The 57,671-nt window shown below is 39.9% G+C and carries 49 protein-coding genes (1 of these 49 running past the window's edge); 29 read left to right on the top strand and 20 right to left on the bottom strand.

Features of this window, described 5'->3' with window-relative positions; all coding sequences use genetic code 11:
• Positions 1-784, bottom strand: the start of a protein-coding gene (locus JWQ54_RS13200; RefSeq protein ID WP_299585399.1) for a beta-L-arabinofuranosidase domain-containing protein. 1,286 nt of this gene lie to the left of the window's left edge; 784 of the gene's 2,070 nt are visible here — the first part of the coding sequence; it begins with the start codon at positions 782-784; its stop codon lies beyond the left edge, outside the window.
• Between the two features lie 334 nt (positions 785-1,118).
• Between JWQ54_RS13200 and JWQ54_RS13195 the strand changes: the two genes are divergently transcribed.
• The 7 genes from JWQ54_RS13195 to JWQ54_RS13165 all read left to right on the top strand — a co-directional run bounded on the left by JWQ54_RS13195 (position 1,119) and on the right by JWQ54_RS13165 (position 9,552).
• The gene (locus JWQ54_RS13195; protein WP_299585398.1) at positions 1,119-2,162 is read left to right on the top strand and encodes a sensor histidine kinase; all 1,044 of its coding nucleotides are present in this window, start codon (positions 1,119-1,121) and stop codon (positions 2,160-2,162) included.
• Positions 2,159-2,872, top strand: coding sequence for a LytTR family DNA-binding domain-containing protein (locus JWQ54_RS13190; RefSeq protein WP_299585397.1), 714 nt, complete (start codon positions 2,159-2,161; stop codon positions 2,870-2,872). The genes JWQ54_RS13195 and JWQ54_RS13190 overlap by 4 nt, the downstream gene beginning before the upstream one ends.
• 104 nt (positions 2,873-2,976) lie before the next feature.
• Positions 2,977-5,742: a TonB-dependent receptor gene (locus JWQ54_RS13185; RefSeq protein ID WP_299585396.1), complete on the top strand. Its 2,766-nt coding sequence runs from the start codon at positions 2,977-2,979 to the stop codon at positions 5,740-5,742.
• Positions 5,733-6,524 carry a DUF4249 family protein gene (locus JWQ54_RS13180; protein ID WP_299585395.1) on the top strand — a complete coding sequence of 264 codons (792 nt, stop codon included), beginning with the start codon at positions 5,733-5,735 and terminating at the stop codon, positions 6,522-6,524. The genes JWQ54_RS13185 and JWQ54_RS13180 overlap by 10 nt, the downstream gene beginning before the upstream one ends.
• Positions 6,525-6,745: 221 nt before the next feature.
• Positions 6,746-7,639: a type II CAAX endopeptidase family protein gene (locus JWQ54_RS13175; protein ID WP_299585394.1), complete on the top strand. Its 894-nt coding sequence runs from the start codon at positions 6,746-6,748 to the stop codon at positions 7,637-7,639.
• A gap of 270 nt (positions 7,640-7,909) precedes the next feature.
• Positions 7,910-8,440: a DUF4231 domain-containing protein gene (locus JWQ54_RS13170; protein ID WP_299585393.1), complete on the top strand. Its 531-nt coding sequence runs from the start codon at positions 7,910-7,912 to the stop codon at positions 8,438-8,440.
• Between the two features lie 242 nt (positions 8,441-8,682).
• Complete coding sequence (locus tag JWQ54_RS13165; protein WP_299585392.1) at positions 8,683-9,552, top strand: pirin family protein; 870 nt, start codon at positions 8,683-8,685, stop codon at positions 9,550-9,552.
• Between the two features lie 70 nt (positions 9,553-9,622).
• Here JWQ54_RS13165 and JWQ54_RS13160 read toward each other — a convergent pair whose 3' ends face one another.
• Positions 9,623-10,006, bottom strand: a complete 384-nt coding sequence (locus JWQ54_RS13160; protein WP_299585391.1) for a hypothetical protein — start codon at positions 10,004-10,006, stop codon at positions 9,623-9,625.
• Between the two features lie 234 nt (positions 10,007-10,240).
• Here JWQ54_RS13160 and JWQ54_RS13155 point away from each other — a divergent pair, with 234 nt between their 5' ends.
• The 6 genes from JWQ54_RS13155 (at position 10,241) to JWQ54_RS13130 (ending at position 16,964) form a co-directional block, all read left to right on the top strand.
• Complete coding sequence (locus JWQ54_RS13155) at positions 10,241-11,212, top strand: putative sulfate exporter family transporter (protein WP_299585390.1); 972 nt, start codon at positions 10,241-10,243, stop codon at positions 11,210-11,212.
• Positions 11,213-11,409: 197 nt separating this feature from the next.
• A complete protein-coding gene (locus JWQ54_RS13150; protein WP_299585389.1) occupies positions 11,410-12,303 on the top strand; it encodes a glycoside hydrolase family 25 protein in 894 nt (297 codons plus the stop codon).
• Positions 12,304-12,431: 128 nt separating this feature from the next.
• A complete protein-coding gene (locus JWQ54_RS13145; protein ID WP_299585388.1) occupies positions 12,432-15,236 on the top strand; it encodes an outer membrane beta-barrel family protein in 2,805 nt (934 codons plus the stop codon).
• Between the two features lie 5 nt (positions 15,237-15,241).
• Positions 15,242-16,021, top strand: a complete 780-nt coding sequence (locus tag JWQ54_RS13140; RefSeq protein WP_299585387.1) for a GLPGLI family protein — start codon at positions 15,242-15,244, stop codon at positions 16,019-16,021.
• Between the two features lie 169 nt (positions 16,022-16,190).
• Complete coding sequence (locus JWQ54_RS13135; RefSeq protein ID WP_299585386.1) at positions 16,191-16,622, top strand: DUF1801 domain-containing protein; 432 nt, start codon at positions 16,191-16,193, stop codon at positions 16,620-16,622.
• A gap of 120 nt (positions 16,623-16,742) precedes the next feature.
• Positions 16,743-16,964: a YdeI/OmpD-associated family protein gene (locus JWQ54_RS13130; RefSeq protein ID WP_299585385.1), complete on the top strand. Its 222-nt coding sequence runs from the start codon at positions 16,743-16,745 to the stop codon at positions 16,962-16,964.
• Between the two features lie 3 nt (positions 16,965-16,967).
• On the opposite strand, the gene JWQ54_RS13125 is transcribed toward JWQ54_RS13130, so the two are convergent.
• Complete coding sequence (locus JWQ54_RS13125; protein ID WP_299585384.1) at positions 16,968-17,837, bottom strand: phosphatidylinositol-specific phospholipase C/glycerophosphodiester phosphodiesterase family protein; 870 nt, start codon at positions 17,835-17,837, stop codon at positions 16,968-16,970.
• A 177-nt stretch (positions 17,838-18,014) separates the two neighbouring features.
• Between JWQ54_RS13125 and JWQ54_RS13120 the strand changes: the two genes are divergently transcribed.
• Positions 18,015-18,599 carry a Crp/Fnr family transcriptional regulator gene (locus JWQ54_RS13120; RefSeq protein ID WP_299585383.1) on the top strand — a complete coding sequence of 195 codons (585 nt, stop codon included), beginning with the start codon at positions 18,015-18,017 and terminating at the stop codon, positions 18,597-18,599.
• 48 nt (positions 18,600-18,647) lie between these two features.
• On the opposite strand, the gene JWQ54_RS13115 is transcribed toward JWQ54_RS13120, so the two are convergent.
• Positions 18,648-19,022 carry a four helix bundle protein gene (locus tag JWQ54_RS13115; protein WP_299585382.1) on the bottom strand — a complete coding sequence of 125 codons (375 nt, stop codon included), beginning with the start codon at positions 19,020-19,022 and terminating at the stop codon, positions 18,648-18,650.
• 223 nt (positions 19,023-19,245) lie between these two features.
• Between JWQ54_RS13115 and JWQ54_RS13110 the strand changes: the two genes are divergently transcribed.
• Both JWQ54_RS13110 and JWQ54_RS13105 read left to right on the top strand, forming a co-directional pair.
• Positions 19,246-19,962: a pirin family protein gene (locus JWQ54_RS13110; RefSeq protein ID WP_299585381.1), complete on the top strand. Its 717-nt coding sequence runs from the start codon at positions 19,246-19,248 to the stop codon at positions 19,960-19,962.
• A gap of 101 nt (positions 19,963-20,063) precedes the next feature.
• Positions 20,064-20,360, top strand: coding sequence for a hypothetical protein (locus tag JWQ54_RS13105; RefSeq protein ID WP_299585380.1), 297 nt, complete (start codon positions 20,064-20,066; stop codon positions 20,358-20,360).
• A gap of 135 nt (positions 20,361-20,495) precedes the next feature.
• On the opposite strand, the gene JWQ54_RS13100 is transcribed toward JWQ54_RS13105, so the two are convergent.
• From JWQ54_RS13100 to JWQ54_RS13070, 7 genes are all read right to left on the bottom strand, one after another.
• Positions 20,496-22,442 (bottom strand): OmpA family protein, encoded by a 1,947-nt coding sequence (locus JWQ54_RS13100; RefSeq protein WP_299585379.1) that lies wholly within the window; start codon positions 22,440-22,442, stop codon positions 20,496-20,498.
• Between the two features lie 86 nt (positions 22,443-22,528).
• On the bottom strand, positions 22,529-24,781 hold the full coding sequence (locus JWQ54_RS13095) for an ice-binding family protein (protein WP_299585377.1): 2,253 nt from the start codon (positions 24,779-24,781) through the stop codon (positions 22,529-22,531).
• A 135-nt stretch (positions 24,782-24,916) separates the two neighbouring features.
• Positions 24,917-25,468 carry a helix-turn-helix transcriptional regulator gene (locus tag JWQ54_RS13090; RefSeq protein ID WP_299585375.1) on the bottom strand — a complete coding sequence of 184 codons (552 nt, stop codon included), beginning with the start codon at positions 25,466-25,468 and terminating at the stop codon, positions 24,917-24,919.
• A gap of 351 nt (positions 25,469-25,819) precedes the next feature.
• A complete protein-coding gene (locus JWQ54_RS13085) occupies positions 25,820-26,044 on the bottom strand; it encodes a methyltransferase type 11 (RefSeq protein ID WP_299585373.1) in 225 nt (74 codons plus the stop codon).
• A 27-nt stretch (positions 26,045-26,071) separates the two neighbouring features.
• Complete coding sequence (locus JWQ54_RS13080; RefSeq protein WP_299585371.1) at positions 26,072-26,461, bottom strand: DoxX family protein; 390 nt, start codon at positions 26,459-26,461, stop codon at positions 26,072-26,074.
• 20 nt (positions 26,462-26,481) lie between these two features.
• Positions 26,482-27,153: an NAD(P)-dependent oxidoreductase gene (locus JWQ54_RS13075; RefSeq protein ID WP_299585369.1), complete on the bottom strand. Its 672-nt coding sequence runs from the start codon at positions 27,151-27,153 to the stop codon at positions 26,482-26,484.
• Positions 27,154-27,213: 60 nt separating this feature from the next.
• Entirely contained in the window at positions 27,214-27,690 is a 477-nt protein-coding gene (locus JWQ54_RS13070; protein ID WP_299585367.1) for a hypothetical protein, read from the bottom strand.
• 151 nt (positions 27,691-27,841) lie between these two features.
• Here JWQ54_RS13070 and JWQ54_RS13065 point away from each other — a divergent pair, with 151 nt between their 5' ends.
• Complete coding sequence (locus tag JWQ54_RS13065) at positions 27,842-28,477, top strand: hypothetical protein (RefSeq protein ID WP_299585365.1); 636 nt, start codon at positions 27,842-27,844, stop codon at positions 28,475-28,477.
• 292 nt (positions 28,478-28,769) lie between these two features.
• Here the strand turns inward: JWQ54_RS13065 and JWQ54_RS13060 are convergent, their stop codons facing one another.
• Positions 28,770-30,074: a glycoside hydrolase family 71/99-like protein gene (locus JWQ54_RS13060; RefSeq protein ID WP_299585363.1), complete on the bottom strand. Its 1,305-nt coding sequence runs from the start codon at positions 30,072-30,074 to the stop codon at positions 28,770-28,772.
• A gap of 358 nt (positions 30,075-30,432) precedes the next feature.
• Between JWQ54_RS13060 and JWQ54_RS13055 the strand changes: the two genes are divergently transcribed.
• The 10 genes from JWQ54_RS13055 (at position 30,433) to JWQ54_RS13010 (ending at position 48,870) form a co-directional block, all read left to right on the top strand.
• The gene (locus tag JWQ54_RS13055; protein WP_299585361.1) at positions 30,433-33,009 is read left to right on the top strand and encodes a galactose oxidase; all 2,577 of its coding nucleotides are present in this window, start codon (positions 30,433-30,435) and stop codon (positions 33,007-33,009) included.
• Positions 33,010-33,198: 189 nt separating this feature from the next.
• Positions 33,199-35,439, top strand: a complete 2,241-nt coding sequence (locus JWQ54_RS13050) for a GH92 family glycosyl hydrolase (protein WP_299585359.1) — start codon at positions 33,199-33,201, stop codon at positions 35,437-35,439.
• A 219-nt stretch (positions 35,440-35,658) separates the two neighbouring features.
• Complete coding sequence (locus tag JWQ54_RS13045; protein ID WP_299585357.1) at positions 35,659-37,923, top strand: GH92 family glycosyl hydrolase; 2,265 nt, start codon at positions 35,659-35,661, stop codon at positions 37,921-37,923.
• A 67-nt stretch (positions 37,924-37,990) separates the two neighbouring features.
• A complete protein-coding gene (locus JWQ54_RS13040; RefSeq protein WP_299585355.1) occupies positions 37,991-39,457 on the top strand; it encodes a GDSL-type esterase/lipase family protein in 1,467 nt (488 codons plus the stop codon).
• A 281-nt stretch (positions 39,458-39,738) separates the two neighbouring features.
• On the top strand, positions 39,739-42,777 hold the full coding sequence (locus tag JWQ54_RS13035) for a TonB-dependent receptor (RefSeq protein WP_299585352.1): 3,039 nt from the start codon (positions 39,739-39,741) through the stop codon (positions 42,775-42,777).
• A 38-nt stretch (positions 42,778-42,815) separates the two neighbouring features.
• Positions 42,816-44,339: a RagB/SusD family nutrient uptake outer membrane protein gene (locus tag JWQ54_RS13030; RefSeq protein ID WP_299585350.1), complete on the top strand. Its 1,524-nt coding sequence runs from the start codon at positions 42,816-42,818 to the stop codon at positions 44,337-44,339.
• Between the two features lie 46 nt (positions 44,340-44,385).
• Positions 44,386-46,440 (top strand): tetratricopeptide repeat protein, encoded by a 2,055-nt coding sequence (locus JWQ54_RS13025; protein ID WP_299585348.1) that lies wholly within the window; start codon positions 44,386-44,388, stop codon positions 46,438-46,440.
• Entirely contained in the window at positions 46,437-46,835 is a 399-nt protein-coding gene (locus JWQ54_RS13020; RefSeq protein WP_299585346.1) for a hypothetical protein, read from the top strand. The genes JWQ54_RS13025 and JWQ54_RS13020 overlap by 4 nt, the downstream gene beginning before the upstream one ends.
• 19 nt (positions 46,836-46,854) lie before the next feature.
• Positions 46,855-47,004 (top strand): DUF5989 family protein, encoded by a 150-nt coding sequence (locus tag JWQ54_RS13015; RefSeq protein WP_299585344.1) that lies wholly within the window; start codon positions 46,855-46,857, stop codon positions 47,002-47,004.
• Between the two features lie 6 nt (positions 47,005-47,010).
• On the top strand, positions 47,011-48,870 hold the full coding sequence (locus tag JWQ54_RS13010; protein ID WP_299585342.1) for a carbamoyltransferase: 1,860 nt from the start codon (positions 47,011-47,013) through the stop codon (positions 48,868-48,870).
• Positions 48,871-49,048: 178 nt separating this feature from the next.
• Here JWQ54_RS13010 and JWQ54_RS13005 read toward each other — a convergent pair whose 3' ends face one another.
• The 3 genes from JWQ54_RS13005 to JWQ54_RS12995 all read right to left on the bottom strand — a co-directional run bounded on the left by JWQ54_RS13005 (position 49,049) and on the right by JWQ54_RS12995 (position 53,394).
• Positions 49,049-50,368 carry a hypothetical protein gene (locus tag JWQ54_RS13005; protein ID WP_299585340.1) on the bottom strand — a complete coding sequence of 440 codons (1,320 nt, stop codon included), beginning with the start codon at positions 50,366-50,368 and terminating at the stop codon, positions 49,049-49,051.
• 727 nt (positions 50,369-51,095) lie between these two features.
• Entirely contained in the window at positions 51,096-51,296 is a 201-nt protein-coding gene (locus tag JWQ54_RS13000) for a hypothetical protein (protein ID WP_299585338.1), read from the bottom strand.
• 151 nt (positions 51,297-51,447) lie between these two features.
• The gene (locus JWQ54_RS12995) at positions 51,448-53,394 is read right to left on the bottom strand and encodes a glycoside hydrolase family 3 N-terminal domain-containing protein (protein WP_299585336.1); all 1,947 of its coding nucleotides are present in this window, start codon (positions 53,392-53,394) and stop codon (positions 51,448-51,450) included.
• 182 nt (positions 53,395-53,576) lie between these two features.
• On the opposite strand from JWQ54_RS12995, the gene JWQ54_RS12990 reads away from it, so the two are divergent.
• Positions 53,577-54,353, top strand: coding sequence for an NUDIX domain-containing protein (locus JWQ54_RS12990; RefSeq protein WP_299585334.1), 777 nt, complete (start codon positions 53,577-53,579; stop codon positions 54,351-54,353).
• A gap of 44 nt (positions 54,354-54,397) precedes the next feature.
• On the opposite strand, the gene JWQ54_RS12985 is transcribed toward JWQ54_RS12990, so the two are convergent.
• From JWQ54_RS12985 to JWQ54_RS12965, 5 genes are all read right to left on the bottom strand, one after another.
• Positions 54,398-54,577 (bottom strand): hypothetical protein, encoded by a 180-nt coding sequence (locus tag JWQ54_RS12985; protein WP_299585332.1) that lies wholly within the window; start codon positions 54,575-54,577, stop codon positions 54,398-54,400.
• A gap of 29 nt (positions 54,578-54,606) precedes the next feature.
• Positions 54,607-54,732, bottom strand: coding sequence for a hypothetical protein (locus JWQ54_RS12980; protein ID WP_299585330.1), 126 nt, complete (start codon positions 54,730-54,732; stop codon positions 54,607-54,609).
• A gap of 17 nt (positions 54,733-54,749) precedes the next feature.
• On the bottom strand, positions 54,750-55,733 hold the full coding sequence (locus JWQ54_RS12975) for an aldo/keto reductase (protein ID WP_299585328.1): 984 nt from the start codon (positions 55,731-55,733) through the stop codon (positions 54,750-54,752).
• Positions 55,734-55,745: 12 nt separating this feature from the next.
• Positions 55,746-56,165 carry a cupin domain-containing protein gene (locus tag JWQ54_RS12970; protein ID WP_299585326.1) on the bottom strand — a complete coding sequence of 140 codons (420 nt, stop codon included), beginning with the start codon at positions 56,163-56,165 and terminating at the stop codon, positions 55,746-55,748.
• 157 nt (positions 56,166-56,322) lie between these two features.
• Positions 56,323-57,204 carry an AraC family transcriptional regulator gene (locus JWQ54_RS12965; RefSeq protein WP_299585324.1) on the bottom strand — a complete coding sequence of 294 codons (882 nt, stop codon included), beginning with the start codon at positions 57,202-57,204 and terminating at the stop codon, positions 56,323-56,325.
• Between the two features lie 35 nt (positions 57,205-57,239).
• Between JWQ54_RS12965 and JWQ54_RS12960 the strand changes: the two genes are divergently transcribed.
• Positions 57,240-57,485 carry a hypothetical protein gene (locus tag JWQ54_RS12960; RefSeq protein ID WP_299585322.1) on the top strand — a complete coding sequence of 82 codons (246 nt, stop codon included), beginning with the start codon at positions 57,240-57,242 and terminating at the stop codon, positions 57,483-57,485.
• Positions 57,486-57,671: the final 186 nt, after the last annotated feature.

Genomic DNA, 57,671 nt, shown 5'->3' with positions numbered 1-57,671 from the left:
AGTTTGGTAAATTATTTGTTTGTCGCCAGTTGGCTGTGTTTTTATCAATTTTGGTAGCGAGGTCAAGCAGCCATTTTTCCCCGGTACGGTTATACAGCCAATAAACGCTGATCAAATTATCGCCGCCGCGGCTGTTCTCCCAATAGTCCTTTAAAAATAAACTATCCGGAACTTTCATCTCATATTTATAATAAGCTGTCATTAGCTTTAGCACACGCGCATCTTTTGAATATTCATAATACGATTGCAGGCACCAAAGCATCGGCATATTTCCCCAAAGGTCACGCCTACCTGGTTTTGTTTCGTTTAACGGACCAAAATCGCCATTAGCTCTTTGATTTTTTATCACAGCCTCAATCCAAAACTTTGTTTCCTTCAGCATTTTTGGATCTTTCAGCACATAAGCCATATCGCCATATCCTTTTAGCCAATAAGGCAACTCTTCCCAGCCATACTTTCCCTTGCCGCTTTTATTTACCCAGGCATTGTTGGTTTTTGAAAGCCATACACTTATTTCGCCCAGGTTACCGGTAAGGCCATCGCGTTGCAGTTCCAGCTGTTTTTTTAACCAGCCGCCGGGTTGTATAGCAGTAACCGGCAGCTTTATAAAATATTGTGGTTTTAAAGGAGCTTTATTCGATACATAGTAACTGTTATGATCGCTGTTATCAATTTGTTTTAAAGCAATTGCCGATTGGGAAAAAGATCTGGTGCTAACAGTTGTTAATAATGCTAAACATGATAAAGCAATAGTTTTACTGCCGGTTGAAAGTATATTATTCATTATAATTGGTTATACGTGAAGTTCAAATTTAGTTAATTAACTGTCTGTTTAACAACAATAATTGGATTATTACCACAAACGAGTCTTCTTTTATTGATTTATAGTTAGTTTTTTTAAATACGCGATAACATTAAGTTTTGCACGAAATAATTCTTTTGCTTTCATGGATCCTTTAGCAGTTCCGCGCAATAGCGCAATTTATGATTATAAGTTAAAATGTGTTAAATAGCCCCAATCTGCGCCCCGGTTATTAAAACCTGACTTGTTTTATAGCGATAATTGCACTTGTTACAGACACAATTAGTGATTTATTGCATTTTAAATCTTGATCAAAATGTTTAAGCGTTTAAAGCCCGCGGTTCTTATTGAGATCTTATTACACCTGCTGTTTTGGGCTTTTATTACATTTATTCCTATTCTTTCCAGGCCGCGCGATCCGAATTTTCGCATGTTATTTTCTCCGTGGCATTTCGTTTTTATCAATTTACTGCTGGCGGTTCAATTTTACCTTAATGCATTTTTTCTCATTCCTATAGTATTGAATAAAAAAAAACAGGTATGGCTATATTTTGCTTTGCTGCTGATCTCGTTTATTGCGCTCGACGTTATCTTTATTCATACCAGGCCGGTGAGGATCTTTCCGGGAGGAATTAACCCTTTTGGGCGATTACATAAACCTCCTTTTTTCGCCAATTTTGACCTCCTGCCGTTAACCGCTATTACGGCTGCAGGCTTTGCCTACCGGTATCTTGCCGATCAGTTTGCGGTAATTAGCAATAAGCGGGATATCACTAATGCTGCCCTGGTTTCTGAGCTGGCTTTTTTACGTTCACAAATAAGCCCGCATTTTATATTTAATGTAATTAACAGCGCAGTTGCGTTATCACGGTTAAATCCTTCGGCTGTTGAACCCACACTGATCCAGCTTTCAAAGCTGCTGCGTTACCTGTTGTATATAACTGATGAGGAAAAAGTAACCATGATGCAAAAGGCTGATTACTTGCGCAGTTATATCGAGCTGCAAATGCTGCGCTTCGGGACCCAGGTACAGGTTGATTTTAATTTTGACATTGCCGGACCTGAAAAAACTATAGAGCCAATGCTGCTAATCCCTTTTGTTGAAAATGCGTTTAAATACGGAACAGGAAATGTTGTTGATCCGGTGATCGATATCCGTTTAAAAAGCAACCACAGGACGCTTGACTTTTTTGTGAAGAATACCTACGACCCTGATGAGCCCTATAAAGATGAAAACCACGGGATAGGTTTAAATAATGTTAAAAGGCGACTTGAATTATTATATCCCGGTATGCACAGCCTTGTTATTAATCAATCCGGTAATGTTTATGCTGTTAACCTTCAAATACAATTAAAATGATACGATGCCTGCTTATTGATGACGAGCCACTGGCGCTTGACCTTACAGAAGACAATTTAAAACATGTTAATTACATACAGGTTGTCGGGCGATGCCGGACAGCAGCTGAGGCAATTTCTATACTGCAATCTGAACAGGTAGATTTAATATTTTGTGACATCCACATGCCCGGACTTGATGGTTTGCAACTGGTTAAAAGCCTGGTTATAAAGCCAATGATAATTTTTGTAACCGCTTATGAAAAATTTGCAATTGACGGTTTTGAGCTTGACGTGCTTGATTATTTAGTTAAGCCTGTTCCGCTTGATCGTTTTCTGAAAGCTTGTCAAAAAGCGCATCAACATTTCGATCTAAACAAAGGATCGGTTCCGCAGGTTCATCCCGGTAAAAAACACTTTTTTATCCATTCAGATTATACCCTGGTCAAAATCAGTTTCAGCGATATTGAATACATTGAAGGACTAAAAGACTATGTAAAGATCAACCTTGCCGGTCAGCAGAAACCCGTCCTGTCACGTACAAGCATAAAAGCGCTTGAACTGCAGTTACCCGCCGAATTATTTTACCGGGTTCATAAATCCTATATTATCAATGTTGATTATGTAACACAGATAAGGCGCGGTAAGATAAAAACGCTCCATTCAGAATTGCCCTTAAGCGACAATTACCGCGACAGGATCCATAAAATGATTGGTAAAGATTTTGCATAAACGCACAATTGCCCCGTTCGTCTACAAATACAAGCCTTCTATCTCATTTATTTTCCTTAGCGGTCCGCGTGCCTCAAATTTGGCACTGACAGCAACGAAAACGGATGAAGAAATTATTACTCCTGCTTTTAATTACCGGCTTTGGCACCGGAGCCCTGGCACAACAGACCCAAAAAACACTTAAAAAAATTCATATAGATCATTTTTTTACCTGCTCGGTTGATCAGCTGCTGGATACCTTATCCATGAGCTACCACTTAAATATCGTTTTCGAACGCGACTCGGTCAGTAAGTTCGATGTAGCTGAACATTTTTTTAATGAATCGCTGATAGAAGTATTTGAAAAGGTATGTGGCGATAATAAATTGCATTACTGGGTAGAAAGTGACGGAACCATTTACATCCTTCAAAATACAGATGACCTGGCCAGGCTAAAAAAGCTAAATGATCTTCACCGCTCAGCATCCGGTGCAATTAAAGCGGTCGCAATTGAAGCGCCCAAGGCTCCGCCTGCCCACTTTCTTTTTACCATAAGCGGCCGTATAATTGACCAAAGCACGGGTGAATCGCTCCCATCAGCTACCGTAAAGATCAGAAATACCGGGCTTTCTGCTACAACCAATACAGATGGCAGCTTCACGATATTCAGCATTCCGGCTGATACATGCGTGGTACAAGTTTCCTATTCAGGCTATCAGCTGGAAAATTTGCGGCTAAATGCTAAAAATATAAACAATCCTATAGTTATAGAGATGTATAAGGCGCTTAATACACTGAATGAGGTTACGATAAATGGCAAAAAAAGCGGCGTTATGAATACCGACACTAAAAAAGTTGGCGTATTGCAACTATCACCGGGTAACCTTGACAAACTCCCCAGTTTAGGCGAAAAAGATATTATGCGGGCTTTCCAGCTGATGCCTGGCGTAGGAGCAACCAATGAATCCTCATCCGGCGCTTATGTCCGCGGTGGTACGCCGGACCAGAACCTGGTGGTTTTTGATGGGTTCACCGTTTACCAGGTGGATCACCTTTATGGTTTTTTCAGTGCATTTAACAGCAATGCCGTAAAAGATGTACAGCTATATAAAGGGGGCTTTTCTTCCAAATACGGTGGCCGGCTTTCCAGCGTTACCGAGATCAACGGCAAGGATGGCAATAAAAATGAAGCGAATTTTGGGGTTGATCTGAGCTTACTCAGCTTCAACGTATTTGCAGAAACACCCATAACAGATAAATCATCCCTGCTGGTGGCTTTCCGCCGGTCATACCAGGGGCCATTTTACGATAAGATATTTAAGCAGTTTAATACCTCTACAGCAGTAGGTGGCTCTCCCGGTGGCGGAGGGCCGCCAGGCGGCGGCGGGCGCAGTGCCTTCGGGCAGCAAACCACCCCGGCCTCCCATTTTTATGATGCCGATCTGCGTTATACCTATCATTTAGATAAAAGCAATTCACTGGCCTGGAGCTTGTATACCGGAGATGATAACACGGATAACAGCAGGCAGCTGAATCTCCCATCGTTCTTGAGTTCTGGCGCGGGTCCCGTTAATATTACTGATTATACCAAGTATGGTAACCTGGGCAGCAGCCTGAAATGGTTTAGCCAATGGAATAAACAGCTGCACTCAAATACTTATCTTACTTATTCATCATACTTTAACGACCGCAACCGTACCAATTCCGGAACCACTACAGATGCCGATGGCAACCAAACCAATTTCAGCAACGGTACAGTGGAGAACAATAACCTGAAAGATATCGGCATAAAATCGGAATGGGAATGGCAGCTGGATAACAAACTGAAGTTATTATATGGGGGATTTGCATCGCGCCAGCATATTAATTATGATTATATCCAAAACGACACCAGTAAACTGATCAGCGAGCATAACACAGCTTTTTCGGGCGGTGGCTATACCGAACTGGAAATTGACCCTAACAATAAGCTGCACTTGCAGCCCGGAGTACGCACTACCTGGTTTCAGCCTACAGGCAAACTGTATATGGAGCCCCGTTTTTCTGCAAGCTATGTACTTGATGACCATTATACGCTTAAAGCAGCTACCGGCCAGTTTTACCAGTTTATGAATGAGGTTACCCGCGAAGATGTAGTAAATGGCAACCGGAACTTTTGGGTATTATCCAATAACGGGAATATCCCGGTAGGCATGTCGCGGCATATAATGGGTGGCGTTAGCTATGAAAACGACCAGTTTTTGATTGATGTGGAAGGTTATTACAAAACGCTATCGGGGCTTACCCAGTATGCAATCCGCCAATCGGGTTTTGGCCCCGGGAGTGCCGGAACTATTGAACAGGACTTTTTTCAGGGAACAGGCCGTGCCAAAGGGATTGAAATTTTACTGCAAAAGAAATTGGGCCGGTATACCGGGTGGTTAAGCTATACCTTAGCGGATGCGCAAAATAAATTTGCCGCTTATGGCAATAGCTATTATCCTGCCGATCAGGATATAAGGCACGAGTTTAAAGCCATTAACATGTACCACTATTACAAGTGGAACTTCTCGGCGGTTTTTATTTTCAGCACAGGGCACCCTTATACCGCGCCGCTTTCTACTTATACCATTACTACTGTGGATGGGAACACCTCAACATCTTTTAATGTAAGCGGCAAAAATGCAGAGCGCCTCCCTGATTATCACCGCCTGGACCTTTCAGCTACGTACGACCTAATCAAAATAAACGGAAATAAAGTTGGCAGTATCGGTTTATCCCTTTTCAATGTATATAACCATACAAATATTTGGTACCGTGAATACCAGCTGCAGAATAACGCCGCTATTGCCACTGATGTTAATTACCTGGGCTTTACGCCTAACCTTACCCTTAGTTTAAGATGGAAATAAAAAAATACCTGCTTTTAGCCCTCGGAGCAATGCTCCTGCTGTTCTCCTGTAAGAAAGATACTACAATTACCACCACTAATTTACCGGTAGTTGAAGCCTACCTGGTGGCCGGCCATGTACTTTCAGTAAAGCTTTATCAGCAAAAATCATTAACAGACACCGCTAAATACGGAGTTGCCATAACCGGGCAACAGCTTACCGTTTCAGATGGCAGCAACAGCGTGCAGCTAACAGAGGGTACAAAAGGAACTTACACCTACAGTGATACAACCTTTTTAACCACCGGCAAAACTTACGCGCTAACGTTTAAGTACCTTGCAAATACGGTAACAGCAAAAACCACCATGCCTGCTAAGCCCCAGGGGTTCGCAACCCAATATATTTCTGTAAGTGTCGCAGGGGCATCTACCCCAAATATTAAGCCTGATACCATAAACAGGTTTACCTGGACTAATCCAGACTCGATAAATCATGTTTTGGTTTTTAAAAACCCGGACGGTATTGCCTTTCCCTTGAACAATCGGGGAAACAGTACCATAACGGATTTTCAAATAAATACCGAACGCAAATCTGTATATTATGTAACACCCAATATTTTTCCTTTTTACGGGCATTATAAGGTGATATTACTCCGTGTGAACCAGGAGTATATTGATCTGTTAAAAAGCAATACAAGCCGGTCAACCTCTCAAAACCTTGTAAATACTCCTACAAATGTGGTAAACGGATTTGGAATATTTACTGCTATGCAGGCTGATACTTTGAGCTTTAATGTGCTTTAACCAGGGTTAATAACAGAGACTACTGAACAACCTTTTTTTAATAAAATTTGGAAATATGATAAACCTAGAATACGAGCATAGCGCGGCAACCCCATAGCTATACAGAGCGAATAAAATGGTATAGGTAGCGGGCGCAGTAAATAAAATCCGGTTATGCTTTTGTTGATTGATTTTAATTACATTTATTGTAATATTCATTATCATCAAAACCTTTAACCTGTATGGAACAACCCACAAGCCAAAGCCGTAAGGCTATCGCCCTATTTTTACTGATAACATTTGGTATAAGCTCCATTTATTATTTTTTGGTGATCCATACGGGTAAGCTTGGCAGCGGCTATGGCCTGTACGTTACGGGATTAATGTGGGCGCCTGCGCTGTCGGCTTTTATAACCAGTAAAATATTAAAACGGAAAATTGCAGACCTTGGCTGGGGAGGGTGGAATAAGCCCCGGTACATGTTATGGGCCTATTTGGTGCCTTTGATATACAGCCTGGTGGCTTATTTAGTAATATGGATAATCGGCTGGGGTGGTTTTTATAACACAGAAGCTGTTATGCAAATAGCAAAATCATTCGGATGGGATCATTTGCCGAATGGGGTGGTCATATTGCTTTATTTTATTTTTACGGGGATAATAGGCATGGTGTCAAGCTTGTCGACCGGTTTGGGTGAAGAAATTGGCTGGCGCGGATTTTTAGTGCCCGAATTGTATAAAAACGCCAGCTATACCAAAACCTCGTTAATAGTAGGCTTTATATGGGCATTTTGGCATTTCCCGATCCTTATTTTTGCCGATTATAACAGCGGTACGCCTGCCTGGTATGGGCTTACCTGCTTTACGGTCATGGTAGTAAGCATCAGCTTTGTTTTTACGTGGTTCCGGCTAAAATCAGGCAGCCTATGGACAGGAGCCATATTGCATGCAAGCCACAACCTGTTTATCCAAAACTTTTTTTCGCCGCTTACAAAAGATACCGGCCACACTAAATATTTTATTGATGAGTTTGGCGCTGTGCTGCCTGTTATATGCCTTATTGCTGCAATTTACTTTTGGAGCAGGAGAGGAGAATTAAACCAACTAGGAAGCGATAGTGCCCCGGCGATAAAATGAGGCTATGCTCAACAGTGGATGATTGTTTTCATCAGAAGAGGTTAAAGAAAAATTAGCCTGGCATCTCAACGCAAATACTGATGAAGTGCTGTAACGCCTGTAACGTTTGTTATACCCCATTACAGTCGTTACAGGCGTTGCAAGGTTATACATTTGAAATCAGTCATTACTTTATTAAAAAAACAGAGCAATTGAGTTTAGATATAAATAAAACAGCTGAATTCTATTAATAAATTATCATATTTTAGCTAATATTTAAACCCTTTTCCAATGAGCGATTCAGATCAACAAGCTAATGGTAACCCATGGTATTATTTACCAAAAAGAAGGTTTTCTACAATTACTCCGGAGGAATATATCGACGAAAGAATAACGCAATTCAGGGGATGGTATGATAGTAAAGCATTAAATGCAAAAAAAACATATATGATCATGAGATCGAGCACTGTAATAGGTGGAGCTATTGTACCGGTTCTAATCAATATTTCAACTGAACCATGGGTTAAATATTTAACTTCAATTATTAGCCTATTAGTAGTCATCTTAGTTTCATTAGAAAGTGTTTACCACTACAGGGAGCAATGGAAAAATTACAGATCAACAGAGCAGTTGCTGGCGAAAGAATATTTCAATTTTGTAGCAGGGGAAGGTCAATACAGAGGGCTTGATGAAAAAGTTGCTTTTCTTACCCTGGTTGAACGAATTGAAAATGCCATAGAATCTGAAAATGCATCAACACTAAATGTTATGACAACATTATCAGAAACTAAAACAGATGGAGGAGCCCGAAAGCCTGTCTGAATAAAGCCTGGCTAAATAATTATTTGAGATTTTAAAAGAGACTCCAGTTAAAAAGCAACTTAAAAATTTTCAAATCCAATAAGTTCTAATTCAGACAAAAAAGAGTATTTGCTGTAACGCGTGTAACGTTTGTTATACCCCATTACAGTTATTACAGTCGTTATAAGGTTTTCTTAACCTACATCAAGTCCTTTACTGGTATTGCTTAAGTATCTTTGTGTATAAATTGTTAAGGAGACGAAATGAAAAAACTAATTGAAAAAATATATAGCCGCCCTGCCCGCCCCGGTATGGTTGGCGACGGTTTCAGGGTATTTAATTACTTTCCTAATGCCGAACTTACTCAAAAACGGGTGAGCCCTTTTTTATTACTTGATTTTAATGCTGAATATGATTTTGGCCCGTCAGACCATATCCGCGGGGTTGATGTACATCCGCATAAAGGGTTCGAAACTGTTACTATTGCCTACAAAGGAAGCGTTGCCCATCATGACAGTACCGGCAACAGTGGTGTAATAAATCCTGGCGATGTGCAATGGATGACAGCCGGTGCGGGCATCCTGCACAAAGAATACCACGAAGAAAGCTTTTCAAAAAAAGGCGGTCCGTTTGAGATGGTACAGCTTTGGGTAAACCTGCCGGCAAAGGACAAATTAACCGCACCTAAATATCAGCCTTTAACTGCTGATCAGATGGGTAAAGTAACTTTGCCCGATAATGGCGGAGTGGTAAACATAATAGCCGGTAATTTTAACGAAAATAAAGGCCCTGCAACAACTTATACCCCGGTTAATCTGTTTGATATCCGTTTAAATAAAGGTGGCAAACTGAGTACTGATATCCCGGTAACCCATAACTCCATATTGTTGGTTATTGAAGGAAAAGTAACTGTTAATGGCGAAGAGGCAGGTGCGCATGATTTTGTGCTGTTTAAAAACGAAGGTGAAGAAATTAGTATTACAGCTGGTGAAGACAGCGTTGTGTTGCTGTTAAGCGGTGAGCCCATTGATGAACCTATAGCACAATATGGTCCATTTGTAATGAATACTCAGCAAGAGTTACAGGTAGCTTTCCGGGAATTTCAATCCGGTAAATTCGGGGTGCTGGAATAATATATTTAAGAGTTCATATAAACACAAAAGCGGCTAATTAGCCGCTTTTGTGTTTTATGCTTTTTGTCTGTTAGTTTGCTGTTGAGCTCCAACCATCGCTCCACCCCCCGTTTATGCTTGAGTTTTTCGACTCTTTTACTAACTTATCATATTTAACAGCCTGAACAGGGGTTAACACGCCTTTGATTTTTTTAATGGTGGCAACACGTAAGGGGGCAACATCGGCCAACATTTTATTAGTGTTGCCATGCTCCTTAACCTTTATTTTATCAAATTTTTCTACAGACTCCTTATAAATAGCGCTAACTTTTTCAGTTTGCTTATCAGAAAGGTTTAACTGTTTTTCCAAACCTTTAGCTTTTTCTACCGGGTCAGTAGCCACCTTAGTGGCTTGTGCACGGCTTGCAGTTGTTATTCCAATAAACAAGCAGCATATTAACAGAAGTTTTTTCATTCCTTTATAAATTATAATGCTTTATATAATATTATAAATATAATATTCTTTTTTTGGTTAAGCGCAGAAACTCACATCTTTATAAATACTCCTTTAATATTCTCCGCCAACCTAATCCTAAATTAAATAAGAAGCACTATGTTATAATAACTTTAGGTTATCGGGCATTCAGATTTGTGATATAAATATGCATTAAAAAGCATAGAAATTTGCATCATTAAATAATATATAGTTATGCAAGCCCCACATCAATTATCCAACAACACATCGTTAATTAATATTAATGACAATGCAAAAAAGATCATATTTATCATCTGCGTCGCCTTTTGTCTTACACACTTTGCCAGTCCCGCAATTGCCTTATTATTAGGTTTAGCTATTGCACAAATAATCGGGCACCCTTATTTGCACTTAAACCATAAAGCCACTCATTTGCTGTTACAGGTATCGGTAGTTGGGCTGGGATTTGGAATGAATGTGCGTAGCGCCCTGCTGGCAGGTAAAGAAGGTGTTTTATTTACCATAGCGTCTATAACCGCCACTTTGATATTCGGTTATTTTATGGGCAGATGGTTGAATATTGAAAAGAAAACCTCGTTCCTTATTTCATCGGGTACGGCTATTTGCGGCGGCAGCGCTATTGCGGCAATTTCGCCGGTTATAAAAGCCGAAGAAAAACAGATCTCGGTTGCTTTAGGCTGTGTTTTTGTGCTTAATTCAATAGCATTGTTTATTTTTCCTGCAATAGGGCATTACCTTAAACTTTCACAAACGCAGTTTGGTTTATGGTGTGCTATCGCCATTCATGATACCAGCTCGGTTGTGGGTGCGGCAAGCAAATATGGTGCTCACGCTTTAGAAGTTGCCACAACCGTAAAACTGGCCAGGGCCCTATGGATCATTCCGGTTACCTTTATGGCTACCTTCCTGTTTAAAAATCAATCGAAAAAAGTAAGCATACCTTATTTTATCGGCTTGTTTATTTTAGCAATGATAGCCAATACTTATATCCCGGCTGTATCAATTGTTGGTCCTTATTTAATCACTATTGCCAAAGCCGGTTTAACGCTTACATTGTTCCTGATAGGTGCAGGCTTGTCCCGCGGGGTATTAGCATCAGTAGGTTTTAAGCCTTTGTTGCAGGGCGTTGTATTATGGATAGCTATCTCGGCAACGGCGTTGTATGCGGTTGTGCATTTGGGATAGTAAGTATTGTATAATTTAACAGGTTCTCTTCTCTTTGTGGCCTTTGTGCCCTCTCAGCGACCTAGGTAAAAATAACTACGGGGTTCACAAGGAAGAACGCAAAGGGAGGCAGAGATTTTATTGATAATTAAATATCAGCCCAACAATTACAAAAGGTTCTTTTAAAATCCACCTTCCCTTTTTGTACTTTTGCAATTGTGAGCACTCCGGTTAAAAAAACTATTTCGTCTAAAAAAACACCTGTACGCAAACCTCTACCTTCAAAAAAACGGGCACCGGTAAAAAAGAAAAAGTCCGGCAGTTATTTTATAAAGTGGAAAATAGCTTTGGCTGGTTTTTTATTAGTCCTGCTTTCCCCGTTCTATTATGGCTATGTTATAAAATGCTTTACTTCAACATGGCGTTGGGTTAGGGATATTGGCAGCGACCCGCATTACCGGACTTATAAAAGTTTTAATATCCGCATTCCTGATAAATATTCCATTCATGGCATTGATGTTTCATCGTACCAGGGCCGGATTGACTGGCATAAGGTAAAAAGCATGAGTGAAGATGAGGTGCACATCAGCTTTGCCTTTATAAAGGCTACTGAAGGTGTGGTTATTGTTGACCCGTATTTTCAGCGTAACTGGCGCGAAGGGCCTAAAGCTGGCATTACCTGCGGCGCGTATCATTATTTCAGACCGAAGGTGAGCGGCAAATGGCAGGCTGTATTTTTTTTACAAAATGTGAAAACAGACAAAGGCGATCTGCCAATGGCGGTTGACGTGGAAGAATTAAACGGTGTTGCGCCTGCCAAAATGCGCGAAGAGCTAAATGCCTTTTTAAAATATGTAGAGGCTAAAACCAAGATAAAACCGATGATCTATTCGGGGTTAAAGTTTTACCAGGACAATTTGGAGGGCTATTTTGACAATTATAATTTGTGGATAGCACACTATTATCAACCTAAATTAAACATAGCAAAAACAACTAACTGGAAGTTTTGGCAGCATAGCGACAAGGCAAAAGTAAGCGGAATTAACCATGTAACTGATTTTAATGTGTTTAATGGTGATAGCCTGGCATTCAGGAAGTTGCTTGTTCAATAAATTAAATACCTGTAATTAAGCTAATTGCAATTAAATTGCATTGCCAGCACAATAAGAATTGTTAATTAATGTTAATGTTTTTGATTACTAAGATTTTAGTTATATTTTAGTTTCAATAAACCTAACTTATGAAATTCACAATTTTACTTTTAGTTTCCTGCTTTTTGTTAACGCTTTCGGCATCCGCACAAAACCAATATTCGGTTAAAGGCTCAGTTGCTGATACTGCTTCAAACGCTAAGCTGGTAAACACATCTATAAGCGTGTTAAATGCTAAGGATTCAACCCTGGTTAGTTTTACAAGGGCAGGTACTGCAGGCACTTTTACACTCCCCGACTTAAAAAAGGGTAAGCTGATATTGCTGGTTACCTACCCTGGTTATGCCGATTATGTTGAGCGTTTTACTTTAGATTCTGGCAAAAGCACACGTGATTTCGGACGGTTAAGTATGATCCTTAAAGCAAAGCTATTAGCTGATGTTATTGTTAAAAGCAGCCGCGCCGCCATGAAAATGAAGGGCGATACTACCGAGTTTGACGCTAAGGCATTTAAAGTGCAGCCCAATGCCAAGGTTGAGGACTTGTTAAAACAATTTCCGGGCATCCAGGTGGATAAGGATGGCAAAATTACTGCCCAGGGCCAAACCGTTACCAAGGTACTGGTTGATGGCGAGGAATTTTTTGGTGACGATCCCACACTTGTAACTAAAAACCTGCGGGCCGATATGGTTGATAAGGTGCAGCTTTATGATAAAAAAAGCGACCAGGCGACTTTTACCGGTATTGATGACGGCCAGAAAACAAAAACGCTGAACATTCAGCTAAAAGCAGATAAGAAAAATGGCTACTTCGGCAAGCTGGACGGTGGTGTTGGTACCGATGGTTATTACTCGGGTCAGGCGTTATTTAATAAATTTAAGGCGAAGGAGAAATTCTCGGCCTATGCTATAGTTTCAAATACGGGTAAAACGGGTTTAGGATGGCAGGATAGTCAAAAGTACGGCGGAAGCAGTTTGGAGGTAGCCGATAATGGTGGCTTAATGTTTACCGGCGGCAGCGGCAATGATGATATTGAAAATGGGTGGAACGGACAATATAACGGCCAGGGGATCCCGCTTGCCCGTACCGGTGGTTTGCACTACGATAGTAAATTCAATAAGGATAAAGAATCTATTAACCTGAATTACAAGATCGGATCGTTAGAGGTTAAGGGTACAAGCAACACCTTATCGCAAAACAATTTGAAAGACAGTACAATAAACACTAATGCTAATCAAACCTATGACAATTATATTTTTCGCCAAAAATTGGATGCCACTTACCAGGTAAAGCTTGATACATCATCCAACTTAAAAATAATGGTGGATGGTACATTAAAAAATAGCAAGACAAATAATAATAACTTTTCCCAAAGCACCAGGGAAGATGGGTCATTACTGAACGATAATACACGTAATACCACCAGTAATGGCAACACGCAAGTGCTTAATGCAAGCGCACTTTACACCAAAAAATTTAAAAAGAAGGGGCGTACGCTTTCGGCATTGGTTAGTGAATCATATAATCAAGCTGACTCAAAAGGGTTTTTACTATCAGATGCACATTTTTATAATGCGCAGGGAAACGTAGATAGTATACAGCACATTGATCAGTACAAAACCAACAAAACAAGAAGCAACTTATTAAACACGAACTTTACCTATACCGAGCCGCTTACAAAAGCATCATCAATAATTTTCAATTACGGGTTGGGTATTGATAATGGTGTATCAGACAGAGAATCTTTTAACGCTTCGGTGCCCAAAATTTATAACGTTCTGGATACTTCATTGAGCAACAATTTTAAGCTTAACCAATTATCAAACCAGGTAGGGGCGTTTTATAACTACCAAAAAAAGAAGATCACTGTAAACTTAGGCACCAAAGTAACCGCCATTAATTTTAACCAGGTTAATGAAATTACAAACAAGGAGTTTAAAAGGAACTTTGTAAACTGGGACCCGTCAGTAAGAGTTCAGTACAGGCCTTCACAGTTCAAGTATTTTAGTATAGGCTATCGCGGTAATCCAACACAGCCAACCATTGATCAAATACAGCCGGTTGCAGTAAACACCGATCCGCTGCTAATTGTAGTTGGGAACCAGGATCTTAAGCCTTCATTTACCAACAACATCAATGCAAACTTTAATTCATACAAAGTTTTAACGGGAATGTCGTTCTTTATGTATGGTAATTATTCGTTTACCTCAAACCCCATAGTTAGTAACCAGGTAACCGATTTAGCTTCCGGAAAAAGCACCATCCAATATGTTAACCTGGGCACCAAACAACCATCAAACTTTTATTTGGATGCCAGCGTAAGCAGAAAAATTGGCCATACTGATCTCAACATTGGTCTAAGCGGTAATATATCGGGTAATAATTCTTACAATTTTTCTAACTCCGAGCTTAACTTTACAAAATCAAACACCTACTCTGGTGGCATACAGGCTTATGAATACATCCAAAAGAAATTTGATTTTAACGTTTTTTTTGGGCCTAGCTATACCCTTAGCGGATCATCACTGCAACCGGATATTAACAATAATGGGCGGGGCTTTAATGCACGTGGCTCATTCACTGTATATCTCCCGGGCAAGTTTCAACTTGCCTCAGATGCCGACTACCTATACCGCGCAAAAACACAAACATTTGACAGCGACTTCCATCGCACCCTGGTGAATGCCTCGTTAAGTAAAACATTTTTCAAGGAGGATAATTTGAAGTTTACATTGGCCGCGAATGACCTTTTGGATCAAAATAAAGGATTTGACAGAACGGTAAATGCGAACTTTATCCAGCAAAATACCTACACTACTATAAAAAGATATTTTATGTTTTCCGTAGCATGGGATTTTACCAGCATGGGCGGAGCAGCACCTGCAAAAAAATAATTATTATGAAAACCACAATTATCACAATTATAGGCATGTTGTTACTGAGTAGCAGCATGCTTTTTGCCCAAAATGAACACTTTACAACTCATGGCACTATTGAATTTGAAAAAAGTGTAAACATGTTTGCAACTATAAAAAAATGGATAACACCGGAAAATGAATCGTTTTTAAGTCCGTTGCTTGAATCGTACAAAAAATCACAGCCCCAGTTTAAAAAAAGTAAAAGCATATTGAATTTTGCCGACAATAAAACGTTAAATACCCCGGTTGAATCAAACGATGCTACGCCTAATGATTTTTTTGGGGACGATGCAGTATCCGGTCAGCCAAATACCATTTATACTGATTTGGACACCAAAACCAGTATAACACAAAAAAAGGTGTATGATGACCTTTTTTTGGTGAGAGACAGCACACGTAAGGTAACCTGGAAAATTACCGATGAAACCCGCGAAATTGCGGGGTTTGCCTGTCGCCGGGCCAATGCATTGGTAATGGATTCTGTTTATGTTGTAGCTTTTTATGCCGAAAAAATACCGGTTTCAGGTGGCCCGGAATCTTTTACAGGCTTGCCGGGAATGATACTTGGTTTGGCTTTACCACACGATAATGTAACCTGGTTTGCTACCAAGGTAACCGATATGCCCATTGAGCCCAAAGCCATGACGATACCAAAAAAAGGAAAACCGGTTAACAGAAAGGAGCTTTATGCCACACTTAAACAGCTAATGAAAAACTGGGGGCATGGAGCAAATGACGAAATGAAGGCGCTGGTGTTGTAGATGTGAGATGTGAGATGTGGGTAGTGTCTCAGTTTGAAATTTGAATGATGAACCAAAGAAAAGTGGAAAGTGCTTTCGAAGGAAGGTGAAAGAAATGAATTAGTGTATAACTGAAAATAAAGCGAGATTTGAAAAGGCAAAGTAGGCAACCCATAATTCAATATTTCATATGAACGTACAAGAACAAATCAAAAAGTATATTACTAGCCAACCTGAACCAAAGCGTAGTGACATGCAACAGTTGCATATGCTCACACTTCAAGTATTACCAGAATGTAAATTATGGTTCGATGATGGTAAAAGCACTGAAAATCAAACTATTAGTAACCCTACTATAGGATATGGATTTCACACAATAAAATATGCTAATGGAAAAACCAGAGAGTTTTTTCAAATTGGTATGAGCGCAAACAAAACCGGAATCTCTATCTATATCCTTGGTATCAAGGATAAGACATACTTAGCCCAAACGTATGGAAAAGAACTAGGCAAGGCAAGCGTGACCGGATATTGCATAAGGTTCAAAACTCTAAAAGATATAAACATTGATATTCTTGAAGCGGCAATACGATATGGGTTTGAGGTTACAAGTGAAAATTAAATTTCAAACTGAGACACTACCGAGATGTGAGATGTGAGATGTTGTTTTTTCTTATATTTATTCTGGGATTTTATGTATGTCTCAAATCTCAGATCTCACGTCTCAAATCTAAAAAATAGCATGCTTAAAAAAGGCGAACATATTGAAGGCACACCTGCAGAACTGGAAACGTTACTAGCCACAGATGCAAAAGCAAAAGTGTTTTTTGAAGGCTTATCCAGGTCGTACAAGCAAGGTTATTGCGATTGGGTAGGCTCAGCCAAACAGGAAGATACACGGAAGGTTAGGGCTGCAAAAGCTTTAATAATGCTGCAAAATGAGCAGAAAACATTGAAGACCTGATTTTTATTCTGAGTTATTGGTTATCATGATATTTGAAGTTTCATAATTTACAGTGCCCCGGGATAATAAAAATCTTTTAAGGGAAACCAGTTTATCGGTATTAATTAAATCAACCCCGCACTTTAATAACTCTTCCCAAACAATACTATTTTCGGGCGATGCCCACAGCCTTACTTTTTTACCAAACCTGTGGGCCATGGCAACATAGGTGCATAATCGTTTTCGTTCATCGTCCGGAAGACCTCCCTGTCCTTCCCATTTTAAAATTTTGGAGTATTTGCAACTTGATAATTTATAAACATTAGCTGAAGTAGTGTCCTGGCTTGTTTTTCTAAGGTCCTCATCAATAAACGCCAGGCGGTCTTCTTCGGCCCTTATCATTTTATAAGGTTTATGACCTGATAAAACGATTGTAACCGCCCGCTTTATAACATTACCGTGATTGTAGCCGGATAATATTGAGCTATATTTTTTAAGTAATGTTTTAAGTTTGCTATAGGTATTATCGGCCCCGGTTTTTATATCTATCATTAATATAACCGGCTCATCGTAACCTTTATATACCTGCCCGTTGTTTTTTGCAATGTACTCGGCCAGGGGTTTTAAATAAAGAGCTTCAAGGGTTTTATCGCTTCTGAAAAAAGGATTAATATGTGCAACAATTAAATTATCATCGGCTAAAAAAATGTCGGCCTCAATGTTGGTATAACCATTTTCAAGCGCATCAAACAAAGGTCGCTTATGGAAATAATCATTATGCGCAAATGCATTTGGTAATGGAATTGATTGGGAACAAACAATTAGGGGGCTAAGAAGAAGCAAAACAAAAATTCCTGTTTTTAGTAATTTTACGCTTAAAATTGCTGAATGCATTTTTGAGTGTTATTGCTAAAATTTATATTGCAAATTTACCCTGTCAATATTGCTGATTATTAAATTTTGTGTTACCATATAGTTAAATTGCAGCTACTTAATATTAAGTTTCTGTTTTAATTGGTTGGTGAAACAAGCGGTCCACTTAAATACGCTAAACTTACTTTTAAATATCCTATGTCATTTGATCTGCTGCTAAATAACGTCTCAAAATACATTCACCTGGATGATGCCGAAAGGGAGATCTTCGTTTCGCATCTGCAGCCCAAGCGTATCAAACGCAAACAGTTTACCCTTAGTGAAGGGGAGATCTGTAAAAATTCGGTTTTTGTGACCGATGGCTGCCTGCGCGGCTTTACAGTTGATAAAAATGGTGTTGAGCATGTGCTGAGCTTTGCCCCGCCCGGCTGGTGGATAGCCGACATGTACAGCCTGATCTCACAAAAGCCCGGCATCCTGAATATTGAAGCTCTGGAAGATACGGAAGCCATTATTCTGTCAAAAATAAACCAGGAAAAGCTATATCACGAAGTACCGAAGTTCGAACGCTTTTTCCGCATCCTTACCGAAAACTCGCTGGTAGCCAACCAGCAGCGCATAGTTGATAATATGAGCCTTACCGCCGAAGAACGGTACAGCATCTTTTGCAAACGCTATCCCACGCTCATTGATCACCTGCCGCAAAAACAAATAGCATCATATGTAGGTGTAACGCCGGAGTTTTTTAGTAGAATGAGGAGCAGTTTACTGCGTAAAAGTTGATTGAGTTGATTAGGTTGAATAAGTTGATTAGGTTGGGACGATTGGACATTAATTAATTTCATCATTTTTCTTCTTTTTAATATGCATGATGTAGCCATTTAGTAATCTTAAACAATAGTCATATTCAACTTCAAATGATTTAAAAATTTCATTTGTTATTATTTGTTCATCTAATGCAACTATCATTTGATCAAGCGTTTCTGATAATGAACCTCTGGCCATTATGCAAAACCTAACGTTGTCCTGGTAATGAAATCGTCCATGACCTTCAGCTATATTATTACCAATTGATCTGGAGCACCTGATAAGCTGATCTGTTAGCCGAAATTTTTCAGAGGCCGGAAACTTTTTAGTTAGTTCGGAAATAAATACTCTTATTTTCCTTGCTTGCTTCCACGTTTCCAATTCAGTAAAAGATGCCATATTATTCAGGTTAAATTTCAATTACAATAAAAATATAAACAAATGTCAATATCTGACAATGACAAAAAACTTCATTTAAAACTTTTTAACTTATCCAAGCCGTAAAAACCAACTTAATCAACCTAATCCAACTCAATCAACCTCTTTTTCTTAACCTACATCATGTGTCATGGATTTTGAAGCCTGTACCTTTGTTGTATAAAAATCAGAAAGGACAATTACAATGGCACACACCGTATTACATAAAGCCGAAACCCGTGGACATGCAAACCATGGCTGGCTAAACAGTTATCATAGTTTTAGTTTTGCAAGTTATTATAATCCCGACAGGATGAGTTTTGGTGCGTTAAGGGTATTGAATGATGATACCGTTGATGCAGGCATGGGTTTTGGAAAACACCCGCATGATAATATGGAGATCATCTCTATCCCGCTTGAGGGCGACCTTGAACATAAAGATAGCATGAACAATGTTGCCATTATAAAAAATGGCGATATCCAGGCCATGAGCGCCGGCACAGGTATTTATCACAGCGAGTATAATAAAGACCGGGAGCAGCGTGTAAAATTCCTACAGATCTGGGTATATCCTGATAAAAAGAACGTTGAGCCGCGCTATGACCAGATAACTTTAAACCTGGAGGACAGACATAATAAATTACAGCAGATTCTTTCGCCAAATGCTGATGATGAAGGTGTTTGGATCCACCAGAATGCCTGGTTCCATTTGGGTAAATTTGATAAAGGCATTAATACCGAATACACAATTAAAGGCAAAGGCAATGGTGTTTACGTTTTTGTATTAAATGGCGACGTAAAAGTAAACGACCAGTTATTGAACACCCGCGATGGTTACGGAATTTGGGACACAGATAAGTTCACGATCACCGCCGAAACAGATGCGGAGTTTTTGCTGATGGAAGTACCAATGTTGCAGTAAGGTAAAAGGATAAAGGCGAAAGGTCTGTGAATGCGGAAGTCGGAATGTGGAGTGCGGAATGAACCTTTTGCCTTTTACCTTTCAGCTTTTACCTCAAAAATATGAAAATACAAATTTTAGCAATAGGCAGGCATGCGGAGATCTTACAAACTGTTGTACGGTTAATAAACAATAACCCGGAATGGAATGCAACCGGCGCCTGTACCGATGATGAAGCTATACTGGCATTTAGTGCGCAGCCTTATAAGTTGGTATTGCTTGGCGGCGGTATTGAAAAGGAAAGCGAAGACAGGCTTTGCACTGCATTCAGGGCTTTAAATCCGGATATAATTATAGCACAGCATTATGGTGGCGGCAGCGGATTATTAGCTGCCGAGATTTACCAGGCGCTGCGGTAAGATTTTATACGCAATTCTTTACAAGAAGAATATGACTATTCTTGTAAACAGGAAAGGTCACCTTTTTAGAGTGACCTTTCTTTAAGAATAAATAAAGCTTTTCTGTTTTATAATATGAACGAATCAGTTAAGGCTTTATAATTTATTTGCCGGTAAAATATCTATAATAACTGTCCGGTTATAAAACCGTTCTTCTGGCAAAGCATTTTCAAAAGGAGACCGACCACTATCTTCTCCGTAACCCAATGTTTCAAATTTAACATTGTTCTTACCTGAAGCTGCAAAGGTATGTTCAATAATAGTTTGCGTTTGCTTCGCCCTGTTGTCAGATAAGTTTTGATTATAATCTTCATTCCCAACAACATCAGTGTGGCCATGAATGATCACCGTTGAACCATCAGAAATTAAAGGTGAGACAATATCAGACAAAAACTTATTGTAAGAATCAATGGTTTGAGCCTTATCAAAATCAAAGACTATGCTGTAACGCAACCCCTGCTGAATGTTGTCGTCTTGTTTTATAAGATGGATAGAACCCTCTTTTTGTAACGATGAACCATTTTTAGTTGTTTCCAGTAATGTCACTTTGTAGTCGCCTGTTGGGCTATTTCCTAAAATGGCAGCACCTGGTATACTTTCCATATCGCTTGTGTATGGTCCGTAGTGTTGCACAATGCCATTACTGTCAGTTACATCTATCGACCATGATTTTAGCGCGTCTTTTGCACCCGCTACATTAAAAATAACGTGGCTGTCTAATGGGTCAACTTGTGTCGACATAATTTGAACAGGCTTCATCATGCCACCGCCAACTTCAATCAGCAATTCAGGGGATGCACTACTAATATCAACCCGCGTGTCTTCTGCATGAAGCAATACAAGCTCTTTAGTGCCACCTGGCTGCTGGGATGGATGCACTGGTTTTGTGCGGGTTGTTGTGCTAATTCTTGAAGCATCAATGCCAAATACAATAACCAGGTATTGTTTTATCGATTCAGCAGAGGCTTTACCATCTGTAGTGCCTGTAGCTGAAGCGCCATTTAATGATATAGTTGCCTGCGGGTTTGACCGTAAACGATCTCCCAAAATGTTGAGTATATTATGATACACACTTAATTGCCGGGCTGAACGGCCGGTCATGTTTTCATTAGATTCTTTTTGAAGTGATATTTCTTTGAAATCTACTGCCTGTTCTTTGGTTAATATTACATAACGGGTTGGGATACTTACCGATCCTTCATCAAAAAATACAGCATTAAGCAATGGTAAAGTTTCACTTACCGTACGCTTGAGTGGTACAGCTTTAGGTTCGCGAACAGTAAATACAACATCGCGCTCAACAGGTGCAACGGGCACAGGAACAGCTGCAACGGCAGCTTTATGTGCTTTCCCAAACTTTAAGGCTATGCCCGTTCTAACTGATGTGATTGACCAGCTTTCTATAGTGCGGGGATCACGGCCAAAATAAGGATGGTAAGAAATAAATGGTGAAAGCTCAACCTGGGTTGTACTGTTGGGCGACGAAATTTTAATATCATAGCCAGCGCCAACCTGTCCGGAAATTAACGTGCTATGCATACTGCTAAATTCTGATTTTGTATCAACCTGTTTTAGCTGGGTATAAGTAAAATCTTTAGTGAGGTTAAAATCCAGGCTTGGCCCCGCAAAAAAGTAAAGGCCCGATGAAGGAACACTTAAGCGCAAACTGGGCTCAACAGAAATATAGCTGGTATTTGTGGTTAATGTTGCAGGGCAGTTGCAGGGTGCAACAACGTCATTAAACTTTGCACCACTGCCGTTATAGCCTATATTTAACATGCCAGCCCATATACCGGCAGGACGGTATTCCATTAAAATTGATCCATAAGGGCGTATTCCATGTCCCTTGTGAAAAGCAGCAGGTACAATCAATGAATTGTTTAATCTTTGCGTTGTCCCGTCATAAAAATTAAAATTTGCGGCACCCGAGAAACCAAACCACCATGTAGGTGGCGTAGTTTGCCCATGTACAATAGTACTTGAGCAAATTACCATCATTGAACAGATCAGTAATTTTTGTATTTGTTTGTTTATGTGTAACATAAGTTCTTTTTTGAAATTAATTTTATTCGTTTAGCTAAAGTTTACCCTCCCGAGGGAGGATAAACCGCTTTATTATTTAATCTGATTTATGGTAATATTACTGTACTGGCATTTAGGGTAACTGCCGTTTGTGCTAATAACCTGCCTTTAACTTTGGTGCCTGTATTTAGGGAAATCAAAGTCTTACTTAATATATTTCCACTAAAATTAACATTGGTTCCAAGAGTGGCCTGGCCGGCTACAACCCAGTAAATGTTTTTGGCTTGTGCACCGCCGGTTAATTTTATAATAGCGCTGTTATTTACCGTCAGGTCCTGCGATATCTGGAAAACCCATGTATCATTTGGCCCGCCTGCCAGTGTTACGCCGGCGCTTGTTATTAAAACACCAGAACTATATTTGTATAAACCGGGAGGCAAGATTTTTCCGCTTATGTTTCCGGCATACAAGTCAACTATTGGTGCAGGAGTTACCAGGCCATTTGCTGTTGTATAGGCGGTTTGCATATTATTTACGGCTGTTGTCATGTTTGATGGAGTAGGTGCTGCATAGTCGGCGGCAAAAACACTTCCGGTTACAATCGGTGTATGTGCTGATTGTCCGTTAGAATTCATAATTAGTCCAAATCCTGTAATAGAAGTTGCGGCCGCAGGGCTCACACCTATATTTCCACCTACCGATGTAACGCCGGTTGTAGAGATCCCGGATTTCGTTAAGATTGTAAAAATACCTGCCCCGCCAAGATCAATTGGCCCTGGCCCAATTGCAGGTGCAATTTTAAAGTTGGCTGCAATGGTTTTGTTTGAATTCATAGTTACAACTAAGGGGTTTATTGAACCCGTTGCATCCCCGCTCCATGATGAGAATACGAAACCTGTATTAGGAGTTGCTTTAAGCTGTACAGTGGTCCCGCTATTGTAAGTGGCCTGGTTAGGCGTTTTCACAACAGTTCCATTAATTGCTGTTACATTTAATGTGAATGCAGTGCTCACGAAATTTGCAACAACGGCTTTATTTGAATTCATAGTTACAACTAAAGGGTTTGTTGAGCCCGATGCATCACCGCTCCATGATAAAAATTTATAACCAGGGCTGGCTGTTGCTTTAAGCTGTACAGTGGCCCCGCTATTGTAGTTGGCCTGGTTAGGCGTTTTTACAACAGTTCCATTAATTGCTGTTACATTTAATGTGTAAGTATTAATTGTAAAATTGGCAACTAACGTTTTGTTCGAACTTAAAGGAAATGTATAGGAAGGGCTGGTGGAAACAACAGCACTGTTCTCTGTCCAGTTGGTAAAGGAGTAACCGGTGTTTTTAGTCGCAGTTACCGTTACAGAAGTACCTGCCGCATACGCACCAGATCCATTGGTTGTACCACCTTCCGGAGGACTTGAAGATAACACAACAGCAAATTGTGATGCAGGTATCACTTTAAAGTTGGCAACCAGTGCCCTGTTTTTTGTTAAAATAAAATGATAACTAGAGCTGGTAGAAACTATTGCACCGTTATCAGTCCAGTTAATAAAGGTGTATCCTGCTGACGGCGTTGCCGTTGTTGTTACGGATGAACCGGAGAGGTATGATCCTGATCCGCCGGTTTTTCCACCTGCTAATGGACTTGACGACAGTACTACCGCAAAGCTCCCGATATTTACCTTAGCGAAATTTGCCGTCAGTGTTCTGTTTCCGGCAATTGTAAACTGATAACTTGAACTTGTTGAAACAATTGTTCCGTTCTCTGTCCAGTTGGTAAAAACGAAACCGGTATTTGGTGTTGCTGTTACCGTTGCAGCCGAACCCTGGGCAAATGCCCCCATACCGGTTGTTATTCCGCCAAGTACCGGATTTGATGCTAATGTTACAAAAGGAATAGTTGTAAACGTCCAAACATAATTATTCGCTAAAGCTGTTCGTAATGTGTCTGTGGCACCCGTTGTAACCGTTCCTGTATAAACAGTAAAAGGTAACAAAGCAACATCGGGTTTAAATGTAAAGATGGCTCCGTTTGGAGTTGGCGATATTGTACCCGAAACAAGTGTTGTGCCTTGTTTTATAGTAAAGGTAGTTTTGCTTATAGTTGCCGCATTCATATTGGTATTAAAGGTTATAGAAATAACCTTGTCAAGCACAACATCAACCGCTTTGTCCATTGGGTCTGTAGTAACAACTACAGGGCATTTGCCTATAATTTCTCCCTTATATTTGTCTTTTTTACATCCGGCTGTAAATAAAATTACAAGCAATAATACCACTGACCACGTAGTATGAAATATTTTAGTATAGCCTCTGCTTTTACACACTTGAGCACCATACAAAGTCGAAGTAGGTTTTTTTATCATAGATTGATATTTAAATATTAGTGAATTGTACCTTGAATTACTATTTGATTAGAGTTCAGGGACATTACAAACCTACCTTATGAGGAAGGGTCATATGTTACACTATTATTTAAATAAGTTCTATAATTCACACATTTAGATACTGACTGGGTTACTGCATTCTAAATGTTTATAGAAGGAAGGTGTTATACCCGTTATTTTTTTAAACTGTGTTGATAAATGGGCTACACTGCTGTAATGCAGCTTCCATGAAATTTCGGTAAGGTTAAGTTCATTATAGCAGATCAATTCCTTTACTTTCTGAATTCTATTCATAATTATAAAGCGTTCAATAGTAATGCCCTGGTGTTCTGAAAATACATTTGCGAGATAAGTATAGTCGAGACTTAATTTATCACTTAGGTAATATGAGAAATTTGTTTTTAACGGATCGTCGGAATAATTTACCATTTCTGATATAATGTTCTTGATCTTTTCAACAAGAATGCTTCTTTTGTCGTATATCAATTCCAACCCTGATCCGAGTAAAGCAATTTTAAATTTCATTATATCCACCGCAGAAACCGTGCCTTCAACCTCAACCCGGCCAATCTCGACATGTAAACAAAATAGGCCTAGGTTTTCGAGTTCATGCTTCACCACCATTTTGCAGCGAATACAAACCATGTTTTTTATATAGAATATCATCTGACCGATGTATACAAAACAAGTGCCCCTATCTAATAAATTACAAAAACTGCCTGTATACTGGTTTGTACGTTTGCATCATCTCGCCATTTAAATGCCTTTACAACTATAGGTGGTACGTTTTTACCTGAGATATAGCTTTTGCAATTGCATTTTTTAAATTGTATGGCTTTAAAATTATAGCCGTTTGTAAACTATGTTTAAACCGCTATTGTGATTAGTTAATTGGAACTAGTGTAGTATAATAACTAAGATATGGTTAATAAATATTTTCTTATATTTTCGATAAATAGAAAGATCACCCACTTTGAGTGGCTTGTTTAGATGGGCATAGTCTCCAATTCTTCTGACTTAATCCTTAAAAATTTTACAGCACACTCCAATACCTTCCAGCAGCGATTCAATTTCGCTGCCGCTGATCTGTTTTTCTGTACTCTCAACCCGCAGGATCTTATCGTCATCATCCATATCAAAGTTTACTTTAAAATCAGGGTAATATTCATCAAGCAGGAAGATTACTAAGCTGGCTTCGCCTTCGTTATGCACATCAGTTTTAAATATTTCAACCTGCTTCATCGTTTTACCCGTTAATCAATAAGGATCTCAATTGTTGCTTATGGCATCTTTTGTATTTGGGGTTTTGTTGAGCTTATTTAAATACCATAATAAGATCGTCATTATTATAAATACAGATATCGGCTCCGCCACTCCCGAAAGCGGGTAACCGCTATTTACTTTTGCTATAAATGCCGAAATAAGGCAAACACTGAAACTAACATAAACCCACTCCTTTACCCGGTTAGATACCTGAGGAATAAGCAACACAATAACGCCCAATATTTTAGCCACAGTAAGCTCAATCCTGAAATATTCAGGGAAGCCCAGCTTTTGAGTAAACTCCACTTTATGCGTGCCTGAGTACCATGCACTAAATAATATAAATGCAGATATAACTCCAGTTATTAGCCAGTATGCCGTTTTATTATTTTTCATTTTTCAAGTTGCTGATATCCTTAATAACCTATTTCAATAACCGTCTTATACGTTGCTTTACTGCCTATATTGTGAATGATGTAATGAGCCACATCGGCCCGTGAAATTTTGAGGCAATTTTTAAGGAAAGCATTAATGGCAACACGGTATTTACCGGTTACCGGCTTGTCCGACAGTTGCGGAGGGCGTATAATTGTCCAGTCGGCATTGCTCTCTTTTATCAGTTCCTCCATTACTCTCAGGTCGGCATACATATGCTTTAATAATTTTTGAATGATGTATTTTTCAGCCCATCTTACATAAAAAGGCAATACCGGGCTTATCTCAATGGCAGATGCTGAAATAAAAAAAACACGTTTTATCCCCTTTTTATTCATTGCCTTTAAAAGGTTAGCATTTCCCTGCGAGTACAATGTTGTTGGCTCATCCGATCCCAATCCCCCGCTTACACCTATTGCAGATATTACAACGTCTTTATTTGCAAGGTGATCTTCAAATGTTTCAGGGCGTGTAATATCTCCCTTTATAAGTTCAAGATTGGGGTGATGGACATCCAGCTTTGCAGGGTTGCGGAGCAGTGCCGTAACGTGGTGCCCTGCTTGTAATGCCATTTCAACGCATTGCCGCCCTATGCCTCCGTTTGCACCTACAATTAATAGTTTATAAACAGGTGATGTTGCTTGAGATTCCATTTATGATCTTATTTAAAATATTTCACTATAATCTTTGCACAGGTGTTTCCTATACAAGGGTTAATTAAATTTAAATACGCTTAAAAAAATAACTATTAAAAAAAGAGCCAGTTGCGTAAAAAAGAAAAGGTTCAGCTTAGCCTTTATACCTTCTGCCTGGATGCTGATATTTACAACCTCACCGGCCATTACCTTTCGCAGCTTTGTTCCCTGCCCCCTGCCCATAAGTATGCCATTCAGAATTAAAATAATAACAAGTCCGAACTTTATCCTGAACCATACCTGTTCGCCGAAAACGCCGTGGGTTATGGCCATCATACCTATGCCGGTAAACACCAGTAAAGCAGCGCCGATCCCTATCCATCTGGAAGATTTTGCAGTTGCCTGCAGGATTCCCTGTGATTTTTCCCTGTCCGTGTCAAATTGCTTCCAAAAGGTTTTAAATATTGTAAAGTCTACAAATGTGGTACCGGCCATGATAATTAAGCCGGTAAGATGTAATACCAAAAGTGCCTGGAGAAGTGTTAGTGTGTTCATGTTTTTATAAAAAAGAGTAAATAGTAATTCAGTAAAAATCATATATTAATACCATTAGGTATAAATAATATACAATTATATACCATATGGTAGTTAAATGCAAATTCTTTCACTCTTTTTTTTAAATTTGCTACCAAAAGGAAGTAAAACAGTGAATAAAACGGTTGAGTTGGTTAAACTATGGGGAGATTATGAAGCGCAGCACCCCGATTGCACTATTGATGATTTCTTTCGGCACCGGCTATCGTTAGCGGCAAAAGAAGAAAAGCTGGCTGTTCCTGAATGGCAGCTGCATCCCGACATAAACGGGAAGCTGATGATCTTGATCAGGCGGATAGGGAAATATCATATAGTTTATTCAAATAAGGCGCTGGAAGGCACAGGTTTAGATCAGATAGAAGAATTTGGCATACTGGTCACCATTTTTAACCAGGTAAATCCAATTAAATCCGAGGCTATCTACAACAACATTATGGAACTATCAAGCGGTACCAATATGTTAAACCGGATGAAAAAAAGAGGATTAATCAATGAACATTCAGACAAAGAAGATAAGCGTATTAAAAGACTTAAGCTCACAACCAAAGGAGAAGAATCCCTTGGCAAGGCGAAAGTGCGCGTGCTGCAGGTTGCCAAAATGATGGTAAGCGTTTTATCAGACGAGGATAAACAATTGTGCCTTCACTTACTAAGCCCGGTTAGTGAGAGGTTTGCCGGCACCTTTCCAAAACATAAGAATAAAGCTTTTGATGAAATTTTGAAGGAGATAGTAGGAGAGGGAAAATAGTTGAACTTTCATATGCTGACTTATTTTAGTCAACTTTTTATAGGACGGCACATTAAAAATAAAAACCCCCTCACACTTGCTGTTTGGGGGTTTTACCTAAACCTTATTACTAGCGTAAGCAGGATGCTTACATTTATAATAAGGTAAATATAAATTTCTTAAGTCAAAAACATAACAAATTGAATTATTTATCGCATATTTTTCACATACTGTGAAAAAAGGGAGCACGATCCACAACAGAAAGACATTGGTATGTGACTGTGAGTTGATAAAATATTTTATTTGTATGAAATTATTTTTCAGTCTTCCGGACAGGCAATTTAAAATTAAGGGGTTCCTCATTTCTTAATATTTTTGCGGCCTCGCCGGTTAGCCATAAATAATAGTCGGATGGCTTTCCTTCAAGATCTGCAAACTTTGTTTCAGGGTTAGTCTTGCTTACCGGAGGATTATCCGTGACCTTGAAAATAGCCGTACCCTCATTAACCTCATCAAACATAGCCACATATAACATGCCCGCACCTGATGACATTGCAGTTGACAACATTTGCCAGTAGAAGCGTCCGCCCATACGTGGTATGGATGCGATGGGCTTTATATCATCCGGAAATTCATAACGGCTCAGGTTATGCCAGCTAAATCCCGGATATACACACGGCACATAGCTAAGGTTGTTTTCCCGGCACCATTTCATATCTTCAATCAAATCATCCCTGTACCTGTTCATATCATTATGCAGTAGTGGCGAATAACGCTGTACGCTCCAGGGCAATACAATATCACATTGTTTAATCAGGTCGTGCAGGTAAGGGTCCGGATTGCAATCCCCTCTTAAGGTACGCCACGAGTTGGGCACTCCCAGCATAACTGCGCAGCCTCCATAAACCGGGTCGTTTTTTAAAAAGTCAATCAATCTTTCCAAGCCTATATTCCTTATGTTGTATGGCCTGTCGGGAAAGCCAACGCCCCATATAGCAACTATTGGTTTTCCATTAAAGTTTAAATAGGTATTTGTTTCTTGCTGATTGGTTACTTTAAGCTCATCAACCAAATATTTCCAATCTTCTATTATAGCCGAACAATCTTCACCCGAAGCCGCCAGCCCTGAAAGGTCATACATAACTGCGATAGCTCTTTTATATTTTGAAGCAGCTTCCAGCGCATTTTGCATTATAAATGAAGACCTGCTGTTTTTTTTATCCTTACTTTTTGCAGTATTAAAAAAACGCTGCACAAACACGCCATCAACTCCATATTGCTGCATCCATTTAAAATGAAGGTCAACAGTGCTTTTATCTGCCGAGCTAAAAAAAAGCGCAGGCTGCCCGTCTGAAAGCTTGAATGGCGTAGGATATGTTTTTTCATACTCGCTTACATCGGGCCACAAGTCAATCCCTGACCGCTCCTCGTTCCCATAGGCATAACGCGATGAATTGCTCCCATCGCCGGCCGCGCTGAACCATCCCTGGTATCCGGCCATAATTAAGCCCTTGTAAGTGGGATAGAGTGTGTTTTTGCTGTGTTTTGTTTGCGCATTACCGTTAAGGGCAAGGCAAAGTATTAAAATTACAAGTAAGGGATAATTAATTATTTTCATCGTATAATTGGCAGGATAAGGGTTTAATTGGTTTTACTTATCACAGCGGCAAATAAATGGAGTTGCCTTAAAAAAGTATTAATTATGCATTAACAGGCAATTTAATACAATTAACGCGAACGATTAATTTAACACAATGCACCATATTTTAAGCTTTTAGGAATTTATCTGCATAAAATTGTAAAAAATGCAATTCACGTTAATGACATTGCAAATGTTAATTATCATCTTAATTTTGATTTTAATTAAAAGCACAGATACTTTTATAAGTATGTGTAGCCAATAACCTAATTTTCAGATAATAAATTATCTTAGGCGTTCATATACCTGCAGATAATTATTAACCCTAAAAAAATAAATGAGATTAAGTTGGTGCTTTTTTAAAGTTATAGTTTCATTGTTTTTTGTAGTTGCCATATTTACTCATGACAGCTATGGCCAATCTTATGGCCTGGGTTTTTATAGTCATGAGGTTGTGCAGGATAAAAGAACCTCGCTTGATTTAAGTCCGGAAAAAACACTTTGTTTTAAAGATAATTTTGAAATATCATTTGATCTGACTTTTTATCCTAACAGGGCGATCTATTTTGGCTATATTATAAGAATAATTGAGAATGACCATCGGAATATCGACCTGGTTTATAATGCGCAGGCAACCAAAAATCATTTTAATTTAATAGTAGGTGATAAGCTTACTAAAACAGCCTTTGATATTGATCCCAAAATACTTTTTAGCCAGTGGAATAAGCTCTCGATAAAATTTGATTATGATCATAACAAAATTGTTTTCAGTTCGGGCAGCAACACCTTTATAGAAAACAACATTCAGTTAAAAAAGAATTCATGTTATAAAATACTGTTTGGAGTAAATAATTACAAACAATTTCAAACGACCGATGTGCCCCCAATGAAATTGCGGGACATAAGGATAAGCCAGAATGGGTTGTTAAAATATAACTGGCCTTTAAATGAAGAGCATGGCCAGGCAGCTCATGAACTATATTTGCAAAGCGACGGCGTTGTGACCAATCCTTTATGGATCACGGCACAGCATCACGATTGGCAGCCTGCCCAAACTATATTAATTAATGGGGCTGCCAGCGTGGCTTTTGATCCTAAAAATGAACAGGTTTATGTTGTTGGCAGCGATTCAACCTACCGTTATACAGTAGGCAATTCGCAATGGAGCACGCTGCCTTATTCTTCGGGCAAATTGATCCTTAACCAGGGTAATCAATCAGTTTTTAATCCTTACGATAACAACTTATACAATTTTTACCTTTTTCTGAGTAAAAGATTCATCGCCAAATACAACATAACCACGCATGCATGGGACAAAAAATTTGAAGCAGGGGATGTTTCCGATTTTTGGCACCTTAACAAATCAATATCAACTATTGATACTTCGTTGTACCTGTTTGGCGGATATGGCCATTTGGTGTATAAAAATAATGTACAGCAATATCATTTCAATTCGCATATATGGGAAAATGTAGTACTAAAAGGCGATTTTTTTATGCCCCGGTATCTTGCAGCATTGGGTGCAACACAAAAAGGTGATACGGTATACATACTTGGGGGATATGGCAATTCCAGCGGCCAACAGATCCTTAACCCTAAAAACATGTATGACATGCTGCGTTTTACTGTGAAGGATAAAACATTTAAAAAAATGTTTACATTAAAGGAAAGCGATGAAGACTTTGCTTTGGCAAATTCACTGGTAATTGATGCGCATTCAAATTCATATTACGGGCTTATTTTTCCGCAGCATAAATACAATTCAACGCTGCAGCTTATCCATGGCTCACTAACCAAACCTGCCTATACACTGGTTGGCAATTCAATACCTTATAATTTTCACGATACTCATTCATTTGCTGATCTGTACTATTGCGAAGCAAGCAAAAAGTTTATCGCTGTAACCTTACTGCGATCGGAAAATAACCAAACTAAAATAAATATTTATACACTGCTCTCTCCTCCTTATGGATCCGGCCCCAAAACATTGGCAGCCAGGGCAGCCAATTATTGGTATTCCATCGCTTTTATTATTCTAATTACCCTGATGGGGTTATTTGTAATTGTAAAGCGCCGCAAAAAAACTGCTTCTCTTTTATCAACATCGGTAGCAAACGCAGGAACTCCGTCTCCGGCGGCACCGGTTTCAGCTGAAATAAATAAAGTAAAAATCTTTAATGGAGAGGAACAGTACAAAAATTCCATTTTTCTGTTTGGCGATCTGCAGGTATTTGATGCCGAAGGGGTAGATATTACCAAATATTTCACTCCGCTTATAAAGGAGCTTTTCCTGGTCATTCTTTTATATTCCATAAAGCGCGGCCGTGGCTTAAGCTCTGAGAAACTGAATGAAATTTTGTGGTATGATAAAGATGCCAAAAGTGCGCGCAATAACAGATCGGTAAATATTGCCAAATTGAAAAACCTGCTTGATAAATTGGGCTATTGCTCCTTATCAAAAAATACCGGCTACTGGAAAATTGATATTGACTATAACCACATTTATGTTGATTATCATAATTATTTAAATATAGTACGTGACAAAGACCTGTTGGATATAGAGCGGATAAAATTGCTTTCAGCCATTACCCAGAGAGGAAATTTTCTGCTTAACAATGAATATGAATGGCTTGATAGTTTTAAATCTGAAATATCAAACGAGGTTATTGATACCTACCTGCATTATGCACATTCTCTTGATGCTGCTCACAATGCCGAGCTGTTAATTGAAATTGCAGGTTATATATTCTACTTCGATCCGGTTAATGAAGAAGCAACTGTATTAAAATGTAAGGCCCTATCATTGTTAGGTAAACACTCGTTAGCTAAAAATACCTTTGAAAACTTTATTAAAGAGTATAAAACTATTTATGGCGAGGATTTTAAAAAGGATTTCCATGCAATCCTTGAATAAAAAACGCCAATCTACCTTCCGGAACCCCTAAAACAGGTAGTGTTGTTTTAACTAATTCTATTAAAGTTGTAACACCGGCTATTAATTAAGCGGATTATTAATCTTTTATTAATGTTTGACACTTAATTCGTGGTTAAATATTAAATGCTTTTTTGTAATTCTATAAGCATTTGATTAACCAGTTATGTTATGTATCTTATAAAAAGAAAATCTTTTCTGTTGCTGCTTTGTGCGCCGTTTGTTTCTTTTAATAGCCTTTACGCGCAGCAGGACCCTTTAAAATTTGTAGATCCTTACATAGGGAGCGGCGGCCATGGGCATACCTTTGTAGGCGCGAGCGTGCCGTTTGGCGCTGTACAGGTTGGGCCCAATAACATTAATAAAGGCTGGGACTGGTGTTCAGGCTATCATTATAGCGATAGTTTATGTATTGGTTTTTCGCAAACGCACCTTAGTGGAACCGGTATTGGCGATTTGGGCGATATATTAATAATGCCATATACCGGCAGCATACTTACCGATAAGGGAACTCAGCAAAATCCTGGCTATGCATCGCATTACAAGCACAGTGATGAGGTTGTAAAACCACAATATTACAGCCTTAAAATGGATAACCAGGTAAAAGTTGAGTTAACTGCTTCTGAGCGTGTGGCGTTTCATCAATACTCTTTCCCCGCAAATAAGCAGGTGCACATTATTATTGATTTGAGCGAGGGAAATAATGATCAGTCAACCGATACCTATATTAAGCTGCTTGATAAAAATACCATAATTGGGTATAGGTTTTCGAAAGGTTGGGCCAAAGATCAGCGGATCTGGTTTGCTATAAAAAGTTCAATAGACATCGATAAATTTAATGTGTTTGACCTGAACACAGATAAACCCGGTGCCGAATTGCAGGGCAAACATGTTAAGGGCGTAATATCATTTGCAAATACTCCGCAAAAAGTTATGTTGAAAGTGGGGATCTCACCTGTTAGCAGCAACAATGCGCTGGCAAATATCAACGCTGAAATACCCGGCTGGAATTTTACAGGAACAGTAAACCAGGCGCGGATAAAATGGGAAAATGAGCTTTCAAAAATTACCGTAGAAACAAAGGACGATGCACATAAAAGAACATTTTATACGGCCCTGTATCATACGATGATAGACCCGGCTTTATATAACGATCATAATGGCGCCTATCGCGGTACAGATAAAAAATTATATAAAAATCCCGGGTTTGATAATTATTCGGTATTCTCTCTTTGGGATACCTACAGGTCTGCGGCTCCTTTAAGCACCATTATCCATACTGACAAGATCAATAGCTTTATTAATTCGTTACTGGCAGCTTATCAGCAGCAGGGCAAATTGCCAATATGGCCGCTTATGGGGAACGAAACTGATTGTATGGTTGGTTATCATTCGGTCCCTTTAATTGTGGATGCTTATTTAAAGGGCTACCGGGGTTTTGATGTAAAACTGGCTTATGAGGCCATTATAAAATCATCAACCAGGGATGATTATGGTATGAAATATATTAAGCAGATGGGTTATATCCCCGCCGATAAGCAAAATGAATCCCTATCAAGAGCGCTGGAATATGCTGTTGATGATTGGTGCATTGCCCAAATGGCAAAAAAATTGGGTAAAACCGCTGATGCAGCTCTATATACCAAACGTGCAGGTTATTATAAAAACTATTTCGACGCTTCTATAAAATTTATGCGTCCAAAATTGAGTGACGGCTCTTGGAAAACGCCTTATGACCCCCTGATCTCAAACAAAGACTTTACCGAAGGAAATGGCTGGCAATATACATGGCTTGTGCCGCAGGATGTTGAGGGTTTAATAACCCTGATGGGAGGCGATAAAGCTTTTTGTGATAAGCTGGATGAATTATTTAAAGCAACAGGCAGTATGGGCCCTGATGCTCCAAGTGATATTAGCGGTCTTATCGGGATGTATGCGCATGGTAATGAACCAAGCCACCATGTTATCTATATGTATGCTTATGCAGGTCAGCAATGGAAAACTGCCGAAAAGGTAAGGCAGGTTATGAATGAGTTTTATACAGACAAAATTGATGGCCTTGCAGGCAATGAAGACTGCGGTGCTATGTCATCATGGTATGTCATGTCGGCCATGGGGTTTTATCCCTGCAACCCGGCCAGCGGAACATATGTATTGGGCAGCCCTTTGTTTAATAAGGTAAAAATAAAAGTGAATAAGGGTGCTTCTTTTAGTGTGAATGTTGTTAATAACAGCAGCAAAAATATTTATATCCAAAAGGTAATATTTAACGGCACTAATTATAATCACAGCTACTTAAAACATAAGGATATTATGAAGGGTGGTAACCTGCAGATTGTTATGGGCCATAAGCCCAATTACAATTTTGGCAAGCTGATACCAAACAGGCCAAAATCTGCTGTTGAGGATTAAAATACCGGTTAATTACGGTATGAAAAACTAAAAGAATATACCAAAGCGATTATTAATCAATTATTAAACAATTATTAATAGTGCCCTGCTTAATTTATCGAATCAATTAATTTATAAACCAGGTACAAAAATTACTGATAAACTGCGGATACAAGTAATTGTAGGTATATCGGTATGATAAAAATTTAAGACATCCAATTTAACTTTATAACCAATAAAATGATTAAACCTGTCGCAATTAACTTTTTTAAAGTTTTCCTTTTTTTGATACTGAATTTTTATGGCGCCGGCAAGCTTGCAGCGCAGGATGAACCCGGAAATAATGCGGGCAGCGGCAATCTTAAATATATCGATCCGCGTATTGGCAATGTTGGCGCTTTGCTGCAGCCCACAAGGCCTACTGCACAACTTCCCAACCAACTGATCCGCATGTATCCTGAAAGAGAGGATTATATAGATGATCAGATCTCGAGCTTTCCTTTAACCATCGTATCGCACAGGCTTGGCGAAGTGTTTTCATTGAAGCCTTCAGTGGCTGCATTATCAAAGCAGGCATGGAAACAAAAACTAACCTATGATAACGACCTTGAGGTAACCCGGCCATGGTATTACTCAACCTATTTGGTTGATGATGGCACAACTGTTGAATTTACACCGGGTAAAAAAACCGGGATCTTCCGTTTTACTTTTTTGCCAGGTGTGGCCAATAAAAATTTATTGTTTGATCTGTATAACGATGGTGAAGCTGCATGGAGCTTTGAAAAGGGCCGCGTAATCACCGGGATGGAAACTTACCATGGCGATATAAAAGTTTACCTGTATGGTGTTTTTAGCCAGGATGGTAAAACTGGTACTATGGCTAACGGGCAGGTGAATGATAACAATACAGCAAAAGGTAAAGATATCCAGGCATATATCTCCTTTCCAAAAGAATCCCCGGACGCTATTGAATTAAGGTATGCTATATCTTATATAAGCCCTGAGCAGGCCAAAGCAACATTTGATGAAGAGATAAAAGGCCAGGCTTTTGAATCAATAAAAAGTAATGGCGAAAAAGCATGGTTAAAAGTAGTTGACCAAATAAAAGTTACCGGCGGAACGGAGGCCCAAAGACGATCTTTCTACACCGCTTTGTACAGGTGCAGCGAACGTATGGTTGATATAACTGAAGATAATAAGTATTACAGCGGTTATGATAAAAAGATCCATGACAGCAATGGTCCTTTTTATGTTGATGATTGGGTGTGGGACACCTACCTGGCCTTACATCCTTTAAGAAGCATATTAAATCCGGCATTGGAGCAGGATATGCTTAAGTCATACGTAACCATGTATCAGCAAAGCGGCTGGATGCCTACATTTCCGGTACTTTTTGGCGATAATCCGTGTATGAACGGGTTTCATTCGTCAGTTATGTTCCTGGATGATTACCGCAAAGGAATTAAAGGCTTTGATGCCGAAACAGCCTACCAGGGGATGGTAAAAAATGCAACCCAGGCAACCATGCTCCCCTGGGAAAACGGCCCTAAAACTGTACTGGATGATTTCTATTATAAAAACGGCTACTTCCCCGCGTTAAAACATGGCGAAAAAGAAACCGTACCCAACGTGCATTCTTTTGAAAAACGGCAGGCGGTAGCGGTTACACTTGGCGGCAGCTATGACGACTGGGCCGTTGGTGAAATGGCAAAAGAGCTTGGGCATACAGCAGATGCAGGGGAATTTAATGCGCGTTCAAAAAACTATAAAAATTTGTGGGACAGCAATGTTAAAATGTTTATGCCAAAAGATGCCGAAGGTAACTGGATAAAGATAGACCCCAAATTTGACGGCGGCCTGGGCGGACGCGAATATTTTGATGAAAATAACGGCTGGACCTATCTGTGGCAGGTACAGCATGATGTTAAAGGATTAATTACATTAATGGGAGGCAATAACGCCTTTGAAGCGAAGCTTGATCAATTGTTCCGTGAGGGCCTTGGCCGCAGCAAATATGAGTTCTGGAATAAATTCCCGGATGCTACAGGACTGGTTGGCCAATATTCAATGGGGAACGAGCCTAGCTTTCATATTCCCTACCTATATAACTATACTGCCCCCTGGAAAACCCAGAAACGCATCAGGTTTTTACTGGACGTTTGGTATAAAGACAATATTTTCGGGATCCCCGGCGACGAGGATGGCGGCGGTATGTCGGCTTTTGTAGTGTTCTCATCTATGGGGTTTTATCCAATAACACCCGGCATCCCCGTTTATACTATCGGCAGCCCGGTGTTTTCAAATGTAACTATCGATCTGCCCAATGGCAAACAGTTTAAGCTGGTAGCTAAAAATTGCACTGTTGTAAATAAATATATACAGAGTGCAAAACTTAACGGCGAAATTTTAAATACGGTATGGTTTACCCACCAGCAATTAGTTGACGGCGGGACGCTTGAATTAGAGATGGGGCCAAAGCCCAATAAAAGCTGGGGACTTCAGTAAATTAATATTGTTCCATTATTGTAACTAAGTAGCAAATAGAAATATAACGTTACGAATATTACGAGCTATGAAGACAAAAACTTACCTCTTTACATTAGGCTTATTTATTGTGCAGTTTAGCGCAATGGCACAAAGCAAAATAAAAATAGCCTGTATTGGGGCAAGTATTACTTATGGTGCAACAATTGAAAACCGGGAACAAAATTCATACCCGGCGCAACTTCAAAAAATGCTTGGGGACAATTACCAGGTTACCAATTATGGTGTTAGCGGAACCACACTGATTAAAAAGGGAGATTCACCATATTGGAATACTAACGAATATAGATCAGCCCTAGCAGCAAATCCTGATGTTGTTATTATTGACCTCGGGGGCAACGACAGTAAACTAATAAATCGCATCCACCTGGATGAGTACGAACGCGATTACCATGAATTTATCCATTCATTTACCCGGCTTCCGTCTCATCCGCGGGTAGTTTTATTGCTGGCAATGCCCTCATTTGTAAAAGATACCAGTGGCATTTGGGATCCTGTTATTGTTAAGCAGGTTAATCCGCATATTCAGCAGGTTGCTTTTGAAGATAAAGTTGAGGTGATAGATATGCATTCGCCATTTGTTGATAAGGAAGCGATAACGCCTGATAAGATCCATCCAAATAAAGAAGGCGCAGCCATTATGGCTCAAACCATTTATGAGAATATCTCTCAAAAAAAGGATCCTGCTTTTAACATCTTTCAAAACATAAAAACCGAATATAAAGTAAGCTCATTTTACGGATATGATTGTGCAGATTTTAAGCTTGATGGCCGTGATTGTAAAGTTGTAAAACCCAAATGGAGTGCACCAGGCCACCCGTGGATCTGGCGTGCCCGCTTTTGGGGCCATGAACCTCAAACCGATATTTCATTATTGCAGCGTGGTTTTCATTTGGTTTATTGCGATGTGGCTGAGCTATTGGGTAATGATGAATCAATTAAATACTGGAACAACTTTTACAACCTGTTAAGTAAGGCTGGTTTAGGCAAAAAAGCTGTGATGGAAGGGATGAGCAGGGGGGCGGTTTATGTATTTAACTGGGCCGCTGTTAATACCGGTAAGGTAGCCTGCGTTTATGTGGATAACCCGCTTTTAAATATCCCGTCGTGGGCAGAAGGCTTTATGAAAACACCCGCCGAAAAAAATGATATGTTTGACGCTTTTAAGAAAGATTATAACCTGACTACAGACGAGCAGATTCGCAAATTTACCGGCAGCCCGGCTGATAAGGTAAGGGAAATTGTAAAAGGTAAATATCCTATATTAGTTTTATGCGCTGATGAAGATGAAGCAGTATCGCCGGAAGAGAATACCCTGCTTTTTGAAAAAAGAATAAAAGCATTAAACGGAAATATTACTGTAATTCATAAACCTGGTTTTAAACATCATCCGCATAGTTTGCCTAACCCCAAACCCATTACAGATTTTATTTTGAAAGCTACAGGGGATTTTAAAACTGTTAAGGGAAAATCACATACCCTGTTTAATAAATAACCAATAATAAAAACCTATCGCCATGGATTGCTTTTCCGGCACCACCTGTTACTTGTTTGGACCGCAATACGCAAATTAATATTATGTAATAATATAAGATTTTGCCTTTCACACTGGGTTATTGCGCTTATTATAATATAATAATTAAGAAAAAGGTTAATTCAGGCCTGTTAAGCCCCCAAAATTAATCATTTATTATGCTTTTTTTAATCGAAGGAAACTTATTTTACCTTAAGATTATCCCAATCTATAAACCAATTTTTAATCAAACTTAAATGAAAATGAAAAGAATTTTATTTATCTTTTTCCTATTTATGTTTGCCGTAACTGCAAAGAGTTATGCTACATATATAAAAAGTGCCGTGACAAGTCCGCCGCTTGTTACCGTTACCGGGCAAGTAAAAGATGCGCAGGGCCTGCCAATAGTTGGCGCAAACGTTAAAGTAAAGGGAACAAATATCGGTACACAAACAGATGTAAACGGAAAGTTTCAACTGCAGGTTCCTGATAATGCCACACTTGTGTTTAGTTTTTTGGGCTACGCTGAACAAAGCGTACCCTTAAACGGGCAAACTGTATTAAATATAACATTACAGGAAAATGCAATTGCGTTACAGGAAGTTGTAGCTGTTGGTTATGGTACACAGAAAAGAAGTGAGGTTACAGGATCAAGCAGCAGCGTATCTGCCAAAGAGATTGCTAAACGCCCCATTACCCAACTATCACAGGCCTTACAAGGTACTGCTGCGGGTGTTGCTGTAACCAGCGCTAATGGCCAGCCAGGCCAGGGCCCCCGTGTTAAAATAAGGGGTGCTAACTCTATCACGGGTAACAATGAGCCATTATATGTTACCGATGGCAACATTGGCGCTGCTCCTGATGACCCGAATGATGTTGAAACAATTGAAATTTTAAAAGATGCTGCCTCAACAGCTATTTATGGTTCACGCGGTTCAAACGGAGTTATCCTGGTAACTACCAAATCAGGCCATGCCGGCAAAACCAAGATCGAATTTAATTCATGGGTACAGCATGATCAGATGCCAAAACATCTTGACCTGATGGGGGCCTATGATTTTGCACGGTCGGTAAATAACCAGTTTCAATCTACAGGTCAAACTGCTGCTTTTTCACAGGCGCAACTTGATAACTACCACGCAAACGGTGGCGGTACTGATTGGCAAAATGCGCTTTTCAGAAAAGCATGGGTGCAATATTATGATCTTGCTATATCCGGCGGGTCTGATCTTGTAAAATATCGTTTTTCGTTAGGTTACCTTGATCAGCCGGGTACTATCCTTAACACCTATTATAAACGGACCACGCTTAAATCAAACATGGATATTAAGCTGAATAGCCGGATGGATTTGAAGGTAATTTTATCAGCCTCCATTCCTCAAAATCATAACAATAGTTATGGAGGCGGCTTAGGCGATCCGTTTAACCAGGCAGTTGAGTGGGATCCGACGTCGCCGGTACGGGATGCCAGCGGCGCGTTTATTCATCACTCACAATATGCTTCTATCCAGTTTAACCCGGTTGAGCAGGCTTTAAGCCAGGCCGATGATGGAAGCGCTACCAACCTTAACGCTACCGCAACATTCAATTACCGGATAATAAAGGACCTTACATTTACATCAACTGATGTGTATTCATTAGGGCAAAACTATCTGCAAAGATTTTATGGGCCCGGCACAAGTAATTTTGATTCGAAATCAGATTACATTAACAATGAAACAAGCAGGTTCCATGGTTATTTAAGCAGTAATTTCCTAACCTACAAACACAAATTTGGCGATCACTCCATAACCGCTACCGGCTTATATGAAGTGCAGTCAGGCACAAGCATGGGTTTTGTAGCCCGGTCAAGTAACCTGTCGAACTATAATTTGGGTTACTATAACCTATCTCTGGGCAAATCCCAGCAAAATTCTTCATCTTATTCATCTGATGCCTTAATATCATATATGGCCCGTGTTAACTATGCTTATAAAGATAAATACTATCTTACTGCAAGCATCCGTACAGACGGCTCATCGCACCTGATCCAAAAATACAGCTCATTTCCTTCTGTAAGCGTGGGCTGGAATGCTATAAATGAAGATTTTTTGAAAGATTCAAAATTGTTCTCTGATCTAAGGATCCGCGCTTCTTACGGGCAAACCGGTAATCAAAACGTGGGTGCATATTCAACAATTGCACAAATCCTTACCCCTTCATCTCAGGGCCTTTACTTCTATAATGGCGCTTCAGGCGACGGCAGCGTAGCTACGCCGCTGGGAACAGGCGTATCAAAATCACTTAAGTGGGAAACTAAATCAGCCTATGACATTGGCATTGATATGGCTTTCCTTAAAGGGCGTTTAACTTTCACATTGGATGCTTACAAGAATGATATAAAGAACCTGCTCTATTCAAAAAACGCTCCATTTTATGATAATGGCGGCACCTACCAGGCCAATATAGGCAGCCTTACAAACAAAGGGCTTGACATAAGCCTGGGCGGAACCCCCGTTGTATCAGGAAACTTTAAATGGACCACCAATTTAACGCTATCAATTAACCGGAATAAGCTCACTGATCTTGGCGGACTGGATAACCAGATAGTAGGAAGCGGCAATAATACGGTTAATGCTATACTAAAAGTTGGACAGCCATTGGGCGAATTTTATGGATATAAATATTTAGGTACGTGGAAAACTGCCGATGCTGCAGAAGCGGCTAAATTTGGTATGAAACCAGGAGATGCCAGGTACGAAGACGTAAACGGAGATCACGCTTATACTTCTGATGATTATCAGACGTTAGGAAATGCTACTCCGAAATTTTCTTACGGATTTATAAATGACCTGACTTATAAGGCTTTTACGTTAAGCTTTATGTTCCAGGGCCAGCAGGGCAGTCAGGTATTTTCTCAAACGCTTGCCTATTTATGGGGCGGCCTGGGTGACATGAAAAATGCTACAACAAGGGAAGCTGTGCCGGAAAATTTATGGACCCCAAACAATCAGACCAATAACCCGGCCTGGAGTACTTCAAGTCATAACTATAACAATAGCAGCCGTTATGTTTATAATTCAAGCTATGCAAAATTAAAAAACCTGTCGCTTGCTTACCGCGTTCCGGCTGCATTATTAAGGAAAGTCAGTGTTAATAGCCTTGAAGTATATGTAAGCGGGCAAAATCTGTTTACAATTACTCCCTATAAAGGATATGACCCTGAAATTGATAATGGCGGAAATGCTATTACACAAGGGCAGGAATTTGGTGTAATTCCAAATCCTAAAACCTATACAATTGGTATAAGATTAGGGTTGTAATTATTAACTGATATTGATTTATTACTAAAATATTAAAAATGAAAACGAAATATTCACTACTCATAGCATTGCTTACCTTAATTGTGTTTGCCGGATGTCAGAAATTAAGTGAGAACCCAAAGGCCAGTTTAACGCCGCAAAATTACTTTAAAACGCAAAACGACCTTGATGCTTCCGTAGCTTCAATGTATATAGCGCTTGCAAAAGATGGTTCATGGGGTTTCACCAGTAAAGAAACCTCGTATTTTGGATCGGATGATTACACAACCGATCCCGGATTGAATAAAGCGGATATGCGTGATTTTGACCGGTTATCCGGAGGAAGTGCAAATTCAAGCTTAACCTCTGAATGGAATGGGCCGTGGCAGGCTATTTACCAGGCCAACAACGTTTTGGCTAACTATTCAAAAGTTAACTCAACCGATGAGTTGAAAAATGCCTCCGCCGGTCAGTGCTATTTTATAAGAGGCCTGTGCTATTACTATCTGGTACGCACATTTGGACCGCTGCCACTTGTTTTAACCAATTTAGATTTAGATGTAAGGCCGCCAAGAGCTGATGTAGGTGCTGTATATGCTTCTATAATCAGCGATCTGCAAAATGCTAAAAAGCTTTTAGGGCCGGATAAGTCACAGGGGAGGCCAAGTACCTATGCTGCAAGTGCTTGTTTAGCCGATGTGTATTTAACTATGGCTGGCTGGCCGTTAAACCAGGCCAATAATTATGCTTTAGCTGCTACCGAGGCCAATATTGTTATTCAATCGGGTGTTTTTAACCTAAGTACACCGTATGATAAGGTTTTTACAACCAACAATAGTCCCGAATCTATTTTTGCATTGCAATACAGCGTTGTTGCAGGCTTGCCTAACCGCCGGTTCGGCTCATCTAATGTTCCATTGGATGAAGTTGCAATTGACGGATCAAGCGGCTGGGATGATGTTTATCCTGAAATTAACTTCTTTAAAAATGCGCCGGTATGTTCACGAACCGATCTTACTTTTTATACTACGCTTAAGTTAAGAAATGCAGATGGTAAAACCTTTACGCTTACTCCATGGAATTCGCCCGCAACGCATGCACAGCACCCCTATTACAAAAAATTCAGGGCAGGGCTTAACGGTGATGGTGTGAATGAAAGCGATACACAGTTATTATCAATACAACCCAGTACTAATAAGGCAACGGATATTATCCGGTATCCACAGGTATTGTTAGATTATGCGGAGGCAGTAGCCATGTCAGGAGGCCCTAATGCAGCAGCTTATTCAGCCATCAATACGGTAAGGGCACGTGCCGGTGAGCTGCCGCTAACACCGGGGCTTTCACAAACAGCTTTCCGCGATGCGGTGGTAAAAGAAAGGGCTTATGAGTTTGCAGGAGAGTTTGGCATGCGTTGGTTTGATATTGTACGCTTACAACTACTCCCTGCCGTAATTGCGGCAAGAGATAAATCTGAAAATGTAATCCCGCCGGGAACAAATGTTGCCAATAAGTACCTGGCTCCTATTCCTTATGGCGAGATGACACTTAACCCGCAGTGGAAGCAAAATGCCGGTTATTAATTTGTACTTTAGATGTACTTGTTTTGAACCAATGGTGAATTAATTCATGACAAAAAAATCATTACAACCCTTGACAAAGGGAGCATCTAAAAAAAGGATTATTTTATTTAAAGGGATCAGTATCATACTGATCCCTTTGCTTATTTTATTTTTGATCGAGCTGTTTTTAAGATTATTTCATTACGGAAATGATTACAGCCTTTTTATTGAATACAAAGGCGATAAGGATTATTTGGTATTTAATCCGGATGCATCAAAAAAGTTTTTTACCGAACAGCAAATTGCTACAAAAGGCAACAGCGAAGTATTTAAAAAGAAAAAAGATAATAACACCTTTAGAATATTTGTACTTGGAGAATCAACCACAATAGGGTACCCATACTTTCACAACGGATCTTTCCACAGATGGCTGCAGTACAGGTTAACCCATACTTATCCTGATAAAAATTTTGAAATAATTAATCTTTCTTTAACAGCAGTAAACTCATATACCGTACTCAGTTTCGCTAAAGAAGTTGTGAACTATGAGCCTGATGCTGTATTGATCTATACCGGGCATAATGAATATTATGGGGCCTTAGGCGCTGCATCAACTCAAAACCTGGGCAGCAATCCGCAGGTTATAAATTTTATACTTAGTCTGCGTAATTTGAAGCTGGCACAATTTATTATCAACCTTTATGAGGGGATAAAAAATGCTTTTGGGTCCGGTGGTACAAAGCCTGGCGGCGACAGAATGCAGTTAATGGTTGCTAAACAGGAAATTCCCTATTATTCAGATCTGTATGAAAAAGGGATAACCCAGTTCAGAGACAACATGGACGAAATAATGAATTTGTTTAGTAAGCAACATATCCCTCTGTTTGTAAGCAATTTGGTAAGTAACGAAAGGGATTTGAAACCTTTTATAAGTTTTGAACCGGACAGCAAATCGCCTGAATTTAAGGCTAGCCTAACCTCCGGGATAAAAGCTTTTGCAGATAACAACTTAAAGTTAGCAGAAAGCTGTTTTAAAAAAGCCGATCAACTGTATAGCTCCAGCGCAATTTGCAATTACTATTTAGGGCAACTGGCCTATAAACAAAATGATTTTGTAAAGGCAAAACAATATTATTTAAAAGCTAAAGATCTTGACGGGCTGCGGTTTAGGGCGCCTGAAAAATTCAATGAAATATTAACTCAATTATGCAGCAAATATCCCGATACCAAACTGGTAGATACCCGTGCTGCTTTTGAAAATAATGCTGCTCATCAAATCATTGGGGATGAATTGACGGTTGATCATGTACATCCTGATTTAAAGGGTTATGCAATAATATCTGATACATTTTATGAATCAATTAAAAAAAGTAAACTGTTCCCCGAAACAGGTGAAAACAGTATTACATTTAAACAATTGCGGGCTAAAATGCCCGAGAACATGGTTGATTCAATTGCAGGGGTATACCGGGTTTTGAACCTGAAGAAACACTGGCCATATAACGATCTGCATGCAACCGATTCTATTAAAATTATAACTTATGAAGAAAAGCTTGCCTATAAGCTCGCATTTGAAAATATAAAATGGGCCAATATTATGGACAATTTATATACATATTATATAAATAACCGTCAAATGCTGAAGGCAAGAAACGTGCTTGAAAACCTGGCGCTTGAATATCCCACAGATGCAGATCTATATGAACGTATTGCCATGTTAAGCGGAGAATTAAATGACACGGAAAATATAATATTTAACTTCAAAAGATCTTTTGACCTGGCGCCGTCATTTAATAAAGCGCATTACCTGTTTGTAAACTATTTAAAAATTGATAAGCCCGCTGACGCAATTTTTTATATAGATTATGCCATCAGCAATAATTCACAGGGTTTTAACCTTTCGCCAATTAAAACCAATACTGAACAAATAATACAACTGCAAAAACAATATTTAAAAGATACTGCCAATGTTCCTGTTTTATTGCAGATAGCAAATTCATATGCTGCAATGGGCAATAAAGACGGCGCATTAAAGTATGCAGCAAAAGCATTGAAACCTGATCCTGAAAACAAGACTGCCTTGTTACTCATTACTCAAATTAAAAACACATCAAACAGATGAAAGCGTTCGAAAAATTTGCAGCAGGTATTACCAAAAAGCAATGCATGGAATTTGGCCAGGTAAGTACATTAGCCGCTATTGTGTGTGCCTTGTATTTTAAAAACCATCAATTTGTTACCATCTCATTAATACTGATTATTATTACTATAGTAATCCCCATTATTTTTTATCCGTTTGCTGTACTCTGGTTTGGGCTGTCGAAATTGTTAAGTTTAATAAGCCCTGTAGTTTTATTGACAATAATATTTTTTTTAATTGTAACGCCGGTAGGGTTATTCAGGCGGCTTTTAGGAAAGGATAGTTTAAAGTTAAAGCAGTTTAAAAAAAGTAAACAATCTGTAATGATCACCAGGAATCATTTATATACGGAAACCGATCTTTTGTACACATTTTAATGATATTTTTATTAAACCAATGGAATTTTTTAAAGAACTTTTACTTTTTTTAAAAACCCGGAAAAAATTCTGGTTAATTCCGCTTGTAGTAATATTGCTGTTGTTGTCTATCCTGATAGTGTTAGCCAGTGTGCCTGCTTTGGCGCCCTTTATTTACACTTTATTTTAACACCCGGTGGCTACTGCGATACTCGGAATTTCGGCATTTTACCATGACAGTGCGGCAGCTCTGATTATTGATGGTGAAATAGTTGCCGCTGCCCAGGAAGAGCGGTTTACCCGGATAAAGCACGATGCAAACTTCCCGGTTAATGCTATAAAATATGTTTTGGAAGAGGCTGGCCTGGAGTATAACGAACTATCGGCATTGGCGTTTTATGATAAGCCGATGCTTAAATTTGAGCGCCTGCTGGAAACTTATCATGCGTTTGCCCCAAAAGGGTTGTTAAGCTTTATTAAGGCCATGCCTGTATGGCTTAATGAAAAGCTTTTTATAAAAAAACAGATCCGTAAAAATGTGGCGCAATTTGGAAATGCCAATATACCCCTGTTATTTCCCGAACATCATCTTTCGCATGCTGCCAGCGCTTATTATCCTTCTCCGTTTAATGAAGCCGCTATTTTAACTATTGATGGTGTGGGCGAATGGGCAACCACTACCATTTGCCACGGAAAGGCTAATCAGATAACCATATTAAAAGAGCTTCATTTCCCGCATTCCGTGGGATTATTGTATTCTGCATTTACCCATTACCTGGGTTTTAAAGTAAATAGCGGGGAGTATAAGTTGATGGGATTAGCGCCTTATGGTAATGCCGGTTCGGCCCAAACTGCTGAGTTTAAACAAAAGATCCTGGCAGATCTGGTTGATGTGCGGGAAGATGGCTCAATAATCCTTAACATGATCTATTTTGATTTTGCCACCAAATTAACAATGACGAATGATAAAAGATGGGAAAGCTTGTTTGGTGTACCAAGACGGGAGCCTGAATCTGCAATCAGTCAAACGCACATGAACTTTGCATTGGCTGCCCAGGAAGTTACTGAGGCAGTAATAATAGCATTAGCAAACACGGCGCAAAAACTCACCAAAAGCAAAAACCTGGTTATGGCTGGCGGAGTGGCTTTAAATTGCGTTGCAAACAGTAAAATTGCCAAAGCGGGGATTTTTGATGATGTGTGGATCCAGCCTGCCGCCGGCGATGCAGGCGGATCATTAGGCGCTGCCTATGCTGCTTATTATACCTGGGCTAAAGGTGAGCGAAAAATAATTAGCACTCCTGATGCTATGAAAAACGCATACCTGGGTCCGCAATATAACGACAGAGATATTTTGAGTATGATCCGTAAATATGAAGCCGACTATTTGTATTTTGAAGATTTTGATGAACTAACAGCCATTGTAAGCCAAAAAATTGCGGATGGAAAGGTTATTGGCTGGTTCCAGGGCAGGATGGAGTTTGGTCCGCGGGCATTGGGCAACCGGAGCATTATCGGCGACCCAAGGAACCCGGCCATGCAAAAAATTATAAATGTTAAGATAAAGAATCGTGAAGAATTCAGGCCTTTTGCCCCAAGCGTTTTATTGGAAGACGTGGACAAATATTTCGACACAAAAAAAAGTTCGCCGTATATGCTTTTTGTAGCATCAATAAAGGATGAATTAAGGGTGGACCAACCGGGGAATTATGAGAGACTGGAGCTGCATGACCGTTTATATCGCATCCGTTCGGCTATCCAGGCGGTAACGCATGTTGATTATTCGGCGAGGATCCAAACTGTTGCGGAAGAAGGCAATGCCAGATTTTACCGGCTAATCAGTAGTTTTAAAAAGCTAACCGGTTGCAGTGTATTGATCAATACCTCGTTTAATTTACGTAGTGAACCAATTGTTTGTACACCCCGGGATGCTTACCGTTGTTTTATGCATACCGAAATGGATTTTTTAGTGTGTGGGAATTTTTTATTTGATAGGAAAAAACAGAAGCAACTGCCCACAAAAGAGGTAGAACAAATGCAATTTTTACCGGATTAATCAAAAAATATGTTGTGGTGGTATGTTATTAAGCGTTTATTAATCATTGATTAATGAATTAACCTTACTTTGTTTTAAATCGGAATTTCATCATACAGTTTTTTAATCTGAGATTTAGTTGATGTTATCCAATTAATTAATGACAAATGCGTTTTGGGTGAGATCCGGAACGCGTTTTTTATTTATGAGGTAAGTCGCCCGGAGCTTTCTCTTCGCCAGCCCAAAGTTTACGAATGGTTTCTTCATCTCCCTGCCCATCCGGAACTGCTGCATTTGGATTGTTGGCATAATACCAGCGCTTACCATCTAGCGGCGAGGTTGTTTGCCGGCCACCGGGCATTTCAAGGTGTCCGTTAACATCTGTTTTCTTTACCCAATTGTATGCATAGATGAGCCATTGAGTACGATATGGTTTATTTTGATGCGCAAACCAACTTATCTCGTCATAGCCCCATACCCAAAAAGGGATATCACCCGCCTTTTCCTTACCAGGCTGTTTACTAACGCCATAGTTGTCAAATTCAACCAGGTAAGGCAGGTGTTCACATGACCAGCCGCTGGGAGTTATCCCACCTTTGCTTCTGCCATAAAGTGCATCTGTATGTCCAACTTTCAACATTGCATCTTCCGGCTGGCCCGGAATTTCCATTATTCTCAACGGGAAAGCATGAAAATCCATTAACAATTTTCCATTGCGTACAAAGCCGCCGCTTGGAACATGCGAATCGCACAAAATCATACGCCTGCGTGCATGTTTGGCTGCATAGTCTCTAATCAGGGTTAACAGCTGGGCATAATTATCAAGGTTCGGGTCGTTTTTATTCATCAGTTCAACCTGCCCAAAATGAATGCCCTCAATGCCAATATTAATATACGATACAGCCAGGTAATAAAAGAAAAGTTTGGTTTCCGGCTGGCTGATGTCAGGTACAGAACCACGTCCCCATTGATTTTTAAATTTGCCGTTGGGATATAACATAGCTGCATATTTAAAATTCCGGTTTTCGACAGGCATTTTTAGCCCAGTAAATGCCCAGTCGGGGATAGCAAGCTTTTCAACCTGGTTAGTTACTATTTCAAAAATGCAGGCCTGCAAAATTATATCCTTGTCGCTTTTATGTACTTTTTCAGCAAGCTCTTTCTCCCGGAGCAAATTTTGCGGGATCTCGGCCTCCTCTCCCCATTGGCAAACGCTTCTGCCAATAAACTTAGCTCCAATATTTTTTATCATTCTTAAGTTATCGTCAAAATTGCCTTTACCAACAAGCAAGCTTTGCATGGTAATTGACCGGTCGAGATAATTTTCCAATACCTTACGGGATATAGTTTCATTAAAACTATAATCGGCATTTTTTGTGCCCTCTGTTTTAACTCTTGCACCTACAGGCAAAGGCTTTGCATTACACCATCCGGCCAGGCAGACGGCGGTTAATACAACAATAAATAATTTGGCTGGTAAAATAATTTTACCTGGAGATGGGTTTTCAGAAATATTCATATTCGGCTTAAATAGGTTAGTGCATTGCTAAAATATGAGAAAAAGCGCTAATTGAATTAAAGAATCCCATAAACACCAGCGAGACTAACGGACGCAATTCAAATTCATCCTGCGGGCGCGATCCGCAACAAAGTTAAAATACACCTTTTCTAAACGATTGATTTTAAATATTTTAGAAAAGGTGCATATGCAATTGTCGCCAATAGCTATAACTCAATCGTTAACCATCTGCTTAAATTATTTAAACCGCGAAGAATTTGGCTAAAGCCCTATTTTGATCACCCATTATCCGTTGGCTGAAGCCAAACGGCAATGAATAAAAAAAATAGCAGACAACTTCATTGCCGTCCCATTTATGGGGCGGATAAGGATAAAATAAGAGCTAAGGGCTTTAGCCAAAAACTAGTAGGTTAGCGATAATTTGAATTGCACCCGACAAAATCCTTATTTGCCGGAAAGCATTTTTACACGATTTAAAGCATTCTTGTTCTCCGGATTCAAGGCCAGGGGGGTGCCTCTGCACGGCAATTAAGTATAAAAAATCCCTTAGCAATTAAGCTAAAGGATTTAAAGTAGTGTAGTGCTCATTAAGCAATTCCAAACTGTTTAATGGAAGATTTTAAAATATTTGGCTAAAGTATAATGGTGCGGTGATAATCAATCGTAAGCCAACACTAGATCAGAATAAGTTTGATACCTGTAAGCCCAAACAACCGTGAAATATTATCTATGCTTTCGAGTTTGCTTTTAACATTACCTTGCCTTTTTTTGTTAATGTACAAGCCGGGGATCTTTCATTTTCTTCACCTTTTGCAATTTCGATCAGGTTGTATGTTTTTAAGTTTTGCAAATCATCCTTACTTATATTGATCGCCAGTCCTTTATCTGCAATTATTTTGAGGGCCGCAACCACATCATCATGTTTCATAATATTATTTTAAATGTTGTAAGTTATAAAGTGTGGAATGTATAAATAATTTATTTAAAATAAGAAAAGCCCTTAGCGGAAGACCTTGAACAAAATAGGTGATCATGCAAATGATCACCCATTGATACTTTACCCGATGAAAAAGAGGTCATCAGTAACTCAACCCAAATCCAAATTTATAAAGCGGATCTTTTGAGTCATGAGGCATGTCTTCTTTTTGGTTGCGAACGGCTTCCATAGAAGATGGTAGTTCGATTGGTAAATGGCCTCCAGGTTTGTACTTTCCAAAAAGTACATCGAGTAATGCCGCATCACTTGCGCCATAATTTGCAATCAGGGCTTTTGAATACTGGCTGATTCCGGGAATAACAGCCGGACGGTCTAAATAAATGTCTACTACCGTCGGCACAGTTTTCTCCAGGGTAAGGATGTCATCCAGCTGCTGGTCCTTAAAATCAAGGTCGCCAAAATGGAACATCCCGGCTATCATGTTGCCTTTAGCTTCCGGGACAGGATAGTTTGGCGTTTGTAACCTGATAATTGCAATATCTGCCTGCTTTGGATCAGTGACGATCGTACCGTATAAGGCTGCAACCTTTGGATTAATATTTTTGATATAAATTTTCAGTTTATTTGGCGCTAATGGCAGGGTATGATTGTCATTTTTCAACAAGGTGAGCGACCTGCGCTGTGCATCGTCTCCGGCCTTCATAAATTCGGAGCTGCCTACAACATCTGCTGCCTTTTTTTCATCAACAAAAGGATTGTCAAATAAGCCAAGCTCAAATTTCAGGCGGAGCAATCTTACGACAGAAGCGTCAATGCGGCGCTCACTTACTTTTCCATCCTTCACCAGCTTAACAATAACTTCCGGTAGCTTTTCGCCTCCAAACTGGTCTACGCCGGCATCGATAATTCTTTGCACCCGTTCTTCAGTATTTAATTTTTCAACACCCCAGGCTCTTGCGCCAAAATTTACGGGACCAATTTTTGTGTCAGATACCAGGCCCCAGTCAGTACAAACCACGCCATCGTAATGGTATTTATTACGCAAAAGCTCCGTAATAATAGCTTTGTTGAATGAAAATCCCACTTCCTCAACATTTTTTTGCCCCATCGGCACGCCGTAATACGGCATAATGGCCGCCGTACCTGCTTTGAAGGCGGCTTCGAAGGGGATAAGATGATACTTGAAATTATTGCCGGGGTAAACCTGGCCTTTCTGAAATTCGAAGTGCGGATCTAAACCTTCCTTTTGAGGGCCACCACCCGGAAAATGCTTCGTCATCATGGCAACGCTGTTAGCGCCCAGCTTTTCGCCCTGGTAGCCTTTTATATAAGCGGTAGTCATACGTGACGATAGTGCAGCATCCTCTCCAAATGTTCCGGAAATTCGCGGCCAGCGGGGTTCAGTTGCCAAATCAACCTGGGGGTGTAAACCTTGCCGGATACCAACAGCCAGGTACTCCTGCCGCGAAATGTCAGCAAACTGTTCCATGGTCTTTTCATCGCCTAATGCCGCTAATCCCAATGGGTCCGGCCAAATGGAAAAAGTTTTGGCCGACGCAGAAAAAAAGCCGCCGGCAGACTGATTACGTGGGTCAGATGCAATGGTAAGGGGGATCCCCAATCTTGTTTTTTCCTCGTATTGCTGCATCCGGTTGTACCACATGGCTAAAGTATCAGGTGCAGGCACAGTCAACAGGTTGAGATGGGTGATATGGCGTTGGTCTATTTCGTTAACCCCTACTGCCGATAGCGAGGATAAAAAATCTTTGGCCGGCTTTTCTTCAATGCTTCCGTCAGTATTTACACGGCTCATCACATAGAACATCATTCCGGCTTTTTCTTCCAGGGTCATTTGCTTCAAAAGATCCTGCACACGCTTTTCTACCGGCTGCCTGATATCTTCATATACATCCATCTTTCCGTTTTTATTCAGGTCGCGATACGTGACATCCCCGGCTGTACGGATCAGGCTGGATTTTGTAATAACTGCAGGCGGTAAGTTGTTTTCGATCCGGCTTTTGGTAAAAGCGAGTACCGCTAACAGGGCTCCGGCACCTGCTGCGTACGAAAGTAGTTTGTTAATTCTCATGTTTAATTTAATTGATCTGGATTTGTATTTGGTTATGCTTGATTTACAACAATTAAAGAGTGCCGTGCTCAATTTCAGCGATCTCAGTTAATTTCATTTATTAAAATTTAATAAATAAAGATAGAATCTTTTTTTTGTACATTTATTAAAATTTAATAAATAAAATTTCTGTTTTTAATCAGATGAAAAGTTTGTCAGAATTGCAAGACTTTTTCGAAGTCGGATATTTACATTATTTGCCCCATTTAACTATTGACTGCGCCATTTTTGGTTATCAACAGGGGGAATTGAAACTACTTCTTGTAAAAAATAAGATCATTACAGATTGGTGCCTGCCGGGTGGTTTTATTAAAAGAGAAGAAAAGTTAGATGAAGCTGCCGGAAGAATTTCACAGGAACGCACCGGGATTAAAAACTTGTTTTTAAAGCAGTTCAAAACTTTTGGCGACCCCGGCAGGAATAGTTACAAGAAATTTGACAAGGAGAAGTTTTTCAAATTAACTGGTATAAAAATCCAGGCGAACAATTGGCTTTTGGACCACACCGTTTCAATAGGTTTCTATGCCATAACGGATATTTCAAATGCATCTCCTGAAGCAGACGTAATGTCAAGTGAATGTGCCTGGTTTCCGATCAATGATCTGCCTGAATTAGCTTTTGATCACAATGAAATGGTTAGCGAGGCATTGCTAACCATGAGAATACACCTGTATCATTTTCCGATAGGTAAAAGCATGTTGCCTGAAAAATTTACGCTGAAGGAAATTCATTTGTTTTATGAAACGATGATCGGCAAAAAATTAAATCCAAGTAATTTCCCCAATAAATTAATTTCATTAGGATTATTGGAAAAACTGAATGAGAAAAGGAGCATAGGTGCGCACCGGTCGCCAACTTTCTACAAATTCAATACGAAAGTATATGACAAAGCCTTGGGAGAAGGTTTGGTATTAGCTTAGAAGAAAGTACAATGGGGCCTGGCAGCCTTCCCTCTTTGTGTATATTAAGTATTTGGCTTGTTAACGCCCAGGTTTTCACGAATGTATTTTTCAGGCGATTCAATGATTTCCGTAATCAATGAGGCCAGGCTTTTCTGAGAAATCACAGAACCTTTTTCTGGTTCGCCCTTACAGGTTATTTCATAGTCCACTTCATCTATGCCGGTAAACCAGGCAGGTCTCAAAATAGTATATTCAAGGTTGGATGCTTCAATTACATCGGCGGCCGCCGGGTATTGCGTAAAAACAAGGTGAGGTGGATGTCGTCCTGTTTTACCATTATCTCAATTACCTGAGTTGCAATGTTACCGCTGGCGCCCAGGATAATTACATTTTTCATTTCAAATTAATTAATCATTATTTGCCTACCCGTTGCTGCAAATGTGCCGGATAGCGTGCTCCCTCTATCTGTATTTGAGCGGCAGCCCCTTCTATGTTTTGCAGATCATTTGCGGTAAGCATTATATCAACCGCACCGATATTTTCCTCAAGACGGTGTAACTTCGTAGTACCCGGAATTGGCACTATCCAGGGTTTTTGGGCCAGCAGCCAGGCCAATGCTATTTGCGCAGGCGTTGCATTTTTTTGCGCTGCTATGCTGCTCAGCAAATCAACCATTACCTGGTTCGCCTTACGGGCTTCTTGCGAAAAGCGGGGAACAATATTGCGGAAGTCGGTTTTGTCAAATTCTGTATTTTCATTGATAGCGCCTGTCAGAAATCCTTTGCCCAGCGGACTAAAAGGTACGAAGCCAATGCCCAATTCTTCGAGCGTGGGCAGGATCTCTTGCTCCGGTTCGCGCCACCACAATGAATATTCGCTCTGAAGGGCAGCGACCGGTTGAACGGCATGAGCCTTGCGGATGGTCTGTGCACCGGCTTCCGAAAGTCCAAAGTGCTTTACCTTTCCTTCTTGGATTAGGTCTTTTACCGTTCCGGCCACATCCTCGATGGGCACATTTGGGTCAACACGATGTTGATAGAACAGGTCGATACGGTCGGTTTTGAGTCTTTTAAGCGCTGTCTCTGCAACGTTCCTGATATTTTTCGGTTGGCTGTTCATGCCCTTCGCGGTTTCGCCAGCTTCAAAACCGAATTTGGTGGCGATCACCACCTGGTCGCGAAATGGTGCAAGTGCTTCTCCAAGCAGTTCCTCATTTTTAAACGGCCCATAAGCCTCCGCAGTATCAAAGAAAGTGATTCCGCGTTCAACGGCGGTGCGTAAAAGTTTGGTCGCATCCTGGATGTCTGCGGCAGGCCCGTAGCCAAAACTCAGCCCCATGCAGCCAAGTCCCATAGCAGATACTTCCAGGCCGCTGTTTCCTAGTTTTCGTTTTTGCATTATTTGTCCTCCTTATTTATTTAAGCTATAATATTCTTCGTCGGTTACTCTATCTAGCCATACTACTACTCCCTCTTGTGTATTTGGATTAATGGCAATGTGAGTAAATTCGCTATCAGGGGATGCACCATGCCAGTGCTCTACATCAGGCTGAATGGTAACTACATCCCCCTTGTTTAGTAACCGGATTGATTTGCCTTTTTCCTGGTAGTATCCTATGCCATCTGTAACAATTAGTATTTGCCCTCCGGGATGTGTGTGCCAGTTGTTTCTTGCGCCGGCTTCAAAAACAACGTTGCCGATCACGCAGTTGAATGTAGTATCATTTGGAACCAGTGGTTTTACCCATGCTTTGCCGGTAAAATATTCAGCCGGTGCGCTGTCGCCTTTGGGGAAAATGGGATTTGATATTTGATTTTCTGCTGTACTCATGATTTATTGATTTTTACCTGTAAGTGAATTAAGGATTAACAAACTTGTTAGCACATTGTTAGTCTGTGCGCTGTTCAGCAATCATTAAATTAATACGGCAAAGTTACAGCCCTGAGCAGGCCGGCGTTAATGATAATCAAACAAAAAAGTAAGGATTTCAAACGGTAGTTAACCTTTGGGATTTAGGGATTGTGCCGGTCATTCTTTTAAAGTAATTATTGAAGTAGGTTGGATATTCAAATCCTAATGCATAGGCAATTTCAGCAATACTCCAATCTGTATGATGGAGCAGGGCTTTCGCTTCGCTGATAATTCTTTCAGTGATATGGGCGGTGGTTGGCTTTCCGGTGACCTCCTTAACAGAGCGGTTCAGATGGTTGGTGTGTACAGACAGCTGCGAAGCAAAATGCCGGGCTGTTCTTAGTTGCAGCGGACTGTCTGTACTTTCAATAGGGAACTGCCTTTCCAGGAGGTCTAAAAACAAGGAGGTTGTGCGTGCAGCGGCACTTTTATACTGGATAAAATTTTCTACAGGCTGCATTCTCAACGCCTCGTGAATGATCAGGTTGATGTAGTTACGGATCAGGTCGTTTTTAAAAAGGTAGTCTGTACTTTGCTCCGCCATCATTTTTTGAAAGACAGTGGTCATAAAGACCCCTTGTTCATTATTTAAAGAAAAAACAGGTGTTCCGCCGATCTTGAACAAAGGTGACTGCTGCAGGCTGTCGGAACGTTCGTTTACTTTCAGAAAATCTTCGGTAAAAAGGCAGGCATAACCATGCTGTTCTTTAGCGAGGAGTTCGGAAGAATATGGAATATGCGGATTGGCAAAAAATAATATGGTGCCGTTAAATTCAATACTCTTATCCGCATAATGAACAAGGCTGTTACCGCTAACCAAACAAATTTTGTAAAAGTCTCTCCGGCTATAGGAAGGAACCGGATTAATGGCAGGCTCTATTTCATAGATCTTGACACCTTTAAGCTTTAACTCATCGGTGTTGAAATCGTATTTCCTGGTTACGTACTGGCTCTCCATAACACAAAGTTAAGAAATTCAAATAAGAAATAATATTGGGTATAGTTTCCCCGGTGATAAAGCCGATGATGGGCAAGGAAATGATCCTGTATGAAGAGCGCTGTTATATGAAATACGGTCTGGCCAGCACCAAAAACTATATGTCGCTGCATTGCCTGCCGATGTATATGAACCCATCACTGCACGCCAAATACGCCGGCCTGTTAAACGCAAAAAAAAATAATGTGAAAATTGGATCTGTTATCTTCGCTAGCACAAGCCGGGACTTGTTTTTCGGTTAGCTGTCGCTTTATTACCTAAACGCGGGACAGCGGAGTTGCCCGCCTGCAAAGCGTTCCACTTTTACAAGCTGACCTTCCCTAAAATAAGTTGACAGTTTTTAAATACAATTATAGAAGGTTTATGTTAAAGAAAACGTTGTTGTTTCTTTGTCGTGTTGGAATGTGGGAAACTCCTTCAGTTTTCCA

This window comes from Mucilaginibacter sp., from assembly GCF_028288225.1.
GTDB lineage: Bacteria > Bacteroidota > Bacteroidia > Sphingobacteriales > Sphingobacteriaceae > Mucilaginibacter.
Note: the sequence above shows the minus strand (reverse complement) of the source record. Positions and strands in the feature narration are given on the sequence as shown.

Coding starts and splice junctions, on each gene's coding strand:
- JWQ54_RS13050 (WP_299585359.1), top strand. CDS start 33,199: ATGTATCTTATAAAAAGAAAATCTTTTCTGTTGCTGCTTTGTGCGCCG.
- JWQ54_RS13130 (WP_299585385.1), top strand. CDS start 16,743: ATGCTTAAAAAAGGCGAACATATTGAAGGCACACCTGCAGAACTGGAA.
- JWQ54_RS13140 (WP_299585387.1), top strand. CDS start 15,242: ATGAAAACCACAATTATCACAATTATAGGCATGTTGTTACTGAGTAGC.
- JWQ54_RS13105 (WP_299585380.1), top strand. CDS start 20,064: ATGAAAATACAAATTTTAGCAATAGGCAGGCATGCGGAGATCTTACAA.
- JWQ54_RS13045 (WP_299585357.1), top strand. CDS start 35,659: ATGATTAAACCTGTCGCAATTAACTTTTTTAAAGTTTTCCTTTTTTTG.
- JWQ54_RS13035 (WP_299585352.1), top strand. CDS start 39,739: ATGAAAAGAATTTTATTTATCTTTTTCCTATTTATGTTTGCCGTAACT.
- JWQ54_RS13180 (WP_299585395.1), top strand. CDS start 5,733: ATGGAAATAAAAAAATACCTGCTTTTAGCCCTCGGAGCAATGCTCCTG.
- JWQ54_RS13040 (WP_299585355.1), top strand. CDS start 37,991: ATGAAGACAAAAACTTACCTCTTTACATTAGGCTTATTTATTGTGCAG.
- JWQ54_RS12990 (WP_299585334.1), top strand. CDS start 53,577: ATGAAAAGTTTGTCAGAATTGCAAGACTTTTTCGAAGTCGGATATTTA.
- JWQ54_RS13055 (WP_299585361.1), top strand. CDS start 30,433: ATGAGATTAAGTTGGTGCTTTTTTAAAGTTATAGTTTCATTGTTTTTT.
- JWQ54_RS13005 (WP_299585340.1), bottom strand. CDS start 50,368: ATGAATATTTCTGAAAACCCATCTCCAGGTAAAATTATTTTACCAGCC.
- JWQ54_RS13015 (WP_299585344.1), top strand. CDS start 46,855: ATGGAATTTTTTAAAGAACTTTTACTTTTTTTAAAAACCCGGAAAAAA.
- JWQ54_RS13120 (WP_299585383.1), top strand. CDS start 18,015: ATGTCATTTGATCTGCTGCTAAATAACGTCTCAAAATACATTCACCTG.
- JWQ54_RS13135 (WP_299585386.1), top strand. CDS start 16,191: ATGAACGTACAAGAACAAATCAAAAAGTATATTACTAGCCAACCTGAA.
- JWQ54_RS13070 (WP_299585367.1), bottom strand. CDS start 27,690: ATGAACACACTAACACTTCTCCAGGCACTTTTGGTATTACATCTTACC.
- JWQ54_RS13165 (WP_299585392.1), top strand. CDS start 8,683: ATGAAAAAACTAATTGAAAAAATATATAGCCGCCCTGCCCGCCCCGGT.
- JWQ54_RS13090 (WP_299585375.1), bottom strand. CDS start 25,468: ATGATATTCTATATAAAAAACATGGTTTGTATTCGCTGCAAAATGGTG.
- JWQ54_RS13110 (WP_299585381.1), top strand. CDS start 19,246: ATGGCACACACCGTATTACATAAAGCCGAAACCCGTGGACATGCAAAC.
- JWQ54_RS13085 (WP_299585373.1), bottom strand. CDS start 26,044: ATGAAGCAGGTTGAAATATTTAAAACTGATGTGCATAACGAAGGCGAA.
- JWQ54_RS13020 (WP_299585346.1), top strand. CDS start 46,437: ATGAAAGCGTTCGAAAAATTTGCAGCAGGTATTACCAAAAAGCAATGC.
- JWQ54_RS13100 (WP_299585379.1), bottom strand. CDS start 22,442: ATGTTACACATAAACAAACAAATACAAAAATTACTGATCTGTTCAATG.
- JWQ54_RS13190 (WP_299585397.1), top strand. CDS start 2,159: ATGATACGATGCCTGCTTATTGATGACGAGCCACTGGCGCTTGACCTT.
- JWQ54_RS13170 (WP_299585393.1), top strand. CDS start 7,910: ATGAGCGATTCAGATCAACAAGCTAATGGTAACCCATGGTATTATTTA.
- JWQ54_RS13080 (WP_299585371.1), bottom strand. CDS start 26,461: ATGAAAAATAATAAAACGGCATACTGGCTAATAACTGGAGTTATATCT.
- JWQ54_RS13195 (WP_299585398.1), top strand. CDS start 1,119: ATGTTTAAGCGTTTAAAGCCCGCGGTTCTTATTGAGATCTTATTACAC.
- JWQ54_RS13095 (WP_299585377.1), bottom strand. CDS start 24,781: ATGATAAAAAAACCTACTTCGACTTTGTATGGTGCTCAAGTGTGTAAA.
- JWQ54_RS13025 (WP_299585348.1), top strand. CDS start 44,386: ATGACAAAAAAATCATTACAACCCTTGACAAAGGGAGCATCTAAAAAA.
- JWQ54_RS13155 (WP_299585390.1), top strand. CDS start 10,241: ATGCAAGCCCCACATCAATTATCCAACAACACATCGTTAATTAATATT.
- JWQ54_RS13125 (WP_299585384.1), bottom strand. CDS start 17,837: ATGCATTCAGCAATTTTAAGCGTAAAATTACTAAAAACAGGAATTTTT.
- JWQ54_RS13115 (WP_299585382.1), bottom strand. CDS start 19,022: ATGGCATCTTTTACTGAATTGGAAACGTGGAAGCAAGCAAGGAAAATA.
- JWQ54_RS12970 (WP_299585326.1), bottom strand. CDS start 56,165: ATGAGTACAGCAGAAAATCAAATATCAAATCCCATTTTCCCCAAAGGC.
- JWQ54_RS12980 (WP_299585330.1), bottom strand. CDS start 54,732: ATGAAAAATGTAATTATCCTGGGCGCCAGCGGTAACATTGCAACTCAG.
- JWQ54_RS12965 (WP_299585324.1), bottom strand. CDS start 57,204: ATGGAGAGCCAGTACGTAACCAGGAAATACGATTTCAACACCGATGAG.
- JWQ54_RS13175 (WP_299585394.1), top strand. CDS start 6,746: ATGGAACAACCCACAAGCCAAAGCCGTAAGGCTATCGCCCTATTTTTA.
- JWQ54_RS13145 (WP_299585388.1), top strand. CDS start 12,432: ATGAAATTCACAATTTTACTTTTAGTTTCCTGCTTTTTGTTAACGCTT.
- JWQ54_RS12995 (WP_299585336.1), bottom strand. CDS start 53,394: ATGAGAATTAACAAACTACTTTCGTACGCAGCAGGTGCCGGAGCCCTG.
- JWQ54_RS13000 (WP_299585338.1), bottom strand. CDS start 51,296: ATGAAACATGATGATGTGGTTGCGGCCCTCAAAATAATTGCAGATAAA.
- JWQ54_RS13060 (WP_299585363.1), bottom strand. CDS start 30,074: ATGAAAATAATTAATTATCCCTTACTTGTAATTTTAATACTTTGCCTT.
- JWQ54_RS13030 (WP_299585350.1), top strand. CDS start 42,816: ATGAAAACGAAATATTCACTACTCATAGCATTGCTTACCTTAATTGTG.
- JWQ54_RS13185 (WP_299585396.1), top strand. CDS start 2,977: ATGAAGAAATTATTACTCCTGCTTTTAATTACCGGCTTTGGCACCGGA.
- JWQ54_RS13075 (WP_299585369.1), bottom strand. CDS start 27,153: ATGGAATCTCAAGCAACATCACCTGTTTATAAACTATTAATTGTAGGT.
- JWQ54_RS12975 (WP_299585328.1), bottom strand. CDS start 55,733: ATGCAAAAACGAAAACTAGGAAACAGCGGCCTGGAAGTATCTGCTATG.
- JWQ54_RS13160 (WP_299585391.1), bottom strand. CDS start 10,006: ATGAAAAAACTTCTGTTAATATGCTGCTTGTTTATTGGAATAACAACT.